General features: G+C 29.0%; 56 protein-coding genes and 1 tRNA gene (1 of these 57 running past the window's edge). 33 read left to right on the top strand and 24 right to left on the bottom strand.

Annotated features, from left to right (window positions below; translation table 11 throughout):
* The 5 genes from sufB to ABJG40_RS11655 form a co-directional block, all read right to left on the bottom strand.
* Nucleotides 1–349: the start of a Fe-S cluster assembly protein SufB gene (gene sufB, locus ABJG40_RS11675; RefSeq protein WP_348024760.1), read on the bottom strand. It extends 1,100 nt beyond the left edge of the window; only the first 349 of its 1,449 coding nucleotides appear in the window; the start codon lies at nucleotides 347–349; its stop codon lies beyond the left edge, outside the window.
* Between the two features lie 15 nt (nucleotides 350–364).
* Nucleotides 365–694 (bottom strand): iron-sulfur cluster assembly accessory protein, encoded by a 330-nt coding sequence (locus tag ABJG40_RS11670; protein ID WP_348024759.1) that lies wholly within the window; start codon nucleotides 692–694, stop codon nucleotides 365–367.
* A gap of 179 nt (nucleotides 695–873) precedes the next feature.
* Nucleotides 874–2,445, bottom strand: coding sequence for a S41 family peptidase (locus tag ABJG40_RS11665; protein ID WP_348024758.1), 1,572 nt, complete (start codon nucleotides 2,443–2,445; stop codon nucleotides 874–876).
* The gene (locus ABJG40_RS11660; protein WP_348024757.1) at nucleotides 2,438–2,863 is read right to left on the bottom strand and encodes a dCMP deaminase family protein; all 426 of its coding nucleotides are present in this window, start codon (nucleotides 2,861–2,863) and stop codon (nucleotides 2,438–2,440) included. Before ABJG40_RS11660 ends, ABJG40_RS11665 begins: the two co-directional genes overlap by 8 nt.
* A gap of 228 nt (nucleotides 2,864–3,091) precedes the next feature.
* A complete protein-coding gene (locus tag ABJG40_RS11655; RefSeq protein ID WP_348024756.1) occupies nucleotides 3,092–3,673 on the bottom strand; it encodes a HupE/UreJ family protein in 582 nt (193 codons plus the stop codon).
* Nucleotides 3,674–3,905: 232 nt separating this feature from the next.
* Here ABJG40_RS11655 and nirB point away from each other — a divergent pair, with 232 nt between their 5' ends.
* From nirB to ABJG40_RS11560, 19 genes are all read left to right on the top strand, one after another.
* The gene (nirB, locus tag ABJG40_RS11650) at nucleotides 3,906–6,422 is read left to right on the top strand and encodes a nitrite reductase large subunit NirB (RefSeq protein ID WP_348024755.1); all 2,517 of its coding nucleotides are present in this window, start codon (nucleotides 3,906–3,908) and stop codon (nucleotides 6,420–6,422) included.
* A gap of 27 nt (nucleotides 6,423–6,449) precedes the next feature.
* Entirely contained in the window at nucleotides 6,450–6,827 is a 378-nt protein-coding gene (gene nirD / locus ABJG40_RS11645) for a nitrite reductase small subunit NirD (RefSeq protein WP_348024754.1), read from the top strand.
* 9 nt (nucleotides 6,828–6,836) lie between these two features.
* Complete coding sequence (locus tag ABJG40_RS11640; protein ID WP_348024753.1) at nucleotides 6,837–7,421, top strand: DUF4202 domain-containing protein; 585 nt, start codon at nucleotides 6,837–6,839, stop codon at nucleotides 7,419–7,421.
* A gap of 14 nt (nucleotides 7,422–7,435) precedes the next feature.
* Nucleotides 7,436–9,247, top strand: coding sequence for an ATP-binding protein (locus ABJG40_RS11635; protein ID WP_348024752.1), 1,812 nt, complete (start codon nucleotides 7,436–7,438; stop codon nucleotides 9,245–9,247).
* A gap of 58 nt (nucleotides 9,248–9,305) precedes the next feature.
* Entirely contained in the window at nucleotides 9,306–9,965 is a 660-nt protein-coding gene (locus ABJG40_RS11630) for a response regulator transcription factor (protein WP_348024751.1), read from the top strand.
* 171 nt (nucleotides 9,966–10,136) lie between these two features.
* Nucleotides 10,137–11,567: an MFS transporter gene (locus ABJG40_RS11625; protein WP_348024750.1), complete on the top strand. Its 1,431-nt coding sequence runs from the start codon at nucleotides 10,137–10,139 to the stop codon at nucleotides 11,565–11,567.
* Nucleotides 11,568–11,693: 126 nt separating this feature from the next.
* Entirely contained in the window at nucleotides 11,694–15,215 is a 3,522-nt protein-coding gene (locus ABJG40_RS11620; protein WP_348024749.1) for a molybdopterin-dependent oxidoreductase, read from the top strand.
* Nucleotides 15,212–16,651 (top strand): rubredoxin, encoded by a 1,440-nt coding sequence (locus ABJG40_RS11615; protein ID WP_348024748.1) that lies wholly within the window; start codon nucleotides 15,212–15,214, stop codon nucleotides 16,649–16,651. The genes ABJG40_RS11620 and ABJG40_RS11615 overlap by 4 nt, the downstream gene beginning before the upstream one ends.
* A gap of 1 nt (nucleotide 16,652) precedes the next feature.
* The gene (locus tag ABJG40_RS11610) at nucleotides 16,653–17,402 is read left to right on the top strand and encodes a Crp/Fnr family transcriptional regulator (RefSeq protein WP_348024747.1); all 750 of its coding nucleotides are present in this window, start codon (nucleotides 16,653–16,655) and stop codon (nucleotides 17,400–17,402) included.
* A gap of 159 nt (nucleotides 17,403–17,561) precedes the next feature.
* Nucleotides 17,562–17,975 (top strand): globin family protein, encoded by a 414-nt coding sequence (locus ABJG40_RS11605; RefSeq protein WP_348024746.1) that lies wholly within the window; start codon nucleotides 17,562–17,564, stop codon nucleotides 17,973–17,975.
* Nucleotides 17,976–17,994: 19 nt separating this feature from the next.
* Nucleotides 17,995–18,810, top strand: a complete 816-nt coding sequence (locus tag ABJG40_RS11600; RefSeq protein ID WP_348024745.1) for a DUF3365 domain-containing protein — start codon at nucleotides 17,995–17,997, stop codon at nucleotides 18,808–18,810.
* 30 nt (nucleotides 18,811–18,840) lie between these two features.
* Nucleotides 18,841–19,323, top strand: coding sequence for a hypothetical protein (locus ABJG40_RS11595; protein ID WP_348024744.1), 483 nt, complete (start codon nucleotides 18,841–18,843; stop codon nucleotides 19,321–19,323).
* Nucleotides 19,324–19,331: 8 nt separating this feature from the next.
* Nucleotides 19,332–20,360, top strand: a complete 1,029-nt coding sequence (locus tag ABJG40_RS11590; protein ID WP_348024743.1) for a ferredoxin--NADP reductase — start codon at nucleotides 19,332–19,334, stop codon at nucleotides 20,358–20,360.
* A gap of 12 nt (nucleotides 20,361–20,372) precedes the next feature.
* Entirely contained in the window at nucleotides 20,373–21,080 is a 708-nt protein-coding gene (locus ABJG40_RS11585; protein ID WP_348024742.1) for a cytochrome c3 family protein, read from the top strand.
* Between the two features lie 321 nt (nucleotides 21,081–21,401).
* Nucleotides 21,402–22,787: a CmpA/NrtA family ABC transporter substrate-binding protein gene (locus tag ABJG40_RS11580; protein ID WP_348024741.1), complete on the top strand. Its 1,386-nt coding sequence runs from the start codon at nucleotides 21,402–21,404 to the stop codon at nucleotides 22,785–22,787.
* A gap of 107 nt (nucleotides 22,788–22,894) precedes the next feature.
* Nucleotides 22,895–24,001 (top strand): ABC transporter permease, encoded by a 1,107-nt coding sequence (locus ABJG40_RS11575; RefSeq protein WP_348024740.1) that lies wholly within the window; start codon nucleotides 22,895–22,897, stop codon nucleotides 23,999–24,001.
* Between the two features lie 84 nt (nucleotides 24,002–24,085).
* Nucleotides 24,086–24,934 carry an ABC transporter ATP-binding protein gene (locus ABJG40_RS11570; RefSeq protein ID WP_348024739.1) on the top strand — a complete coding sequence of 283 codons (849 nt, stop codon included), beginning with the start codon at nucleotides 24,086–24,088 and terminating at the stop codon, nucleotides 24,932–24,934.
* Nucleotides 24,935–24,941: 7 nt separating this feature from the next.
* Nucleotides 24,942–25,772 (top strand): ABC transporter ATP-binding protein, encoded by an 831-nt coding sequence (locus ABJG40_RS11565; RefSeq protein ID WP_348024738.1) that lies wholly within the window; start codon nucleotides 24,942–24,944, stop codon nucleotides 25,770–25,772.
* A 53-nt stretch (nucleotides 25,773–25,825) separates the two neighbouring features.
* The gene (locus tag ABJG40_RS11560; RefSeq protein ID WP_348024737.1) at nucleotides 25,826–27,103 is read left to right on the top strand and encodes an alginate export family protein; all 1,278 of its coding nucleotides are present in this window, start codon (nucleotides 25,826–25,828) and stop codon (nucleotides 27,101–27,103) included.
* 467 nt (nucleotides 27,104–27,570) lie between these two features.
* Here the strand turns inward: ABJG40_RS11560 and ABJG40_RS11555 are convergent, their stop codons facing one another.
* Both ABJG40_RS11555 and ABJG40_RS11550 read right to left on the bottom strand, forming a co-directional pair.
* Complete coding sequence (locus tag ABJG40_RS11555; RefSeq protein ID WP_348024736.1) at nucleotides 27,571–29,130, bottom strand: RagB/SusD family nutrient uptake outer membrane protein; 1,560 nt, start codon at nucleotides 29,128–29,130, stop codon at nucleotides 27,571–27,573.
* A 235-nt stretch (nucleotides 29,131–29,365) separates the two neighbouring features.
* Nucleotides 29,366–32,212: a TonB-dependent receptor gene (locus ABJG40_RS11550; protein WP_348024735.1), complete on the bottom strand. Its 2,847-nt coding sequence runs from the start codon at nucleotides 32,210–32,212 to the stop codon at nucleotides 29,366–29,368.
* Nucleotides 32,213–32,639: 427 nt separating this feature from the next.
* On the opposite strand from ABJG40_RS11550, the gene ABJG40_RS11545 reads away from it, so the two are divergent.
* Nucleotides 32,640–33,440 (top strand): gluconate 5-dehydrogenase, encoded by an 801-nt coding sequence (locus ABJG40_RS11545; protein ID WP_348024734.1) that lies wholly within the window; start codon nucleotides 32,640–32,642, stop codon nucleotides 33,438–33,440.
* 134 nt (nucleotides 33,441–33,574) lie between these two features.
* On the opposite strand, the gene ABJG40_RS11540 is transcribed toward ABJG40_RS11545, so the two are convergent.
* A tRNA-Leu gene (locus ABJG40_RS11540) sits at nucleotides 33,575–33,656 on the bottom strand.
* Nucleotides 33,657–33,780: 124 nt separating this feature from the next.
* Between ABJG40_RS11540 and ABJG40_RS11535 the strand changes: the two genes are divergently transcribed.
* The 3 genes from ABJG40_RS11535 to pth all read left to right on the top strand — a co-directional run bounded on the left by ABJG40_RS11535 (nucleotide 33,781) and on the right by pth (nucleotide 36,062).
* On the top strand, nucleotides 33,781–34,722 hold the full coding sequence (locus tag ABJG40_RS11535) for a ribose-phosphate pyrophosphokinase (RefSeq protein WP_348024733.1): 942 nt from the start codon (nucleotides 33,781–33,783) through the stop codon (nucleotides 34,720–34,722).
* A gap of 19 nt (nucleotides 34,723–34,741) precedes the next feature.
* Entirely contained in the window at nucleotides 34,742–35,338 is a 597-nt protein-coding gene (locus ABJG40_RS11530; RefSeq protein WP_348024732.1) for a 50S ribosomal protein L25/general stress protein Ctc, read from the top strand.
* A gap of 157 nt (nucleotides 35,339–35,495) precedes the next feature.
* Nucleotides 35,496–36,062 (top strand): aminoacyl-tRNA hydrolase, encoded by a 567-nt coding sequence (gene pth, locus ABJG40_RS11525; RefSeq protein WP_348024731.1) that lies wholly within the window; start codon nucleotides 35,496–35,498, stop codon nucleotides 36,060–36,062.
* 59 nt (nucleotides 36,063–36,121) lie between these two features.
* Here the strand turns inward: pth and ABJG40_RS11520 are convergent, their stop codons facing one another.
* From ABJG40_RS11520 to lysM, 8 genes are all read right to left on the bottom strand, one after another.
* Nucleotides 36,122–36,661, bottom strand: coding sequence for a hypothetical protein (locus tag ABJG40_RS11520; protein ID WP_348024730.1), 540 nt, complete (start codon nucleotides 36,659–36,661; stop codon nucleotides 36,122–36,124).
* A 63-nt stretch (nucleotides 36,662–36,724) separates the two neighbouring features.
* Entirely contained in the window at nucleotides 36,725–37,174 is a 450-nt protein-coding gene (locus ABJG40_RS11515) for a 6-carboxytetrahydropterin synthase (RefSeq protein WP_348024729.1), read from the bottom strand.
* A 98-nt stretch (nucleotides 37,175–37,272) separates the two neighbouring features.
* Entirely contained in the window at nucleotides 37,273–38,772 is a 1,500-nt protein-coding gene (locus ABJG40_RS11510) for a GH3 auxin-responsive promoter family protein (protein WP_348024728.1), read from the bottom strand.
* Entirely contained in the window at nucleotides 38,772–39,638 is an 867-nt protein-coding gene (locus ABJG40_RS11505) for a M23 family metallopeptidase (RefSeq protein WP_348024727.1), read from the bottom strand. Before ABJG40_RS11505 ends, ABJG40_RS11510 begins: the two co-directional genes overlap by 1 nt.
* 49 nt (nucleotides 39,639–39,687) lie before the next feature.
* Entirely contained in the window at nucleotides 39,688–40,269 is a 582-nt protein-coding gene (gene nadD, locus ABJG40_RS11500) for a nicotinate (nicotinamide) nucleotide adenylyltransferase (RefSeq protein WP_348024726.1), read from the bottom strand.
* A gap of 2 nt (nucleotides 40,270–40,271) precedes the next feature.
* The gene (gene gmk / locus ABJG40_RS11495) at nucleotides 40,272–40,859 is read right to left on the bottom strand and encodes a guanylate kinase (protein ID WP_348024725.1); all 588 of its coding nucleotides are present in this window, start codon (nucleotides 40,857–40,859) and stop codon (nucleotides 40,272–40,274) included.
* Complete coding sequence (locus ABJG40_RS11490) at nucleotides 40,860–41,726, bottom strand: YicC/YloC family endoribonuclease (RefSeq protein ID WP_348024724.1); 867 nt, start codon at nucleotides 41,724–41,726, stop codon at nucleotides 40,860–40,862.
* 151 nt (nucleotides 41,727–41,877) lie between these two features.
* Nucleotides 41,878–42,348, bottom strand: a complete 471-nt coding sequence (gene lysM / locus ABJG40_RS11485; protein WP_348024723.1) for a peptidoglycan-binding protein LysM — start codon at nucleotides 42,346–42,348, stop codon at nucleotides 41,878–41,880.
* 97 nt (nucleotides 42,349–42,445) lie between these two features.
* On the opposite strand from lysM, the gene upp reads away from it, so the two are divergent.
* Nucleotides 42,446–43,099, top strand: a complete 654-nt coding sequence (gene upp / locus ABJG40_RS11480; protein WP_348024722.1) for a uracil phosphoribosyltransferase — start codon at nucleotides 42,446–42,448, stop codon at nucleotides 43,097–43,099.
* Here upp and ABJG40_RS11475 read toward each other — a convergent pair.
* The gene (locus tag ABJG40_RS11475) at nucleotides 43,094–44,023 is read right to left on the bottom strand and encodes a DUF6427 family protein (protein WP_348024721.1); all 930 of its coding nucleotides are present in this window, start codon (nucleotides 44,021–44,023) and stop codon (nucleotides 43,094–43,096) included. The two genes, upp and ABJG40_RS11475, sit on opposite strands and share 6 nt — an antisense overlap.
* A 41-nt stretch (nucleotides 44,024–44,064) precedes the next feature.
* Here ABJG40_RS11475 and ABJG40_RS11470 point away from each other — a divergent pair, with 41 nt between their 5' ends.
* Together ABJG40_RS11470 and trmB are read left to right on the top strand one after the other, a co-directional pair.
* Nucleotides 44,065–44,286, top strand: coding sequence for a hypothetical protein (locus tag ABJG40_RS11470; RefSeq protein ID WP_348024720.1), 222 nt, complete (start codon nucleotides 44,065–44,067; stop codon nucleotides 44,284–44,286).
* Nucleotides 44,287–44,295: 9 nt separating this feature from the next.
* Nucleotides 44,296–44,967 carry a tRNA (guanosine(46)-N7)-methyltransferase TrmB gene (gene trmB / locus ABJG40_RS11465; protein WP_348024719.1) on the top strand — a complete coding sequence of 224 codons (672 nt, stop codon included), beginning with the start codon at nucleotides 44,296–44,298 and terminating at the stop codon, nucleotides 44,965–44,967.
* Between the two features lie 16 nt (nucleotides 44,968–44,983).
* Here trmB and ABJG40_RS11460 read toward each other — a convergent pair whose 3' ends face one another.
* On the bottom strand, nucleotides 44,984–45,436 hold the full coding sequence (locus tag ABJG40_RS11460; RefSeq protein WP_348024718.1) for a hypothetical protein: 453 nt from the start codon (nucleotides 45,434–45,436) through the stop codon (nucleotides 44,984–44,986).
* A gap of 191 nt (nucleotides 45,437–45,627) precedes the next feature.
* Between ABJG40_RS11460 and ABJG40_RS11455 the strand changes: the two genes are divergently transcribed.
* A complete protein-coding gene (locus ABJG40_RS11455) occupies nucleotides 45,628–45,972 on the top strand; it encodes an MGMT family protein (RefSeq protein ID WP_348024717.1) in 345 nt (114 codons plus the stop codon).
* Nucleotides 45,973–45,980: 8 nt separating this feature from the next.
* On the opposite strand, the gene ABJG40_RS11450 is transcribed toward ABJG40_RS11455, so the two are convergent.
* Entirely contained in the window at nucleotides 45,981–46,433 is a 453-nt protein-coding gene (locus ABJG40_RS11450) for a hypothetical protein (protein WP_348024716.1), read from the bottom strand.
* A 171-nt stretch (nucleotides 46,434–46,604) separates the two neighbouring features.
* Here ABJG40_RS11450 and ABJG40_RS11445 point away from each other — a divergent pair, with 171 nt between their 5' ends.
* The 4 genes from ABJG40_RS11445 (at nucleotide 46,605) to ABJG40_RS11430 (ending at nucleotide 49,267) form a co-directional block, all read left to right on the top strand.
* A complete protein-coding gene (locus tag ABJG40_RS11445) occupies nucleotides 46,605–47,738 on the top strand; it encodes an Mrp/NBP35 family ATP-binding protein (protein WP_348024715.1) in 1,134 nt (377 codons plus the stop codon).
* Between the two features lie 9 nt (nucleotides 47,739–47,747).
* On the top strand, nucleotides 47,748–47,984 hold the full coding sequence (locus ABJG40_RS11440) for a NifU family protein (protein ID WP_348024714.1): 237 nt from the start codon (nucleotides 47,748–47,750) through the stop codon (nucleotides 47,982–47,984).
* A gap of 397 nt (nucleotides 47,985–48,381) precedes the next feature.
* Nucleotides 48,382–48,669, top strand: a complete 288-nt coding sequence (locus ABJG40_RS11435; protein WP_348024713.1) for a hypothetical protein — start codon at nucleotides 48,382–48,384, stop codon at nucleotides 48,667–48,669.
* A 91-nt stretch (nucleotides 48,670–48,760) separates the two neighbouring features.
* Nucleotides 48,761–49,267 carry a ferritin gene (locus ABJG40_RS11430; RefSeq protein WP_348024712.1) on the top strand — a complete coding sequence of 169 codons (507 nt, stop codon included), beginning with the start codon at nucleotides 48,761–48,763 and terminating at the stop codon, nucleotides 49,265–49,267.
* A gap of 50 nt (nucleotides 49,268–49,317) precedes the next feature.
* On the opposite strand, the gene ABJG40_RS11425 is transcribed toward ABJG40_RS11430, so the two are convergent.
* From ABJG40_RS11425 to ABJG40_RS11410, 4 genes are all read right to left on the bottom strand, one after another.
* Nucleotides 49,318–49,842: a flavodoxin gene (locus ABJG40_RS11425; RefSeq protein ID WP_348024711.1), complete on the bottom strand. Its 525-nt coding sequence runs from the start codon at nucleotides 49,840–49,842 to the stop codon at nucleotides 49,318–49,320.
* A gap of 13 nt (nucleotides 49,843–49,855) precedes the next feature.
* On the bottom strand, nucleotides 49,856–51,928 hold the full coding sequence (locus ABJG40_RS11420; protein WP_348024710.1) for a PepSY-associated TM helix domain-containing protein: 2,073 nt from the start codon (nucleotides 51,926–51,928) through the stop codon (nucleotides 49,856–49,858).
* The gene (locus ABJG40_RS11415) at nucleotides 51,928–52,230 is read right to left on the bottom strand and encodes a hypothetical protein (RefSeq protein WP_348024709.1); all 303 of its coding nucleotides are present in this window, start codon (nucleotides 52,228–52,230) and stop codon (nucleotides 51,928–51,930) included. Before ABJG40_RS11415 ends, ABJG40_RS11420 begins: the two co-directional genes overlap by 1 nt.
* Nucleotides 52,231–52,643: 413 nt before the next feature.
* Nucleotides 52,644–55,322 carry a TonB-dependent receptor gene (locus ABJG40_RS11410; RefSeq protein WP_348024708.1) on the bottom strand — a complete coding sequence of 893 codons (2,679 nt, stop codon included), beginning with the start codon at nucleotides 55,320–55,322 and terminating at the stop codon, nucleotides 52,644–52,646.
* Between the two features lie 230 nt (nucleotides 55,323–55,552).
* Here ABJG40_RS11410 and ABJG40_RS11405 point away from each other — a divergent pair, with 230 nt between their 5' ends.
* Nucleotides 55,553–56,470, top strand: a complete 918-nt coding sequence (locus ABJG40_RS11405) for a tryptophan 2,3-dioxygenase family protein (protein ID WP_348024707.1) — start codon at nucleotides 55,553–55,555, stop codon at nucleotides 56,468–56,470.
* Between the two features lie 104 nt (nucleotides 56,471–56,574).
* The gene (locus ABJG40_RS11400; RefSeq protein ID WP_348024706.1) at nucleotides 56,575–57,345 is read left to right on the top strand and encodes a DUF3108 domain-containing protein; all 771 of its coding nucleotides are present in this window, start codon (nucleotides 56,575–56,577) and stop codon (nucleotides 57,343–57,345) included.
* 14 nt (nucleotides 57,346–57,359) lie between these two features.
* Here ABJG40_RS11400 and ABJG40_RS11395 read toward each other — a convergent pair.
* A partial coding sequence (locus tag ABJG40_RS11395) for a hypothetical protein (RefSeq protein ID WP_348024705.1) occupies nucleotides 57,360–57,671 on the bottom strand: 312 nt, incomplete at its 5' end.

The raw sequence follows: 57,671 nt of genomic DNA, 5'->3' as shown, positions 1-57,671 counted from the left end.
AAATTCCTAAACGCTTAAAAGTGTCCAATAATTCTGGATCAACTTCATCTAAAGAGTTTAATTTTGGTTTTGCTTTTGGAGCAGAATAGTAAGCAATGTCTTGAAATTTTGGTTTCTCATAATGCACATTTGCCCATTCTGGTTCTTCCATTTGTTCCCAAACTCTAAAAGCTTCTAAACGCCATTCAGTCATCCATTCTGGCTCGTTTTTCTTTTTAGAAATTGCTCTTACAACATCTTCGTTTAAACCAACAGGAAATGTATCACTTTCTATATCTGTATAAAAACCGTATTTATATTCTTGGGTTTCTAATTCTTTTTCTAAATCGTCTTCTGTATATTTTGACATCTTTATCTTAAATTTTTAAAGTGAAAACGATTCACCACAACCGCATGTTCTGTTTGCGTTCGGATTGTTAAAAACAAATCCTTTTCCGTTTAATCCTCCTGAGTATTCTAAAGTAGTTCCTACTAAATATAAAAAGCTTTTTTTGTCGACAATGATTTTTACCTCATTTTCTTCAAAAACTTTATCGTTTTCTTCTTTTTTATTATCAAAAGTTAAGTCGTAAGACAATCCTGAACAACCTCCACTTTTAACACCAACTCTTACAAAATCTGTAGCTGGGTCAAAGCCATCATCAGTCATTAATTCTCTGACTTTTTTCTTTGCTGTGTCTGAAACTTTTATCATAATTTTAAATAGATTAAATCTAAATTGTTTGCAAATATACGATATAAGTCGAATAAAAATTGCAAACTTTCATTATGAAACTTAATATAACAATTGGTTTTATTGATTATTAAGTTATGCTATATTTTTTTAAGTATATGTAGAGTTACCTCAAATTATAATTATAACAGTAAATTAAGCTAGTTCGTGTTTTCTAACTCTAATACTTTTTGTAACATTTTATCATCTTGATGCATAATTCTGTAAAAACCAACATCACCAAACAGCGTGTTTGCAATAGATGCTTTTAAAGATTTTTTTAAGTTTTGCTTCATTTTAAAAGATGGGTTTGCTCTGTCTTTTATTTTTGATAAATAATTATTAAAAACAGTTTCTTCTTTATCAAAACCTTTTATAAAGCTATTAATCGTCCATTTTTCTAAATCTTTTCTATTGTTATCTACATAATCAAAAGCATAATTATTTAATGAGTTAAAATAGAAATTAGTCATGTAAGAAGTAGTATCTACAGCAACAAACACATCTGGTATAATACCACCACCACCATAAACAACTTTACCTTTTGGTGTAGTAAATTTTAAAGAATCTATTACTTTTATACTGTCTTTATTTAAAAGTTCTCCATTAGAAATTCTTTGTTGATAGTCTTTATAGTAGTTTTTATTTCCGTTTTTAGAATATGGTTTTTGTATAGAACGGCCAGTTGGTGTGTAATAACGGGCAGTTGTTAAACGAACTGCAGAACCATCTCCTAAATCCATTTCTACTTGTACTAAACCTTTACCAAAAGAACGACGTCCAATAATGGTACCTTTATCATTATCTTGTAGAGCTCCTGCAACAATTTCTGATGCAGATGCAGAACCTTCATCAATTAAAACATATAAACCACCTTTTTCGAAACTACCTTTAGAAGTTGCAAAAGATTCATCTATTTTATTTTTATTGTTTTTAGTAAAAACAATTAATTTATCATCTTCTAAAAATTCATCAATAATTTCATTTGCTATATGTACAAAACCACCCCCATTTCCTCTTAAATCTAAAACAAGATCTGTCATTCCATTATCTATAAGTGTGTTTAAAGAAGATTTAAATTCTTTGTATGTATTGGCTGCAAAACGATCTAATTTAATATACCCAACAGAGTCATTAACCATATAAGAAATATCTACACTTTTAATATTTACTTTTCCACGAGTTATATTTACATTAAAAAGAGAATCATTACTTTTTCTATAAACTTGGAGCGTAACGTTTGTGTTTGGTTTCCCTTTTAAATATTGAGGAACTTTATTGCTAAACATTTTTTTACCAAATAAGGTGTCTTTATCTGCCATTAAAATTCTATCACCAGCTTTAATTCCTGCTTTAATACTTGGCCCTCCTTTTATAGGTTGAATTACAGTAATAGAGTCTTTTATCATTCTAAATTGAACACCAATACCAACAAAATTACCTTGCATATTCTCTTTAACAGCTTGTAAGTTTTCTTTTGGAATGTAAACAGAATGAGGATCTAATTTACCCAACATTTCATTAATTGCACCATCTAATAAAGATTCTGTGTTTACAGTATCTACGTAATCTTTTTCAATAAAGTTTATTAGTCTTTTAATCTTCATTTCTTGCGAAGCGTTTTTAGACAAAGACAACATGTTAGATGAGCTGCCATTTAAAGAAATACCAATAATTATTCCTAAAACTACAGCTATCGAAAAATAAATAGGTAAGTTATTTTTATTATTCATAAGGTAAATGCATAATTTCTACACCAGCTTTTGCTAAAAAATCGATTCCAGAAGTATCTCTGTAAGAGTTAGCAAAAACCACACGTTTTATTCCTGCCTGATGAATTAATTTACTGCATTGTGTACAGGGAGATAAAGTAATATATAAAGTAGATCCTTTTGCAGATTGAGTAGAAGATGCAACTTTTAAAATTGCATTTGCTTCTGCATGTAAAACTTCCCATTTAGTAATGCCTTCTTCATCTTCACAACAATTATCAAAACCAGTTGGAGTTCCGTTAAAACCATCAGAAATTATCATTCTATCTTTTACAATTAAAGCTCCAACTTGTTTGCGTTTACAATGTGAGAGTTTCCCCCATTCAAAAGCCATTTTTAAGTAAGCTCTATCGTATTTTAATTGTTTTTTATCAGTCATTAAAACGAAAGTAAAAAGATTTGAAGAAATAAGACGTTAATTATAAGACAAAATTTAAATCAATTTTTACAATTATAAAAAATAATGAAAAAATATTTTAGACGTTTCCTTTCAGGTCGGGCTTTCACTACTCGCTTTTTTTGTAAAAACAAAAAAGAGCTCAAACAAACCTTTCAATCCCTAACGCAACCTACTTGCTAGCTTAAAAAAAAAACAAAACATTTTCTTTTACCAAAAAACGCGGTCTAACATCATTTGTATTGCAAAACCAATTACAATAGATGAGCAAACCAAAATCCAATCTCTTTTTGTAACCTTAAAAAAGTTTTGAAGAATCGTACCAATTATTAAAATACCAAAAACAATAATTATTTGAGCAGCTTCAATACCTAGAGCGAATTCTAATAAAGGAAAAAGTTTATTTTCTTCTTTACCAATCATCATTTTAAAATAATTAGAAAAACCTAAACCATGAATTAATCCAAAAAATACTGCAAAAATTAAATTAGTATTTTCTTTTCCAGCCGATGATTTCTTAGCGGTAATAACATTAATAAAACCAGTAATAAATATAGTTACAGGAATTAAAAATTCTATTAAATTCATTTTAATTTTTAGAACTCCATAAGCAGACAATGCTAATGTAACCGAATGCCCAATAGTAAAAAGAGTAACCAACCAAAGCACTTTTTTCCATTGGTTAAAACTAAAAACAACAGCTAAAACAATTAAAAATAAAATATGATCGTAAGCAGAGAAGTCTAACACATGGTTAAGACCCATTTTAAAGTAGAGGATAAATTCGTCCATTTTTAAGTTTAAATTAAAAGAAGATTCCAAAGATATTAAAAACTTCTAAGTAAAAAACTTAAATATGCAAATACAGAATTCATATTTCTAAGAAACCTATTTTGTAGAATATTCATTTTCATTGTTTTATTTTTTCAAATTGATAAAAATTTACTTTCTAATTAAAAAATAATGACTTGAAACTAAAAAAATAAGTAATAATACGTAGTTTTGTTGTGTAAAATACGTAATTATGAAAACAATTATTGTTGTTGGTAATGGAATGGTTGGTTATAAATTTTGTGAAAAATTTGTAGCAGCATCAGGAAATGAAAATTTTAAAGTTATTGTTTTTGGTGAAGAGCCAAGACCTGCTTATGATAGAGTTCATTTAAGTGAATTTTTCGAAAATCAAGATGCGAAAGCTTTAGAAATGGCGCCTGCAGAATGGTATAAAGAAAACGGAATAGACTTAGTTGTAGACGAAAGAGTTACAGATATTCAAAAAGAAACAAAAACCATAATTACTGCAAAAAATAGAACTTTTAATTATGATTATTTAGTATTAGCAACAGGTTCTTCTGCTTTTGTTCCACCAATTAAAGGAGTAGAGAAAGAAGGTGTTTTTGTGTATAGAACAATTGAAGATTTAGAAGGTATGTTAGCATACGCTGCTAAATTAAAAGAAGCTAACCCAAAAGCTAAAGCAGCAGTTTTAGGTGGTGGTTTATTAGGTTTAGAAGCTGGTAAAGCTGTTATGGATATGGGTTTAGAGCCACATATTGTAGAGTTTGCACCTAAACTAATGCCAAGACAATTAGATGCAAGAAGTAGTAAGGTGTTGCAGTTAAAATTAGAATCTATAGGATTAAATATACATTTAAGTAAAGCAACCAATCAAATTTTAGGAGAAGACCATATTATCGGTATGGAATTTGGAGAAGATGATGTTTTAAGTGTAGAAATGTTGGTGGTTTCTGCAGGAATTAGACCAAGAGATGAGCTTGGTAAAACTTGTGGGTTAGAAATGGGAACTCGTGGTGGAATTGTAGTAAACAATAAAATGCAAACTTCAGATGAAAATATTTATGCAATTGGTGAGGTTGCTTTGTATAATCAAATGATTTACGGTTTAGTGGCTCCAGGTTATGATATGGCAGGTGTTGCTGTAAACCAGATTTTAGGTGAAATAGATAGTTTAATGCCAGCAGATATTGATATGTCTACCAAATTAAAATTAATTGGTGTAGATGTAGCAAGTTTTGGAGAGCCTTTTATGCCTGCTGCTAAAGGACATTCTATCATATTTGAAAATAAAACACAACATTTATATAAAAGAATTAATGTAAGTTTAGATGGTAAATCTTTATTAGGAGGAATCTTAGTAGGTGATGCTTCAGATTACAGTATGTTACATCAAATTTATTTAAACGGAATGAAAATTCCTGAAGATCCAGCACAATTAATTTTACCAGCAGGTGATGGAGGTGGTTCTTTTGGAGATGTAATGGATTTGCCAGATGAAGCGCAAATATGTTCTTGCGAAAGTGTTACCAAAGGCCAAATTTGTGGAGTAATTGAAAGTGGTAAAGCTAAAGATGTTGCAGATGTTGTAAGCTGTACAAAAGCAGGAACTGGTTGTGGTGGTTGTAAGCCTATGGTAACAGATTTAACCAATGCAACTCTTAAATCTTTAGGTATAGAGGTTAAAGAAGGAGTTTGTGAACATTTTGATTTAAGCAGGCAAGATTTATATAAAATTATACAAGTAAAAGGATATACTACTTTTGATGAAGTATTAGACAATCATGGAAATGTTGGTCATGGTTGCGAGCTATGTAAGCCTTTGGTAGCTTCTTTAATGGCAAGTATCAATGCAGATACTGCTAATAAAGAATATGCTATTCAAGATTCTAACGATCGATTTTTAGCAAACATTCAAAGAAATGGTACTTATTCTGTGGTACCTCGTGTTCCAGGAGGAGAAATTACTCCAGATAAATTAATTGCTCTTGGTCAAATTGCTAAGAAATACGATTTATATACAAAAGTAACAGGTGGTGTTCGTATTGATTTATTTGGTGCAACATTAAATCAACTACCTTTAATTTGGAAAGAATTAATAAGTCATGGTTTCGAAAGTGGACATGCTTATGGTAAATCTTTAAGAACAGTAAAAACATGTGTGGGGTCTACTTGGTGTCGTTACGGAATGGATGAAAGTGTAAGTTTTGGTATAGAACTAGAGAATCGTTATAGAGGTATTCGTGCACCTCATAAAATTAAAGGTGGAGTTTCTGGTTGTATTAGAGAATGTGCAGAAGCTCGCGGAAAAGATTTTGGTTTAATTGCTGTAGAAGGTGGTTGGAATTTATATGTTGGTGGAAATGGTGGTGCAACACCAAGGCATGCAGAATTATTAGCAGAACAGATAGATAATAAAACTGTAATTAAATACATAGACCGTTATTTAATGTTTTACATGCGTACAGCCAAACCATTACAACGTACTGCTGCGTGGCAAGATAGATTAGAAGGTGGTTTAGATTATTTAAAAGAAGTTATTATTGATGATAAATTAGGTATAGTTGAAGATTTAGAAAAAGAGATGCAAACTTTAGTAAATAAGTTTGAATGTGAGTGGACCCAAGCAGTTAATGATCCAGAAACAATGAAACGTTTTAATCATTTTGTAAACAGTGAAGAAGAAGATGACAACTTAGTTTTTGTTCCTTTAAGAGATCAAAAAATGCCAGAACCTTGGAAATAATTAAAAAGTTTTAAAAATTAAAGTAAAATGGAAGGAATTCTAAATAAATATAAAACAACGAAGTTAGAGGATGTAAAAATTTGGTTTAAAGCTGCTTCAATTAATGCTTTTCCAAAAGATGGTGGAGCTTGTGTTAAGTACAATGATTTGCAAATTGCTGTATTTAATTTTGAAAGACTAAACAAATGGTATGCATGCCAAAATTTATCACCAGAAAAACAAGAAATGGTTTTAAGTAGAGGTATGATTGGTGATCATAATGGAACTCCAATGGTTGCATGTCCCTTACATAAAAAAACGTTTTCATTAGAAACAGGAGAAAATTTAAACGGAGATTTAGATCCAATTGCTACCTATCCTGTTAAAATTGAAGGAGAAAATGTGTATATTGGCTTTTCAGAATAAAGCCAAGAAATGAAGCCAACAAGATTTGAAACTGCAATTGCAATTATTGATCAGAAAAATGCTGAAGACACAACCACATATCAAGTAGCAGATATAGCATACCCTAAAGAATTGCTGTATTCTCAAAGAATGACAAGAAAGTTATTGCAATTTGAGCCAAATGCATCTAAAGCATTGCAAGTTGCAGCAAGAGCACAACATATTTGTCGTTGGAAAATTGCAAGAAATGAATATCCAATGGATAGAGTTGGGTATTTAAAATGGCGTGAAGAATTAAAAAAAATGCACGCAAAAATTACTGGAGAAATTTTAGAACAAGTAGGTTTTGATAATCAATTTGTAGAAAGAGTTCAGAAAATTATATTAAAAAAACTACTAAAAAAGAATGAAGAAGCACAAGCTTTAGAAGATACTATTTGCTTGGTTTTTTTAGATTACTATTTCGAAGAGTTTGCCGCAAAACATACAGATGAAAAGGTAATTGATATTTTAAAAAAAACCTGGATAAAAATGTCTAAAAAAGGTCATAAAGCTGCATTAACACTTCCTTTTTCTGATAAAAGTTTAGCTTTAGTAAAAAAAGCAATTTCTTAAAAATGTAATTTAAAATGACAAAAAATGCTAATTCATTAGACCAAAGAACGTTTAATAAATTAAGTCGTTTATATGTAATAGCTTTAAGTACAATTGCACTCTCTGTAATTATCAGTCAATTTTTAGTTAGAAATCATCTAGAAACTCAAAAAAGCGATTCTACTGTAATTAATATTGCAGGTAGGCAAAGAATGTTGAGTCAGAAATTAACAAAAGAAATTGTTTCTCTTTCTGTTTCCTCTAATGAAAAAGCAAGACTTTTATTTAAAAATAAGATAAAAAAAACACTTTATTTATGGGAGTTATCTCATAATTCACTTCAAAAAGGTAATGACAGTCTAGGGCTTCCAAAGCAAAACAGTACAGAAGTTAAGAATAAATTTAAAGTTATAAATCCGGTTTTTAAAACCATCCAAAAAGCCTCAAAGTCAATTGTAAAAAAATTAGATAAAAATGCTTTAATTCCTATAGAAAACTTAGCGCCAGAAATTAATGAAGTTACAAACAACGAAGGCTCATTTTTATTAATAATGGATGAAATTGTAAATCAATATGATTTAGAGGCAGATGAAAAAGTTGTTTGGTTGCGTAAGTTAGAGTTCTTTTTAATGGGCTTTACTTTACTAATTTTGTTAGTAGAACTACTATTTATTTTTTGGCCTACAGCAAAATCTGTAAAAGCAACACTTACAGAATTATTGATAGCAGAAAAAAAAGCTAAAAAAATGGCTTTTGATGCAGATTTGTTAAGTATCGCTAAAGAAAAATCCATGAAAGAATTAAAAACCTTAAGTCATGCCATGGATGAAACTTTATTGTTTGCAAGAATTTCTCCTAAAGGAAATTTAATTCATATGGGAAACAAGTTTTCTCGCTTATTTAAGTTGTCTAAATTTACAAAAGAAGTTTTGTTTTGGAATGTTTTGTCAAGTAATAATAACGAACAAATTGCTTTAGAACTTTTAATTGATAAAAATAAAAAAACAGGTTGGCAAGGAGAGGTTAAAGCAACCACAAAAGCAGGTAAAGATATTTGGTTAGAAATGTCTATTATTCCTTACAGACCAACAGAAGACAAGTTAGAGTTATTAATTATAGGATCAGAAATCACAGATAGAAAAGCGGCTCAATTAGAAATAGAAAGGTTAACAAAGGCTAGTTTTGAAGAGAAAATGAGCCAGCAAAAAATAATCTCTAGTAAGATTATTGAAAATCAAGAAAAAGAACAAAACAGAATTGCCAAAGATGTTCATGATGGAATTGGGCAAATGTTAACAGGTTTAAAGTATAATTTAGAAAGTATCAATACCAAAGATATTGAAAAAACAAATTCTAAAATAGAGCATTTAAAAGAGTTAACTGCAAACATTATTAAAGGTGTTAGAACTGCAACTTTTAACTTAACTCCACCAGAATTATCAGATCATGGTATTGTGCCAGCAATTAATAAATTAACTCAAGAATTAGGTAGGTTAACGGGTAAGGAAATTGTTTTGTACAATAAAACAGATTTTAATCAACGATTAGACTCTTTAGTAGAAATAAATATTTATAGAATTACCCAAGAAGCAATTAATAATGCCATAAAATATGCAAATTCCTCACATATTTTAGTGTCACTTTCTCATAGTAAAAATATTTTAAGCATTAATATTGATGATGATGGAAAAGGTTTTGAGCCATCAAAAGTAAAGAAAGTTAAAAATGGAGATGGTGGAATGGGAATGACTTTTATGAAAGAACGTATTAAATATATTGATGGTAGACTGTTCTTAAATTCTGAATTAGGAAAAGGAACTAGAGTTACTTTAAATATCCCGATTTAAAAAAATACGTAGTTTTACTTAAAATTCTTATTTTTGTAAGTATAAAATATATACAGTTATGATTAATGTAGTTTTGGCAGATGACCACATCTTAGTAAGAGATGGAATTAAAGCGCTTTTAGAAGATCAAACAGGAATTATGGTTATTGATGAAGCTTCTAACGGAAAAGAAGCTTTAGAGGTTATAGCTAAAAACAAGCCTCATGTTTTAATTATTGATATTCGTATGCCAGAAATGAATGGAATTGAAGCTGTAGCAGAAATTAAAAAACAAAAAATTGATATAAAAACATTAATGCTTTCTATGCATGATTCTGAAGAATATGTTGTAAAATCTATACAAGCAGGTGCAGATGGTTATTTATTAAAAGGAGCAAGTAAAGAAGAGTTTTTAAAAGCGGTAACTAAGGTTGCTGCAGGAGGTAAGTATTTTACAGGAGATGTTTCTTCTATTATTATGAATAATTTTGTAAACGGAAATGCTACTAAATTTCAAAAAACTAAAACAAAAGTTAAAGAGCTTCCTTTTAAATTAACAAAGAGAGAAAAACAAATACTTAGTTTAGTTTTAGAATTGAAGAACAATAAAGATATTGCAGAAGAATTATCTATTAGTAAGCGTACTGCAGAGGTTCATCGTTTTAATTTAATGAAAAAGTTAGAGGCTAAAAACCTTCAAGAACTTACCACTAAAGCAAAAGAATATCATTTAATATAGATGTTTTATAATTTTTTGTTTTTATTACTCGTAATTTTATAGCTTAATTTTAGCATATTCTTAAAATCACTATTACCTAATTATTAATCTTTTAATAATTATAAAAATACGTATTTTTTAACATTAAAACTAAGTATTTATACTTATTTTTACATCATAAAAATAGGTATCATGATCAATTTAGCTCAAGAAAAATCAACAAAATTAAGTTTATTAGATTTTAAAAACGTATCAACACGTACATTTTGGATTACGTCAATTTCATTCTTTTTATGTTTTTTTGCATGGTTTGGTATTGTGCCTTTTATGCCAGATGTTGTTAAAGATTTAGGTTTAACACCAGACCAAAAATGGAACTCAATTATATTAGCGGTTTCTGGAACCGTTTTTGCACGTTTACTTATAGGTAAATTATGTGATAAATACGGACCAAGATTATGTTATACATGGTTATTAATGTTAGGGGCAATTCCTGTAATATTATGTGGGTTAGTACAGACACCAACTCAATTTTTAGTTTGTAGATTATTTATTGGTTTTATTGGAGCTTCATTTGTTATTACTCAAGTACATACTTCTTTAATGTTTGCGCCTAATATTGTAGGAACTGCTAATGCAACTTCTGCAGGTTGGGGTAATTTAGGTGGAGGAGCAAACAGGTTAGGAATGCCTTTAATTGCAGGAGCAGTTGTTGCTTTTGGTGTTGCAGATGCAGAGGCTTGGAGGTATTCTATGGTAATTGCAGGTATGGTTTGTTTTTTAATGGGTATTGTGTATTTCTTTTTTACAAAAGATACTCCAAAAGGAAATTTTAGTGAATTAAAGGCTGCAGGTGAAATGGTGGTTACTAAGAAAGATCAAGTTGGTTTTTTAGAGGTATTAAAAGACTATAGAGTTTGGATTCTTTTTGTAGTGTATGCAGCAAGTTTTGGAATTGAATTAACGGTTTATGGAACGATGGATGATTATCTTCAAAATACGTTTCAATTAGAAAGAGTTACTGCAGGTAACATTGTTTTGTCTTTTGCTTTAATGAATATTTTTGCAAGAACTTTAGGAGGTTTCTTTGGTGATAAATTTGGAAAATTAAAAGGGTTAAGAGGGCGTGTTTTGTTCTTATCTTTCATTTTAACTTTACAAGGAATTATTCTAATTTCTTTTTCTGGGGCAACAAGCTTAATTTTAGGTATTGTATTATTAATTTCATTTAGTTTAAGTGTTCAAATGGCAGAAGGGGCAACATTTTCTGTAGTGCCATTTATTAATAAAAAAGCAATTGGTTCAGTTTCTGGAATTGTAGGTGCTGGTGGTAATGTTGGGGCTTTTTTAGCAGCCATGTTATTAAAATCTAAATCTGCAGTAGCAGAAAAAGCAGCTATTTTATCTAGTGAAGGTTTAGGAGATGAGGTGGTAAAAGCAGCGCAATCTGCGGCATCTTCTAGTGCAGTTTCAAGTGGATATTTATTAATAGGTTTTGTAGTTGTTGCAACAGGAATTATAGCATTATCTATTAAATTTTCTGCAAAAGAAGAACAAGACGAAGCTTCAAAAGATTTAGAAGATTTGATTCCAGAATTAATTCCTGTAAACGTAAAAAGTTAATTTTCTAAATATTTTTTTGTCGATTTAAAAATACATAGTATGTTTTTTTAAGTTATTCAAAATAATAAAATGAAACTTAGGATAGTAAAAAATTAATGTCGTATTTAGTATAAAATGGTAGTCTAAATGATTAAAAATGAAGTTAAAACTACTTGCTCTTATTGTGGAGTTGGTTGTGGAATTATCGTAAAAAAAGACATTAACAACAAAGTTTTTGTTGAAGGAGATAAAGAACATCCTGTAAATAAAGGGCTTTTATGTTCTAAAGGAATGAACTTGCATTATGTAGCTAATGATACTTCAGACAGAATTTTATATCCAGAAATGCGATGGTCTCGTTCTCATCCTAGAGAAAGAGTTTCTTGGGATACAGCTTTAGATAGAGCTGCCAATGTATTTAAATCAATTATAAAAAAACATGGTCCAGATTCAGTTGCATTTTACGTATCAGGTCAGAGTTTAACAGAAGAATATTATATCGCAAATAAATTAACAAAAGGATTTATTGGAACCAATAATATAGATACCAACTCACGTTTATGTATGAGTTCTGCCGTGGTTGGTTACAAAAAAACATTTGGGGAAGATAGTGTGCCAATTTCTTATGAAGATATAGATTTAGCAGACTGTTTTTTAATTACAGGAGCAAATCCTGCTTGGTGTCATCCTATTTTATTTAGAAGGATAGAAAAACGCAAAGAAGAAAATCCGAATGTAAAAATTATAGTAATTGATCCTCGTAAAACAGATTCTGCAAATTTTGCTGATTTGCATTTACAATTAAAACCAGGTACAGATGTTGTTTTGTACAATGCAATTGGTAGAAGATTGTATAAAAGCGGATTAATTGATGAAGATTTCATTAAAAAACATACTCAAGGTTTTGATGATTATAAGAAAGTAATTTTTAATACTACTTTAAAACAAGCTTCTAAAATTTGTGGAGTTCCAGAAGATGATATACAAAAAGCCGCAGAAATAATTGGTTTATCTAAAGGCTTTATAAGTATGTGGGCAATGGGTTTAAATCAAAGTGTTATTGGTACAGATAAAAACACATCGCTTTTAAATTTGTCTTTAATTACAGGTCAAGTTGGTAAACCAGGTTCTGGTCCGTTTTCATTAACAGGGCAACCAAATGCAATGGGTGGTCGTGAAGTTGGTGGAATGGCAAATTTACTAGCTGTACATAAAGATTTAGGAAACGAAGAACATAGAAGAGAGGTTGCGCAATTTTGGGGAGTAGATAAAATATCTCCAAACCCTGGATTAACAGCAACAGAATTGTTTGATGGCTTAGAAAGCGGAAAAGTAAAAGCAGTTTGGATTGCTAGTACAAATCCGTTGGTAAGTATGCCAAATTCACATCAAATAGAAAAAGCAATGGCAAAATCTAAGTTTGTTGTTGTACAAGAAATTTCTCATAAAGCAGATACTTTGCAGTATGCAGATTTAGTGTTACCTGCAGCAGCTTGGTTAGAAAAAGAAGGTACTATGACAAATTCTGAGCGTAGAATATCTTATTTACCCAAAGAAATTGAAGCTCCAGGAGAAGCAAGACCAGATGTAGAAATTTTCTGCGATTTTGCACAAAGAATGGGTTTTAGAGGCTTTGATTTTAACGGTGCAGAAGAAATTTATGATGAATACGCTTCAATGACCAAAGGCACAAATATTGATGTTTCTTTCTTAAATTATGATCGTTTAAAAAACGAAGGTACTTTTCAATGGCCAGTTAATGAATATCGAAGTAAAGGAACACCACGTTTATTTCAGGATAAAAAATTCTATACACCATCTCAAAAAGCAATATTTAATGCGCCATCAACTATAGAAAATACTTCTGTAAAAACAAATGATGAATTTCCGTTAATTTTAACTACAGGTCGTATTAGAGATCAATGGCACACCATGACTAAAACCGGTAAAGTTGCAAGGTTAAAAACACATTACCCTAAACCTGTATTAGAAATTAATCCTATTGATGCTTTTCTAAAAGGAATTAAAGATGGAGATATTACAGAAATTAAAAGTAAAAACGGAGTTGTAAGAGTTCGTGCAAAAGTAACAGATGCCATTAAAGAAGGTGTTGTTTTTTTACCAATGCATTGGGGTAAAGTTTTAAAAAGTAACTTAAATAGAGCAAATAATTTAACAAATACACATATAGATCCTGTTTCTAAAGAACCAGATTTTAAATTTACAGCAGTTTCTGTGGTTAAATATAAAAAACCGAAAGAAAAAATTATAATTGCAGGTGCAGGTGCTGCAGCTTTTCGTTTTTTACAAAATTATAGAGATTATAATCAAGTAGATGAAATTCATGTATTTTCTAAAGAAACAAACTTGTTTTACAACAGAGTTTTGTTGCCAGAATATATTACAGAAGAATTAACTTGGGAACAATTATTAAAAATAAAAAATGCTGAATTAAGCAATTTAGATATTAAAATTCATCCAGAAAAAATTATTAATAATATTGATAAGGATAATAAAACAGTTACAGATTCTAATGGTAAAATACATACTTTTGATAAGTTAATTTTAGCAACAGGAAGTAGACCTTTTATCCCTAAAGATGTGCAAATAAATTTACCTGGGCGTTTTACAATGCGTAATAAAATAGATGCAGATCGTTTTAAAAGTTATTTAGATAATACAGGTTTGCCTCCAGAAGAACAACATGTTGTAATCGTTGGTGGTGGTTTATTAGGGCTTGAATTAGCAGCAGCAATGAAGCATAAAAATGTAAAAATTACAATTATACAAAGGGCTTCTCGTTTAATGGAACGTCAGTTAGATTCCATTTCTAGTAAATTATTATCTAAAGATGTACAAGAAAGAGGTATTCAAATTTATTTTGATAATGAAGTAAGTACTGTTTTTGATGATGAAGATACAGGTGAATTAACCATCAACCTAAAATCAGGAAAATACATTACAGCAAACGCAATTGTGTATGCAATTGGCACAAGACCCAATATAGAAATTGCTAAAAATAACGGAATTAATTGCGGACGTGGAGTTAAGGTGAATCAACATTTACAATCTTCTCATCCAGATATTTTTGCCATTGGTGAAATAGCAGAATTCGAAAATAAATTATTTGGTATTACATCTGCAGCAGAAGAACAAGCAGGTATTTTAGCCAACTTTATTGCTGGAGACATAAGTGAAGCATATAAAGGTTCTGTGTTAATGAATATTTTAAAATTTAACGATTTAAACCTATGTAGTATTGGAGAAATTTCTGTTCCAGAAAACGATCCAAGTTATGAAGAAGTAATATTTACAGATATTTCTAAAGGATATTACAAGAAGTGTATTGTTAAAGATGATTTGTTAATTGGAGCAGTTTTAGTGGGCGATAAAAACGAGTTTGCAGAATTTAAAACTTTAATTGAGAGTAAAATTGAAATGTCTGATAAGCGTGATACTTTGTTAAGAGGTGCTTCAAATGACACGCCAATGTTAGGAGAATTAGTTTGTTCATGTAGTCAGGTTGGGTCTGGAAATATTGAAGAAGAAATTGCTAAAGGTTGTACAAATTTTACAGAATTATGTAATAAAACGGGTGCAGGTCTAGGTTGTGGAAGTTGTAAAACTGAAGTTAGAGAAATATTGAATAACGCAAAAGTAGGAGTATGAGTAAGCAACTAAATAGATTGATTGTAAAAGGCGGAGTTTTATCTCCAGGAGAGCTAAATTATATTTGTGAATCTGTAGAAAGTTTAGGTTTAAAAACCATCTCTTTTGGCTCTAGACAAGATATTTTATTATCAGAAAAAGCAAAAAAAGAAGATCTTGCAAAGTTCGATAAATTAAAAATTGTAGAAGCAGATGAAATAGGTGTAGAGAACATAGTTTCCTCTTATGTTTGTGCAGATATTTTTCCAAGTACTTCTTGGTTAACAGGAGATAGATACTTGTATTTGTTAGAACAATTTCGTCAAAAATCGAAATTAAAAATAAACCTAATAGATCCCAAACAACGTTTGGTACCTCTATTTACTGGTAATATAAACTTTATTGCTTCAGAGCATGAAGATTATTGGTATTTGTATGTAAGACTTCCAGAATGGAGAAAAACTCAAATGTATCCTGCTTTAATTTATAGTTGGGATTTAGGAAAGGTAGAAACAGCAATAGAAAACATACTGCAAGAGGAGCCAGAAACTGTAGAAATGATTTTTGATTTGGTAAATGATGCAATTGATACCAATAATAGAACTGTAGACAAGCCTTTAGATGTACCTTTTTATCCTTTTCCATATTTTGAAGGTATGAACAAAATAGGAATAGATAAATACTGGTTAGGTTTGTATTGGAGAAACAATAAATACGATATTTCTTTCTTAAAAGAAATGTGCGAATTGTGTTCTGAAAATAAGATTGGTAAAATATCTATTACTCCTTGGAAATCTTTTGTTGTAAAAGGAATTCCAAAAGAGTCTAAATTGGTTTGGGAAAAATTTTTAGGTAAAAGAGGTATTAACGTTCGTCATTCTATGTTAGAGTTAAACTGGCATATTCCTGTGGCAAATAAAGACGCTTTAAATTTAAAGAAATATTTGGTTTCTAACTTCGATCAAAATGATATTAGTACCTATGGTTTAACATTCGGAATTACAAACTACAGTAAGTCTGCTCATTATTTTACATCAATAGTTGTAGAAAAAAATAAACAACCAGAAAAGATTGGTAATTTTCAAACTAGAGACACTTATAATTTATTGTATGCAAAAGATTTTGATCCAAATACAAGAAAATACATTATGCACGTTCAAGACGTAGATAAAGTAGAATTACCAGGATTGTTAATGGAGTTAAGTCAATTATATTTTGATCAATTAGGGAGTGAAAAAGAAGCGGAAAAAGAAGCTTTTGTAAATAAAGAAACCACAGAATTAGAAGTGTATCAATGTAAAGATTGTTTAACAATTTACGATGAAGCTTTTGGAGATATTACTCAAGGCATTGCACCAGAAACCATTTTTAATGAATTACCAGAGAATTACGTGTGTTCGCTTTGTGAGGCTCCAAAAACTAGTTTTGAGAAAGTAGTATTACAAAAAGAACTTTAAAGTGGCAATATTTCATTCACATAAAATACCTCAAGAAACCCCTAATAGTAAAGGTTTAGGGTGTGAAGTATGTAAGAAAAACCAATGTATGATACATAGGTATAGTAATCAATTATTGTTAGAATCGGTTTCAAAAAATACAGTTTTAAAATGCAAAAAAGGACAACAATTTATTATTGAAGGAGCTCCTGTAAATGGTTTGTTTTTTATTAAAAAAGGTACTGTAAAAGTTTTTAGAACTGGTATAAATGGGCGAGAACAAATAGTTCGTTTTGCAAAAGATTGTGAAATTATTGGACATCGAGGTTTTGGAACTCAAGAATATTATTCTATTGGTGCAATTGCTTTACAAGACACAGAATTATATTATTTTTCAAAAGAACATCTACAAAAAGTATTGTTAGAAAACCCTAAGTTTTCTTATGAAATGATGTTGTTTTATGCAAACGAACTTAACAGAAGTGAAAATAAAGTAAAGTCTATTTCTCAAATGACAGTTCGTGAAAGAGTAATTGATACCTTATTGTACATTCATAGAAAATTTGGAGATTTACGAGGTTTCTTAAACTTACCATTAAGTAGAAAAGAATATGCAGACTATGCAGGTACTACAGAAGAACAAGTTATCAGAATATTTTCTACATTAAAAAAAGAAGGATTAATTATTTCTCAAGGAAAAAAAATTGGTATAAATAATATACAATTACTTAAAAAAGAAATAAGTGAACATAACTACTTTTTAGATAGTTAGTGCTTTTTTCAATTTCCTGCTATTTAATAGTTTTTAATATGTTGTAAAAACCTTTTTTAAGGTGTGTTTTTACATACTTATTTAATTCTAAGTATTTTATTTTTGTTAAATAAGTATTAATACTTACTTAATAGAAGTGAAACTCAAAATTAAATAATAATGGAAGCAAAAACAATTACTCTTGTACAAGAATCATTTAAAAAAGTAAGACCCATAGCTGATACTGCAGCAACAATATTTTATAATAAATTATTTGAATTAGACCCAGAACTTAAACCCTTATTTCCTAGTGGTGAAGAAGCAATGAAAACACAAGGTAATAAACTAATGACGATGCTAGGAGCTGCTGTTGCTGGTTTAAGTGATTTAGATGCTTTAATACCTGTATTAGAAGGTTTAGGAAAAAAACATGTGGGTTATAATGTTAAAGAATCTCATTATAGCACAGTTGGAGCTGCGTTACTAGCAACTTTAGAAGCAGGTTTAGGGGGTGATTTTACTCCTGAAGTTAAAGATGCATGGGCAGGTGTATACCAAACAATGTCTAGTGTGATGATAGGAGCATCTTATTAAATAACATAAAATATTCATTATGAAAACTACAAATAAATTATACATATTAGCAATATTAAGTTTTACTTTTTTTATTTCTTGTGATGGAGTTCCTGAAGAAAAATCAAAAGGATCTGCATCTGAAAACACTTTTTCAGTAGCAGAAGTTTTAGAAATGGTATCAAAAGAAAATGATGTAACTAGAACATTATATACCAAAGCAATTGTTGGTAAAGGGAAAGCTCAAGGAATGAAATTTGATGAAGATTGGAGAAAAGACGATGTAGAAGCGGGTCCTCTTCCTGCTCTATTTTTAAGAGGTGTAGCATCTAGTATTAGAAAAAGTCCAGTTCCATTAGGGTTATATCTTGGTTCTGATTTTCCTGTAAATGCAGCAAATAAATTTCAGGGTAAACAAGCAGAGTTATTTGAGGAAATAAAAAAAGATAAAAAGCCTCAGTTTTTTTATGATGAAGAGCAAAAATTACACACAGCAATGTTTGTTGATTTAGCAAGTGCAGGAGCATGTGTTTCTTGTCATAATGAACATCCACAAACTACAAAATCAGATTGGAAGTTGGGAGATGTTATGGGAGCTACAACTTGGCAGTATCCTAAAGATTCTTTAAGTTTTAAAGAAACGGTTGCTTTATTAAATTCATATGCAGAAGGTACTTTAGACATTTATAAAGAATATTTGGATGAAATTGATGATTTTAAAGAAAGTGGAAAGCCACAAATTGGAGAAAAATGGCCTGCAGAAGGTAATTACTTACCAACACCAGAAGTATTTTTAGATAGTGTGAAAAAATTATCTTCCTATACTACTATGAAGGTATTGATGGCAAAAAAATAAAATAATTTATCTTTTTAAGTATAAAAATTTATGGTATTTAAATCTAATAAATCTACTTTATTAGGATTACTATTACTAACAGTCTATTTCTTGCAATTTTTCTTAAAACTAGATTGGAGTTGGTTATCTCATCTGCAACAACAAGAAATTTATAAGAGATGGTCAGGAGTATTATTAGCCACATTTATTTTGTTCCAATGGTTACTCACTTTTACGAGAGTAATAAAAAACTGGAGAAAATATAATATAACAATACAAAACCTTCATAAATGGTTAGGAGCTGTTAGTCCTTTGTTTTTCTATATACATAGCACACAATTAGGGTATGGTTATTTGTTATTGATGTCATATGTGTTTTTATTTAATACCCTTTTAGGGTATCTAAATTTAGATGTTCTTAAAAACAATAGTGATATTTTGTTTAAAGGATGGATGATAGCACATGTAGCATTATCATTAATAATTACATTTCTGTTAGTGTTTCATGTAAGTATGGTGTTTTATTATAAATAAAGAAAGCAGTGAAATTATTAGTTAAAAATATAGTTAAAGAAACAAATGATGCCATAAGCATTCATTTAAAAAACGGAAATTTTTTTAAAAAAATAAAATACAAACCAGGGCAGTTTCTAACAATTAAAGCAGTAATAAATGAAGAAGATCATAAAAGAGCTTATTCTTTTAGTAGTAATCCTCATACAGACAAGGATTTAAAAATTACTGTTAAACGTGTTGAAAATGGTTTAGTTTCTAATTATTTATGTGATTCTTTAAAAGTTGGAGATTCTTTAACAGTGGATCCAGCTGCAGGTTCTTTCTTTGTTTCTTTAGATAAAAAAGAAAAGAAACAATATGTTTTATTTGCTGGAGGTAGTGGTATAACACCCATGTTTTCAATTATAAAATCTGTTCTTAGTGAAGAGAAAGACTCTAAAATTTTACTTATTTACGCAAACCAAAGCATAGCGTCAATAATTTTTCATGATGAAATAAAAAACTTAGAAAAAGAATATTCAAATAATTTTTTTGTGGAACATATTATTGCAAATAATAAAAAAGAAGAAAAAAATTATCATTCAGGATTAGCAACAAAAGAACTTATAGATAGGTGTTTTTTAAAACATAAATTAACCTACACTAATCACGTGTATAGGATTTGTGGACCTTTTGGTTATATGGAAAAAGTTAAAGAAATTTTAAGTGAAAATAATATTTCTAGAGAACAAATTAAATTAGAGGTATTTAAAATGCCAAAAGTAAAAGTAACTGGTAAAAACTTTGTAAGTGATGTTACTTTAAAATTTGAAGGAAAAGAGCATACTTTAAAGTTTAAAGGTGATAAATCTATATTACAACAAGCAATGGCTCATAATATATCTTTACCTTATTCTTGCAGGTCTGGAATGTGTTCTACTTGTAAAGCTAAATGTATAGAAGGTGAGGTAAAAATGACAGAAGGTCATATTCTTTCAGAAAATGAACAAGAAAGTGGAAGCGTTCTTACATGTATCAGTTATCCAACAAGTGAAAAGATAGTTATAGAAATCTAACTCATTATTTATATGTTAAAAATAAGTCCACTTCGTAAAAGGCAATTTTTTGGATGCATTATTGGTTTAATATTAGCAATCCCTTTAATTTATGTTTTAACACTAGATACATCAGAAGAATATCTGTCCATTGGCCCAATGAATACTGGTCATAAAGATTTAAAATGTTTTGCTTGTCATGCAGATGCTAATGGAAATCTTGTGCAACAAATACAGTCTAATATTTCTTATACTATTGGAGCTAGAGACAAAAATGTAGATTTTGGAACGAAAGATGTTACCCTAGATAATTGTTTACAATGCCATGACAGACCTAATGATAGACATCCAGTATATAGGTTTTCAGAGCCAAGGTTTAAAGAAGCAATTGAACAAATAAATGCTACAACCTGTATTACATGTCATACAGAACATAAAAAAGAAAGAGTATCTCTTGATAAGGTTAATTACTGTATGAACTGTCATCAAACGCTAGAGATTGAGAATGACCCTTTAGATATTTCTCATAAAGATTTAATTTTGAATGAAAAATGGTCTACTTGTATACAATGTCACGATTTTCATGGAAATCATAAGTATAAGGTACCAGAAAAATTAGCAGACACAATTTCTCTAAAAAATATAAAAGAATATTTTAAAGGAGGAAAAGATCCTTTTGGAACAGATAAAAAATATACTGCACTATCTCTAGAAGAATGGTTAAAGACTGTAAATCCATAATTAGTGTAATTTTATATTTTTTGATTTAAGAGAAAATCAGAATTTAATTTTATAAAAAGACCTTTCAAAAGTGAATTTGAAAGGTCTTTTTTACGTAGAAAAATACTTATAATCTATAAGTACGTAGAAAATATAATTGTTTTTTATATTTTTCAACTACCTGTATTTTAGTTTTTTATATTTAAAATATGTTTTTTAGTAGTTTTTAATATGTTTTAAAAAGAGGTTTGTTTATGGTTAATATCATAAGTTAAAATTAAATCTAGGTATATATTTGTCAAAAAATAAGTATTAATACGTAGATTGTTAAAACCCATTCAAATGAAATCTCTATTTAAAAAATCGACTTACATTTTACCAGCAGCAATGTTATTATTTGCATGTGGAGGTAAAGAAACTAAAAAAACAACAACAACTGTTGAAGCAAAAACAACAACAACAAAAACATTAGAAATTGAAAAACCTCAATTAACTTTTGGCTTTATTAAATTAACAGATATGGCTCCTTTGGCGATTGCTAAAGAAAAAGGTTTTTTCGAAGATGAAGGGTTATTTGTTTCTGTAGAAGCACAATCTAATTGGAAAAATATTTTAGACCGTGTTATTGATGGTCAATTAGATGGTTCTCATATGTTAGCAGGTCAGCCAATTGCTGCAGGAGCAGGTTTTGGGCGTCAAGCAAAATTAGTAACTCCTTTTTCTATGGATTTAAACGGAAATGGAATTACAGTTTCTAACGATGTTTGGTCTAAAATGAAACCACATGTACCAAAAGATAAAGATGGTAAACCAGTTCATCCAATAAAAGCAGAAGCTTTAAAGCCTGTAATTACAGAATATAAAAATTCTGGGAAAGCTTTTAAAATGGGAATGGTTTTTCCAGTGTCAACTCATAATTATGAAATTAGATATTGGTTAGCTGCAGCAGGAATTAACCCTGGTATGTATACAAAAGAAAACGTACAAGGACAAATTGATGCTGAGGTTTTATTATCTGTAACACCACCACCACAAATGCCAGCAACTTTAGAAGCAGGTACTATTCATGGATATTGTGTAGGTGAACCTTGGAATCAACAAGCAGTTTTTAAAGGAATTGGTGTGCCTGTTGTAACAAACTATGACATCTGGAAAAATAATCCTGAAAAAGTATTTGTAATGACAGAGAAATTTATTGAAGATAATCCAAATACAGCAATAGCAGTTACAAAAGCATTAATTAGAGCTGGTAAATGGTTAGACAAACCAGAAAACAGAAAAGAAGCGGTACAAATTTTATCTATGTCTCAATATGTTGGTGCTCCTGTAGAAGTTTTAGCAAATTCTATGACTGGTACTTTTGAGTTTGAAAAAGGTGATAAAAGACAAATGGAAGACTTCAATGTGTTCTATAAATACAATGCAACATATCCTTTTTATTCTGATGGAATTTGGTTTTTAACTCAAATGAGAAGATGGGGTCAAATTCCTGATGCAAAACCAGCAGCTTGGTACGCAAATACAATTAAAGATATTTATAGACCAGATATTTGGAAAAAAGCAGCAGCTCTTTTAGTTGAAGAAGGAAACATACCTGCATCAGACATTCCTGCCACAGATGGTTACAAGCCAGCAACTGCAGATTTTATAGATGGTACAACTTACGATGCTAAAGATCCAATTGGATACATCAATAGTTTCTCTATCGGAAATAAAGACAAAAAATAATTTTACCAAAAGTAATAATGAAACATCGATAATTGATGATTTCTAAGTAAAGAAAATCATCAATTAGGTGTTGCATGTGACCATTTAGTAACACAAATAAAAAACACATGAAAGCAAGTTTAACACTAGGAAAAGTTTCTAATTTTTTAGGATTGGGAATTTTAACAACATTAAAAGATCTTTTTACTGGGAAATTAGAGAAAGAAGAGTTTAAAAACTTTTTAAGAAAAGCAATAGTGCCACTTGCTTCAATTTTGTTATTTATTGGTTTTTGGCATTTAGGTGCAAAAACTTTATATAATATTGAAGCAGAATTTAAGATTGAAAAAGCATTAAAAGATCAAGGTCAAGCTGCTGCAGACGCTTTAGAAGTGTGTATTGCTTCAGGAGAGTCTAGTTGTCAGCCAAATACATTGCCATCTCCAGCTCAAGTTTGGGATTCTTTTCAATCACTAATAAGAGATCACAAAATTATTAGTGAAGATAAAGCAGCTTTTATAGAAAAAACGGCAGCGTTAAATGAAAAAAGAGTTGCAGAAGGTAAAGAGGCAATTGTATATACGGGTAGACCATCTTTTGTAGATCAAATTTTTAGAAGTTTACAAACTGTTTTTGCAGGATTTTTGTTGGCATTGTTAATTGCAGTTCCTTTAGGAATCTTTATAGGGCTAAGTGCTACGTTAAAAAGTGCTTTTAATTGGTTTATTCAAATTTTTAAACCTGTATCTCCTGTAGTTTGGTACTTGTTAGTTTTTATGATTGTAAAAACTTTACTAATTGGTTCTGCTAATGATAGTTCGTTTACTATTTCTTTTATAAGTGTTGGTTTATGTTCTATGTGGGCAACTTTAGTAAACACAGCAATGGGGGTTTCATCTGTAGATCAAGATTATATAAATGTTGCAAAAGTTTTAAAATTAGGAACTTTTCAAAAAATATTTAAAGTTGTTTTACCATCATCTTTACCATTAATTTTTACAGGTTTAAAAATCACATTATCAGTTGCTTGGATGGTTTTAATTGCAATTGAACTTTTGGCACAGAGCCCTGGATTAGGGTTGTTTGTTTGGGAAGAATTCCAAAATGGTGCAAATGATTCTAATGCCAAAATAATTGTTGCCATGTTTGTGATTGGTATTATTGGTTTCTTATTAGATAGATTAATGTTAACAATTCAAAATTGGGTTTCATTCGATAAAACTGATGCAATTTAACATGTGTAAATGTGTAATTGTTTAATTGTGTAATCGCACAGAACAATTACCCAATTAAACGCTTCAACAATTAAACATAATAAAATGGCATATTTAGAATTAAATAATATTTGTAAAACCTACGGAAAAGAAGGAGATGAAACAGAAGTTTTATCAAATATTAACTTAAAAATAGAAGAAGGAGAGTTTGTTGCTATTGTAGGTTTTACTGGGAGTGGAAAAACAACTTTAGTAAATCTAATTAATGGATTATTACAACCAACAAGTGGAGAGGTTTTATTTAAAGGAAAGCCAGTAATTGGTACAAGTCATGAACGTGGAGTAATTTTTCAAAACTATTCTTTACTACCATGGTTAACGGTTGGTCAAAATGTCTTTATGGCCGTTAAAGAAGCTTTTCCAAAGAAAAGTAAATTAGAATTAAATGAAATTGTTGCCAATTATGTAGAAATGGTAAGTTTAACTCCAGCTATTAATAAAAGACCGAATGAATTATCTGGTGGTATGCGTCAGAGAGTTGCAGTTGCAAGAGCTTTAGCAATGAAACCAGAAATGATAATTATGGACGAACCTTTAGGCGCTTTAGATGCTTTAACTCGTGGAAATTTACAAGACGAAATCTTAAATATTTGGGGGAAAGATAAAAGAACGGCTTTGTTAATTACTAATGATGTTGATGAAGGAATCTATATGGCTGATAGGATTATTCCATTAAAACCTGGGCCTAATGCAACTTTAGGTCCAGAATTTAAAATAGATATTGATCGTCCTAGAGACAAGACAGAAATGAACGATAATGAAAATTTTAAGAAAACTAGAAATGAAATTATTGAGTATTTAATGGATATAGGTAATGAGCGTAGATCAGAAGCAAAAGAAGAATTTATTCTTCCAGAATTAACGCCAAAAGATTTTGTTAATCAATTTAGATAGAAAAAAGATGAGCACTATAACAGAAAATACAATTATAAAAAACAGGTTAGAAAACGGAAAATTTCCTTCTAAAGATGTAATGTTAGATCTAAAAAACCTTAAAAAAGTATATCCAACACCAAAAGGAGATTATGTGGTTTTAGAAGATTTAAACCTTCAAATCCGTAAAGAAGAATTTGTAACAATTATTGGTCATTCAGGATGTGGAAAAACAACTATGCTTTCTATGATTGCAGGGTTAAACCCTATTTCTGGTGGTAATATTGCAGTTCTTGGAAAGCATATTAAAGGACCAGGACCAGATAGAGGTGTTATTTTTCAATCACCAAGTTTAATGCCTTGGATGACTTCTTTAGAAAATGTTTTATTAGGGGTGAATCAAGTATTTCCTCACGCAACAAAAAAAGAAAGAGAAGATGTAGCTAAATACTATCTACAAAAAGTAGGATTAGAAGATGCATTTCATAAAAAGGCAAGTGATTTATCTCAAGGAATGCAACAGAGAGTTGGTATCGCTAGAGCATTTGCTATTAAGCCAAAAGTATTATTATTAGATGAACCTTTTGGTATGTTAGATTCTTTAACAAGAGGAGAATTACAAGATATTTTAATAGAAATATGGAATAAAGAAAAAATTACAGCAGTTATGATTACTCATGATGTTGATGAAGCAATTTTTTTAGCAGACAGAGTAGTAATGATGACTAGTGGTCCTAAAGCAAAAATAGGAGACGTTTTAGACATCAATTTTGAAAGACCTAGAACAAGAAAATCAGTTTTAGAACACGAAGATTATTATACATACAGAAAACACCTAATAGATTTTTTAGAACATTAAATAAAATAAAATAAAAATAAACCACTATTTAAATTAAATTAAAAACAAAGAACATGAAAAAACAACATATAATTTTAGGACTATTATTGGTTAGCTTTCAATTTGCAAAAGCACAATTTACATTAGATGCAGAATTTAGACCAAGAACAGAATATAGAAGCGGATTTGGAAATTTAATTGCAGATGGAGCAGATGCTGGTTTTGGAATTTCTACAAGAGCAAGATTAAATGCGGGTTATACTACAGATGCTTATAAAGTATTTATTAGCTTACAAGATGTTATGGTTTGGGGAGAAAACAGACAGATTTTACCATATGATGCCAATAATTCTTTTGCAGTATTTCAAGCCTGGGCAGAATTAAAATTAGGAGAAAATACAACAACTAAATTAGGTCGTCAGGCATTAGTATATGATGATCAAAGAATTTTAGGAGGATTAGATTGGGCACAACAAGGTCGTAATCATGATGCTGCTTTAATCAAATATAAAAAAGATAATTTTATGTTAGATGTAGCATTAGCGTTTAATCAAGATTACTCAAACCCAACAGGATTTATTTCTTCTGGAACAGCATATAATACAACAGGACTTTTCTCTTATAAAACAATGCAAATGTTATATATGAAGAAAAAATGGGATAAAATGACAGGTAGTTTATTATTATTAAATAATGGATTCCAAGAATTTGACGCAGCTAGTGCTGCAGATGGGGTAAGTAATTTACAAACTTTAGGTACGCATTTAACATATAAAGAAGGAGCTTTTGGTCTTGCTGCAAATGCATATTTACAAACAGGTAAACGTCAGGGAGCAGTTGATGTAAAAGGTGCTTATTTACTTGGTTTAGACGCAACATATAAAGCTTCTCCAAAAGTTGGTTTGGGATTAGGTTTAGAGATGATAAGTGGTAATGATGGAGCAGCAGGAGAAACAGGAGCTTTTTTCCCATTATATGGTACAAATCATAAATTTAACGGATTTATGGATTATTTCTATGTTGGTAATCACGCAAACTCTATTGGTTTAGTAGACCTTCATTTAAGTGCTAATTTTAAACTAAGTAAATCTTCTAGTTTAATGGTAAAAGCTTTAAACTTTAGAGGAGAGCAAGCATTAGCTAGCGGAGAAAAATCTTTAGGTACAGAAATAGATTTAGTTTACAAAAAAGCATTTAAAGGTTATGCTTTAGTGTTAGGTTATTCTCAAATGTTTGCTAGTGATGGAATGTATGAGTTAAAAGGAATTACAGAAGCTGCAGCAGCTGGAACTCAAAATTGGGCTTGGGCAATGTTAGTAATTAAGCCTAAATTTTTAAGTAGAAAAAAATAAAAAAAATAAGATTTTAGCAATTTTCGTTCGTTTTTGTGTTAACAAATTTTAATTGCTACTTTAAAATCCCTCTAACGAGGGATTTTTTTGTATTGTAAAATTTGTATTTTTCTTCTTGTTGGTAAAAAAGCACAAATTTTGTTAAGGGTAATTTAAAAGCAATATTTTATTATTAGTTTTTTGTTGGCGCTAAAAAAAATTGATAATACTAAATCTGCCACAATTTTTTTATAATTGTAAATTTATAAAGATTAATTTGTTTAGGTCAGGATTGTTAGCTAAACTATAATTATTGTTTATAGCTATAATAGTAATTAAAGAATCTTCAATAGAAAAGTCTCTAACTTCAACTCCATTACTACCAAATTATATGTAATTAGTACTGATCTCCATAACATTAAAAACAAAAACTGTCCTTGTATTTAATACAAGGACAGTGAATAAATTATTAATTCTTATAGAAAAGTTTAGTTTGTAATATTAGGATTGGCTAAAATCTCGTCTTGAGGTATTGGTGTATCATAATCTACAGCAGAATTCCAATCAGGTTTTTCACCTTCGTACCCAGAAGCACTAAATACAACATCTCCTAATTGTCTTCTTTTAATATCATACCATCTTTTACATTCAAAAGCAAGTTCAATTCTACGTTCTTCTAAAACATCTTCTACAGTTATTGTAGTAAGATCAGCAGGAATAGTACTTGCAGGAATAGTTTCTGAAGCATAACCTCCATCAGTTGAATCTCCCCCTTTTCTTGCTCTAGCTCTTACTTGATTCAATAAACTTAAAGCATCTCCTGCTCCTATTTCTACACCTGCTTCTGCTGCAATTAATAACACTTCAGCATAACGCATCATTGAATAATTATGACTTGTTGCTCTTTTGGCTCCTCTTGCATATTCACCAGGAAAACGTGTGTACTTAGCTATATATGGCTGATTACCTGCATGTTCATGACCGCTATAAGTGAAATTTGTGTAATCTACAATAGAATCCTTAATTGATGCTACTGTTTGAAAACTAACACGTGTTCTATAATCACCTTCATCAAATGAATTATAAACAGCTAAAGTAGGTACAGCTACAGACCAACCACCATCACCATCATCACTATCATCGCTGTAATCACTCTGATCTCCTCTAACACCAGTCATAGGAGCTATTTGATCATAAGCATTATCATCTGCTTCAACACCATTGTAATCCAATACAAAAATAGGTCCCATTAATCCATCAACTTTTTCTGCATTAAATAAATCTTGAAAATTATCATCTAAACCTAAACCATAAGTTCCTTTATTATCAATTACTTCTTTAGCATAATCATATGCTTTTTGAAAATTTGCAGTACCATTAGTACCGGCCATAGTTAAATGAACTAAAGCTAAATATGATTTTGCTGCTGCTTTAGAAGGTAAACCAGATGGAGCTGAATTAGGTAACCAAGTTTCTGCATATTTTAAATCAGAAATAATTTTTTCATAAACCTCTGCTTCTGGAGTACTACTGATAGTTTTAATAGCTTCTAAATTGTCTATTGTTACAACTTCACCAATATAAGGAACGTCTCCAAACAATCTAACTAAGTGAAAGTAATAAAAAGCTCTTATAAAGTATGCCTGTGCAATAACAGGGTTTTTTTCAGTTTCATCAACATCAACAAATTCCCCAGCATAAATAGCCGTATTAGCTGCTGCGATACCAGAGTAAATTCTATCCCAAGGATCATAAACCATTTCATTATCACCAGTTATGGTGTGTTGATCCATTTCTACTCTTCTTGTTTGACTAGATTGTAAATTTACCATATCTGATCTTAACATTAAAGCTATAGATAATTTTCTACCCCATATTTCCTCATTAATTGCTGGAGTATAAGCTCCATTTACTGCTGTTTGAATATCGTCTGTGGTATTAAATACACCTTCTGGAGACAATACACCAACAGGCTCTTCTATTAAATCTGAACATGCTGTTATTGATAACCCTATCATCAATAAAACAAATATTTTATATAATTTCATAATTTTTTTATTTTAAAATTTAATATTAACACTAAAACTAACCGATTTAACTGTTGGGTAATTTCCAAAATCAAATCCTCTAATAGTATTACTAGCAGTATTACCTGTATCTCCTGATGTATAATTAACCTCTGGATCTAAACCTGAATACTTTGTAAAAGTTAATAAATTCTGTGCGCTTAAAGATAACCTTACTTTATCTATTCCAAGGTTTTCAATAACATCATTAGATAAATTATAACCTACAGCTTATATTCTTTAATCTAACGTAACTTCCATCTTCTACAAAGCGAGAAGATAATTCTCTATCACTATTATTTCCTACACGAGGTTGGTCTGTATTAGTATTTGAAGATGAATAGGCATTATTAAAATACTCATAAGTAGTATTAGAATCTCCATTATTTAACACTGAATTGTTTAAGTTGAAAATTTCTCCTCCTTGAGATCCTTGAAAAAAGATGTTCATATCCCAATTTTTATATTTAAAATTATTTGTAATACCCCAGGTAAAATCTGGATTAGGATTACCTATAATTTTTCTATCTTCAGAACCAAGTGCTCCATTTGTATTTCCATCTTTATCAGCAACATCATAAAACAACGGGTCTCCAGCTACAGCACCAGCATTAGTAACAGTTCCTGTTGGTAAGGTTCCTCCATCATAAACTCCTGCATAATCATAACCCCAAAACAAACCTACTTCCTCACCTTCTCTTAATATAGAAGTATTTTCAGACCCTAAATAAGATGGTTGACCTGAACTAAAAAAATCTATCCCATTAATTAAACTTACTACTGTATTTTTATTTTTAGAAAATACAACATCTGTTGTCCAACTAAAATCATCATTAGTAATATTACGTGTATTTAATGAAATATCTACCCCTTTATTATTAACCTCTCCTACATTTGCTAAAATTTCAGAGTTTAAAAAACCTGCAATCTGCGGAATAGATTGATCTGCCATTATAATATCTTTTGTGTCAATATTATAATAATCAGCTGAAAGTATTATTTTGTTATCTAATAAACCTAAGTCAAAACCAAAATTTGCTTGATAAGATGACTCCCATTTCAAATCTGGATTAGCAGGCTGATAAGGTGTAAAAGCAAAAACAGTATTTCCACCATTAGAAGCATAAAGACTTTCTAAACTTGCTAAAGATTCATATGCATCAATACCAGGATTACCAGTAACACCATAACTTACTCTTAACTTTAAATTAGAAATAGTTTCATTATTTACTAAAAACTTTTCATTTGAAACTTTCCAACCTAATGCTGCAGATGGAAAAATAGCATATTTTTCATTAGCAGCAAAATTTGAAGCACCATCACGCCTTACTGTAGCAGTAATTAAATACTTATCATCGTAATCATAATTTACTCTACCAAATTGAGACTGAATCTCTTTTTCTTTTAAATATGTTTCACCATTGCTACTATTTATTACGTCAGTCGCGGTCCATAAACCATAATAAGAAAAAGAATCTGAAATAGTTCCTGTTCCTTCAGTATAAAATCCTTTATCTGTTTTTTTCTGGTATGAAACACCTGCCAATAAAGATAGAACTCCTTTACCTACTTCTTTTTTGTATGTTAAAAAACTTTCAGTTAACAAAGAACTTTTATCATCTTCTTCCATAATACCTCTACCATATGATCCTGCATCTGAAACCGTTAATGTTCTAGGAATATACCTTCCTCTAAAAGTATTCTTTTGACTTAAACCTAAAGTTGTTTTAAAATTTAAACCCTCTATTATTTCATAATCCCCATAAAGATTCACTCTAAATTCATTTATCTCAGTATCATCTTCTCTTTGAGTAGCTACAGCCCAAGGGTTATCAATATCACCTGCACCATATGAACGAACAGCTTCAAAGCCACCTGCATCATCATAGATACTTAAATCAGGAGCAAAACGCATTGCTAAAGTGATAACATCATCATTACCCACAGAACCTGAACCATCTGATTGTGTTGCAACTCCATTTTTCTCACTTAAATTCCCTGTTAAATTAAGTCCTACCTTAAATTTATCTGTCAATTGAGCATTTATATTAGTAAGAAAAGACATTCTTTCGTAAGCAGAATTAATCAATACTCCTTCTTGTTTAAAATAAGTAGCTGATGCATAGTAATTTGCTTTATCAGTTCCTCCTGAAAAAGAAAATTGATGATTTGTAGTGCTACCAGCTCTATAAATTTCATCTTGCCAATCGGTATCATATCCACCGTCTGTATAAGCTACAGTACTACCTTGATTTGCTAATACTTGATTTCTATAGTCTATAAAATCACTAGCATTTAAAAGATCTAATCTGTTAGAAGTTGTTTGAACAGAATGTGTAGAATTGATTTCAAAATTCATTTGACCTGATCTACCTACTTTAGTAGTTACCATAACTACACCATTTGCTCCTTGAGAACCATAAATAGCTGTTGCTGAGGCATCTTTTAAAATCTCAATAGACTTAATATCACCTGCTTGAGGCATTGTAGCTCCAACAAAACCATCAACAACGATAAGAGGAGCACTACTTGCATTAATAGAAGTATTTCCTCTAATTTGAATATTAATAGGTGCTCCTGGTTCACCACCATTATTAGATTGTATAGCAACACCTGCTGCTCTACCTTGAATTGCTTGAGCTGCATTTAAAACAGGAAAAGCATTTAATTCTTCAGCCTTTACAGAAGAAACAGAACCAGTTACATCACTTTTTTTACGAGCTCCATAACCAACAACTACAATTTCATCTAATGCACTAGCATCTTCTACTAAAGCTACATTAATTGTTTTGTTGTTACCTACTTTAATTTCTTGAATAGCATACCCTAAATATCTGAACACTAATATTGATTCAGAACTTGGTGCTTCAATAGAGTAATTTCCATCGAAATCTGTAGTGGTACCTATCGTTGTACCTTTTACTTGAATACTTACTTCAGGAAGCCCATATTTATTGGAGGCATCCGTTACTGTACCACTTACTTTTTGTTGTGCAAAAGTAAACAGCGACGCTAATAAAAATAAGCATGTACTTATTTTTTTAATTAAGATGTTTTTTGACATAAAATTTGAATTTTAGTTAATTATTTTATTGGTCAGCCAAACTGGTTAACCAAACTGGTTTGCCAAAGATAGGTATTTATTTTTATTAATAAATATTTAACTTAAAAAAAAAGAATGATTCTTTTAAATTTTTATATGCTTTTTTAAGAATTTGACATTATAATTATTTTTTAATAAAAAAAAGAAGCAAAATTTTACATCTATTATAATCCTTTTCTAATTAATTATTAAAATTTAAAACTTAATATAGTTTCTTTCCTATAATAGTATGAAGTACTTATATAATAATGTTTTATAAATTTATTGTTTAACTAATAGTTTACAATAATTTCTCCTTAAAATAGTATGTAGTATAATTAGTAATTAAACTTTTATTAAAGAAATAATATCAGTATTATAGTAGTTTTACATCATTTATTATAAAAACATGTCACAATCATTATTTAATATTCAAGGAAAAATAGCTTTAGTAACTGGTTCTACTCATGGTTTGGGTATGTCTATGGCAATGGGCTTAGGGAATTCTGGCGCAACTATTATTGTGAATGGAAATTCATCACAGGAAAAAATAAATATTGCTGTTAAAGAATATAATAATGCAGGAATTAAAGCTTTTGGGTATAAATTTAACGTTGCAGATGAAGAGCAAGTAATTTCTGCCATAAAAAAAATTGAAACTGAAGTTGGTGCTATTGATATTTTAGTAAACAATGCAGGAATTATTAAAAGAACTCCTCTAGTAGACATGAAAGTTGAAGATTTTAAACAAGTTATAGATATTGATTTGGTAAGCCCTTTTATTGTATCAAAATATGTTGTTCGTGGAATGATAGAAAGAAAAGAAGGGAAAATCATTAACATTTGCTCTATGATGAGTGAACTTGGTAGAAATACTGTTGGAGCATATGCAGCAGCAAAAGGTGGTTTGGTCATGTTAACGAAAAACATGGCTACAGAATGGGCACGTTTTAATATTCAAATAAATGGAATTGGACCTGGTTATTTTGCTACTTTACAAACAGAACCTATAAGGGTTAATGGACATCCTTTTAATGATTTTATAATCAATAGAACTCCTGCTAAAAAATGGGGAAACCCAAATGATTTATCTGGTCCAGCTATATTTTTAGCTTCAAAAGCAAGTGATTTTGTTAATGGACATATTTTATATGTAGATGGAGGTATTTTAGCAACCATTGGTACGCCATCTAATGAAGAGTATATTTAAATATAAATGTATCTATTAATAGATTTAAGAATGTAAACTTAAAGTATAAATAGTATTTTTTTATAAGAAATACAAAGCACTTAATTTATTTGAAATAAAAAACCTCAACTATAAAAGTTGAGGTTTTTCCTTTGTACTCAAGGTGGGAATCGAACCCACACTCCCGAAAGAACTGGATTTTGAATCCAGCGCGTCTACCAATTCCGCCACTTGAGCAAATATTTAATAGGACTGCAAATGTATTAAATTATTTTATTTTAAAGTCAAAAAATTAATTTCAAACTAAATAAATAATATCTACTTTTGTACACTTTCAACAACATAACAAAAAAACAACTAAATGCCTACAAATCAACTAGCACCTAAACTTTTTGCATGCTCTCAAAGTACTGTATTAGCAGAAAAAATTGCAAATGAATATGGAGCTGAACTAGGAAAAGTAAAAACAACAACATTTAGCGATGGCGAATTTCAGCCAGCTTTTGAAGAATCTGTAAGAGGAAGAAGAGTCTTTTTAATAGGTTCTACTTTTCCAACAGCAGATAATTTAATGGAAATGTTATTAATGTGTGATGCAGCAAAAAGAGCTTCTGCTAGACATATTACTGCTGTAATGCCTTATTTTGGTTGGGCAAGACAAGATAGAAAAGATCAACCAAGAGTTGCTATTGGAGCAAAATTAGTTGCAAAACTTTTAGAATCTGCTGGTGCAACAAGAATAATGACCATGGATTTACATGCAGATCAAATTCAAGGATTTTTTGAAAAGCCAGTAGATCATTTATTTGCTTCAACTATATTTTTACCATATATAGAGAGTTTACAATTAGAAAACTTAACAATTGCATCTCCAGACATGGGAGGTTCTAAAAGAGCTTATGCATACTCTAAACATCTGCACTCTGATGTTGTTATTTGTTATAAACAAAGAACAAAAGCAAATGTTATTGGTCATATGGAGCTAATAGGAGATGTTCAAGGAAAAAATGTAATTTTAGTTGATGATATGATTGATACAGGAGGAACTTTAGCACATGCAGCAAATTTAATGATGGAAAGAGGTGCTTTAAGTGTACGTGCAATTTGTACACATCCTATACTTTCTGGAGGAGCATATGAAAAAATTGAAAACTCAGGTTTAACAGAGTTAATTGTTTCAGACACAATTCCTTTAAAAAAGGCTACATCTAAAATAAAAGTAGTATCTTGCGCGCCGTTATTTGCGGATGTTATGCATAAAGTACAAGACAATACCTCAATTAGCGGAAAATTTTTAATGTAAATAATTAATAAAAAAAGTAATGAAATCAATTACAATTAAAGGATCAAAAAGAGAAAGCGTGGGTAAAGTAGCAACTAAAGCCTTACGTAATGCTGGTATGGTTCCTTGCGTTATATACGGAGGAGAAAACCCAATACACTTTTCAGCAGAAGAAAAAGCGTTTAAAAACTTGGTATTTACTCCAAACGTTTATACAGCAAGTATTGATGTTGATGGACAAAAAATACCAGCAATTTTACAAGACATTCAGTTTCACCCAGTAACAGATAAAATTTTACACGTAGATTTTTATCAATTATTTGATGATAAAGAAGTTACAATGAATATCCCTGTAAAATTAACAGGTACTTCTCCTGGTGTATTAAATGGTGGGTCTTTACGTTTTACAAATCGTAAATTAAAAGTAAAAGCAATACCAGCTAATTTACCAGATTTTATATCTGCAGATATTTCTGGATTAAAAATTGGAAGTAAATTAGTTTTATCATCTTTAAAAAACGAAGATTTTACTTTTATGCATCCAGATAATACAGTAGTTGTACAAGTTAGAACTTCTCGTAACGCAACTGTATCTGAAGAAGAAGAAGAAGAAGCAACAGAAACAGCAGCAGAATAAATTTTGCAAGCATAATATAAAAAAAGCGTTACTTATAGTAACGCTTTTTTTATTGTCTTTAATTTATTTAGAGAACTTATAGTATTTTTGCTAGATGAATTTAATAAGCTTTTTTTCTAAATTATTGGGTATAAAAGTTGAAAGTAAAGAAGAATTAATGAAGAAATTTTTAATTGTTGGTTTAGGAAATATTGGTAATAAATATACCAATACACGTCATAATATTGGTTTTAAAATTGTTGATGAAGTTGCTGAAGAGCACAGCGTTTCTTTTGAAACTGAAAAATTAGGTGATGTTGCAACTTTCAGATTTAAGGGAAGAACTTTTATACTTTTAAAACCAAGTACGTTTATGAATTTAAGCGGAAAAGCAGTAAAATATTGGATGGATAAAGAAAAAATTTCTATAGAAAATATTTTAATTGTAACAGATGATGTTAATATTGATTTTGGTACCATTCGTATAAAAGCAAAAGGTTCTGCTGGTGGCCACAATGGATTAAAAGATATTGAAGCTAAATTAAATACTCAAAAGTATACTCGTTTTAGGTTTGGTGTTGGAGGAAATTATTCTAGAGGTAGGCAAGTAGATTTTGTTTTAGGAGAATGGACTAAAGAAGAAACTAGTTTATTAATAGAGCGTTTGCCTACATCTGCAAAAGCAATTATTTCTTTTGGTACTGCAGGATTGGCAAATACAATGAATACTTTTAACGGAAAATAAATGGAAATAAAAAAGCTACCTAATATATAGATAGCTTTTAAATAAGTTTTATTTGAATTCTATTTTCTAATTAAGCCAATAGAGCCATTAAAAGTTAAAGTAGAATTGCCATCTGTTTCAATTATTTCTTGTTCTATAGTAACACCAGTTTCTTTAAAAGATTTAATACTAAAAACTCCATCAATAAAATCACCACTTTGTTGATTAAAAGTTATTGTGTTATCTATTGTATTTAATTGGTAAGTACCAGATGCATTAAAAACTATAATTTCATTATCTGTAATTGTACTACCAGTATTAGGTTTTTCTGTAATTACATTTCTATATTTTCCTGAAGCAGTAAACGTTCCGTTTGCATTTATAACAAAACTAATATCATCAAAAGAATCTGCAACACCATTAATTGTAGTTAAAACAATACTTGAGTTTCCTGAGCTAGAAGTAATTGTTTCTACTTCTTTATAAGTAATACTATTTATATCATAAGAACCTGCAAAATTAGAAGAAGTTAGGTCAAATGGAGGTGTACTTTCATCACTACTACAGCTAGTAATAGAAACAGAAATAAGTAGAGTTAAAATAAATTTTAAGATTTTCATAATGTTTATTTTTTTCAAATATAACTTATAATTATAGTTGATATTGTTTAAAGTTATAAAAAACTAATTTTCACTTGCATACCATTCTGCAAAACTAGAGTCAGTTTCTTTTAATTTTATAGAATGTAATTTAATGTTTTTGGGCAATCTGTTTTTAATTTTTTCAGCAAAGTCAATTACCATCATTTCACTTGTTGGTTGATAATCTACTAAAATAACATGATGACCTCTATCAATTAATTCTTTAGCTAACTCAACATGAGGTGTGTTTTTATTAAACACAGTGGCATGGTCAAAAACATCAACAATTTCTTCGTTTACAATCTTTTTTAAATCTCCAAAATCTATAACCATTCCAAATTTTACGTTGGTTTTATCAGCAATAGGTTTTCCAGAAACAGTTACAGAAAGTTTATAAGAATGTCCGTGAACATTTTTACACTTACCATCATAACCATAAAGTGCATGACCTGTTTCAAAGTTAAACTGTTTTGTAATTCTTATCGTGCTCATTAACGTCTGTTTCTATATTTGTTGTAAAAATATACAATAACTAATGCTATTGCTAATCCTATAAATAAAAAATCTCCTCCCATTTTGTTTCTTTTTTGTTATTCTTCAACTAAAAAATTCTGTAAAACATCTGCAATTTTTCTGTTATCAGATAATTGCGGAATCTTATTTTGTCCCCCAAATTTACCAATAGATTTCATATATTCATGAAAACCACCTTTTTTAACTTTTTTAATTATTAGAGGTCTAAGAACCTTACCTTCAATTAAATCTAAATAATAAATATTTTGTGCTTGCATAGAAGCATCTACTTTTGTTGCAAAGTCTTCTAAATTTTCTGGTTCATTTTCAAATTCTATAAACCATTCATGATAAGGCAAACCACTTTTTGGATTTACTTGAGGAGCTACAGTAAATTCACTAATATTTATTGGTGTTCCTAAAATAGAATCATTCAACGCTTTTTCTACTTCTTTCCCAATAACATGTTCGCCAAAGGCGGATATAAAGTGTTTTATGCGTCCTGTAACTTTAATTCTATAAGGTTTTATTGATGTAAATTCTACAGTATCACCAATATTATAACCCCAAAGACCAGCAGTTGTATTTAATATGATAACATAATTAATACCAGTTTTTACATCTTTTAAAGAAATTCTTGTTGGGTTTTCATCAAAAAATTCAGTTGCAGGAATAAATTCATAGAAAATTCCTGAATCTAATTGTAGCAACATTCCTTTTTCAGTTTGAGAATCTTGATAGGCAATAAAGCCTTCTGATGCAGGATACAATTCGATGTAATCTATTTTTTTACCAATTAAACTTTCGAACTTATTTTTATAAGGTTCAAAATTTACACCTCCATAAATAAAGAAATTAAAATTTGGGAACAATTCTGAAACAGATTTTCCTGTTTTCTCAATTAATTTTTCAAAATACATTTGTACCCAAGAAGGAATGCCGCTAATTACAGACATATCTTCATTTACAGTTTCTTCTACAATTGCATTTACTTTAGTATCCCAATCTTCTATACAATTAGTTTCCCAACTTGGTAAACGATTTTTAAGTAAATAATTAGGAACATAATGTGCTGCAATACCACTTAATCTTCCCAATTTCACACCGTTTTTATCTTGTAAAATAGGGCTTCCTTGTAAGAAAATCATTTTTCCGTTTACAAAACTTGCATCATTTTTTTCAACAATATAAAACAACATTGCATTTTTTGCTGCTTTAATATGTGTAGGCATTGAGTCTTTGGTAATTGGTATATATTTTGCGCCAGAAGTTGTGCCTGAGGTTTTTGCAAAATACAATGGTTTTCCTGTCCAAAGAACATCAGATTCTCCTGCTATAATTCTATCTACATATTTTCTTAAACCTTCGTAATCTGTAACTTTTACTTGTTTTTTAAAATCTTCATAATTCGAAATTTTATCAAAATTATGATCTTTTCCAAAAGCTGTTTTACTTCCTTTAGAAATTAAATTTTTAAAAACCTTTTCTTGTGTTTTATGCGGATTATTAGCCCACTTATATACTTTTTTTGTCGCAATTTTAGCAAACGGAATTGCAAAAGTAGATTTGATACTCATTATTTAAAATCTATAAAATTAGTTGGGTTTACAGTGTAACCACCATTCCAAAGTTCGAAATGTAAATGTGGCCCTGTTGTTAATTCTCCTGTAGAACCTACTGTAGCAATTACTTCACCAGATTTTACAAAATCTCCTTGTTCTTTTAGTAAATTTCCATTGTGTTTGTATACAGATATATATTCTTTAGCATGTTTTAAAATAATAACATAACCTGTTTCTGTTGTCCATCCAGAAAAAATTACGGTTCCGTCTGCCGTAGCCTTAATTGGGTCTCCTGTTTTTGCTGTAATGTCTACAGCAAAGTGTTTAGAGGTAGCATCAAAATCTTGAGAAATGTTACCGTTTAAAGGAGCAAAAAAAACAATTTTAACAGAGCTTTCTGCATTGTTTTGTATAGAAAATCGAGTTTCAGTTTCTACTTTTTCTCTAAATAGAGAGTCTTCTTTAGTTGCATTTAATTTACTTTCGTCTATCAAACGCTGTCTTACTTCTGTTTGAATAGAGTCTATACTTTCTGGTTCAATTTCACCTGTTAAAACGGGTTTTAAAGCTTTTGTATAATTTTCTAAAACTGCTAATTTTATTTTTAAAGAATCTGCTTCAAAAGTTAATTTTGCAGCTTTTTTCTTTAATGCAGTAGACGAATAACCAGGAATATATTCTTTAATTGGTGTAAATGCAATTAAAACGGTTGTTGCAGCCACTAATAAGATTGAAAAAACACCTCCTAAAACAAATACATTTAAGCGAGATAGTTTTAATGAAAAACGCTCTTCAAAAGTATTTTCATTTAAAACCACCAACCTATATTTGTCAGTTAGTTTTTGTTTTAATTTTCCACTTTTTTTATCTTTTTTAGCCACTAAAATTTATTTGATGTGATAACAAATATACAACGAATTTTAGGTGAAATTATTTTCTATAAAAATTCATTTCATCTACATAATTCCAAACGTCTTTAGATAAGAGAGGTTGTATGTTTTTTTTGTTTTTAATACCGTTTCTAATCATTGTTGATGAAATTTGCACGATAGGTGCATCAACTTTATGGATTTTTTTATGATTTTTAAATTGATGATCTACATTGCCATCTGCAATTCTTGGGTATACATAAATATGATAATGTTCTAAAATAGTTTCATAATTTTTCCATTTATGTAAACTTTTAAGATTGTCTTCACCCATTATTAAGCAAAATTCTTTGTCTGGATACATTTCAGAAATTTTTGCTAATGTATATACGGTATAATTGGGTTGAGGTAATTTAAACTCAATATCAGAAGGTTTTATTTTAGAATAATTTTCTGTTGCTTTATACACCATTTCAAAACGATGATGATTATCTAACAAAGAACTTTTCTTTTTAAACGGATTATGAGGTGTAACAACCATCCAGATTTCGTCTAAATCTGAATTTTCTACCATATGATTGGCTATAATTAAATGCCCAATATGAATAGGGTTGAAGGTTCCAAAATATAAACCTACTTTCATTTTTATGTTTTATCTAATCCTAAAAAATCACTTACTAAATTTTCTGCTTCTTTAAGTGCAATGTCTAATTTGTAATTTTTTATGATTTTATCAAATTGTGGTGCTGTTGCTAATTCTACAGAAGCTTTAGCAATACGCATGTTTATTTTGTCTTCACTTTCTGTAGAGCGTTTTTTTAAACGAATTTTTAATTCATCTACACTTGGTGGTTTAACAAAAACAGATAATGTTTGTTCTGGAAATTTATGTTTAATTCTTAACCCTCCAACAACATCAATATCAAAAATAACATGTTTTTTTAAAGCCCAAATGCGTTCTACCTCACTTTTTAAAGTTCCGTAAAAGTTATCTCTATATACTTCTTCCCACTCTAAAAATTCATCGTTTTTAATTTTACTTTTAAAGTCGTCTAAAGTTATAAAGTAATAATCTTCACCATTTTTTTCAGTTCCTCTTGCGTCTCTAGAGGCACAAGAAATAGAAAATTCTAAATTAAATTTTTCTTGTTTTAATAAATGACGAACAATTGTAGTTTTACCAGAACCAGAAGGTGCAGAAAAGACGAATAGTTTACCGTTAAAATCAGACATTTATAGTACGTTTAAAATTTGTTCTTTAATTTGTTCTAATTCATTTTTCATTTGAATAACTGCTTTTTGCATTGGTGCAAAATTTGCCTTAGAACCAGTAGTGTTTATCTCCCTACCCATTTCTTGAATTACAAAACCTAATTTTTTACCATTAGAATCTGGTGTTGCCAATGTTTCTAAAAAGTAATCTAAATGGTTTGCTAAACGCACTTTTTCTTCATTAATATCTAATTTTTCTAGATAATAGATTAATTCTTGTTCAAAACGATTTTCATCGGTATCAACTTTTAAATCATCAATCGCTTTCTTTAAACGTGCTTTTACGTTTTCTACTCTATCACTATCTAAAGCTTTTACTTCTTCTAAATATTTTTTGATATTGGCAATCCTTTCTTTAAAATCTACTTCTAAAGAAGCAGCTTCATCAATTCTATATTGTACAATTTCTTTAATAGCTACATCAATATTTTCGTTGATAAGATTCCATTCATTTTCATCTAATTCTTCGCGTTCAGTTTTTAATGCATCTGGCATTCTAACAGCCATTTTTAATAACTCAACATCATCAGAAGAACCAGTTTGAACTACATTTCTAAGTTGTTGCATATATTCTTTTACAACACCATGATTTACTGTTGTAGAAGTTTCATCTGCAGTCATTTCTACAAAAACAGAAAAATCTACCTTACCACGAACTAAAGAGCTTGCTAATTTTTTACGTACAGATAATTCTTTCTCTTTATAATAAGAAGGAATTCTAACGTTTAAATCTAGGTTTTTACTGTTTAAAGATTTAATTTCTATGGTTACTTTTTTTGTAGGTAATTGTAATACTGATTTACCATAACCAGTCATAGATTGAATCATAAAATCAACGTTTTAGATGAAGTACAAATATAGTTTTTATTTAACAGAATTTTCTACTTGTTTCAGCGCTAAAAATTATAATTTAATGCATAAAAAAAAAGAGTTTCAAATAAATTGAAACTCTTTTTAGCTTTGGTTGATTAACTTTTGATTAGTCCACTAAAGGTGGTATTCTTAAAACCTGACCAGGATAAATTTTATCTGGATGTGATAACATAGGTTTGTTAGCTTCAAATATAACAGGGTATTTCATTGCATTACCATAAAAGTTTTTTGCAATCTTACCTAAAGTGTCTCCACTTTCTACTGTATGAAACTGTGCCATTGCAGCTTCTTCAATTATTTCTACTTCTGCAACTGTTAAATTATCATCTACAGTTGAAACTCCATTTGTATTACCAACAGCTATAACAACTTTTTCTTTAGTTGCTAAATCTGCAGCTTCTCCTGTAAGAGTTACAGCATCGTCATCTACAGCAATTCCTAAGTCAGTAATTTCAAGATTTAAACCAGTAATAATTTCTCTTAATTGATTCGATTTTTCTGCATTTTCTTCTTCTGTAGTTTTTCCTATGCCGAAAACTGCTGCTCCTGCATTTTTAATGAATGAAAAAATTCCCATTTTTTTTGATTTTTTTGTTAATATTTTGATTTTTTGTATTGAGGCAATATACAAATTTTAAGCAATTTCTTTACATTTGTTACTATAAATTATACAAATGATAGTTCATTACATACAAGAAAAGAATTCTATATTAAACAAATTTATCTCAGAAATTAGAGATGTAAAAATTCAAAAAGATTCACTTCGTTTTAGAAGAAACATTGAAAGAATAGGAGAGATTTTAGGTTATGAATTAAGTAAGCAGCTATCTTATTCTAATATTTCTGTAGAAACTCCTTTAGGTAAAAAAAATGAAGCATTACCTTCTAATGATATTGTTTTATGTTCAATTTTAAGAGCAGGTTTACCTTTACATCAAGGTTTATTAAATTATTTTGATAATGCAGAAAATGCTTTTATTTCTGCATATCGTCATCACCCAAATAATGATGCTGAGTTTGAAATTGTTGTAGAATATTTTGCAGCTCCCTCAATAGAAAATAAAACATTATTGTTAGCAGACCCAATGTTGGCAACAGGGCAATCTTTGGTAGCGGTTTTAGAAGCGATAAAAAAATACGGTAATCCAAAAGAAATTCATATTGTAGCAGTAATTGGTTCTGAAGAAGGAATTGAATTTATAAAAGATAAGTTTCCAGAAAACACCCATTTATGGATTGCTGCTATTGATAAAAAATTAAATGATAAAGGTTATATAGTTCCTGGTTTGGGTGATGCAGGAGATTTAGCTTTTGGAACTAAATTATAACCAAAAAAAAGTAATAATTGTTGCTGCAATTAATAAGCACCACAAAATATTCTTAATGTAGTTTTTTTGAATAACTTCAAACCCGTTTGCTATTATTATTGACGCAGGCACAAGAAAAAACACAATTTCAGTTCCATTTTTTTTAGAAATCGCCAAAGCAAATAATACTGTAATAACTGTATTAATTATTAAAAGCAGCCAGCTTTTTTTAAAGGTATTATTTACAGATAATGTTTTAGGAGATTTTAATAATATAGAAAAAAAAGCTAGTAGAAGAACTGTTGTAAAAACGTATAAAGTAGCATCAAATGAGTAAATAGAAAATGTATAGCTTAATTTTAAATAGAAATGATTAAAAAATACTTCTGTAGTGTTATTCCATAAAAAATAGCTAAAAAAGATTATTAAAGGACTAATAAAAGCGATTATTGGAGTAATTAAGTTATGAATTGTTATTTTTTGATGTAATAAAATTGCAGCATAAATAAGAACAAAAAATAACATACTAAAAGGTTCTAAGATGCATAAAATTCCAAGCCAAAAACCACTATCAAATATTTTCTGAAGAACGTTTTTAGAAGAACGTAAACTATATAGTTTCCTCAAAAAAAGAAGGTATACCAATAAAGAAGTTAAGATTTTAAAATCTAGTAGTTTGCTTGTAAAGAGTACTATTGCTAAAGTAAAAAGGAAAAAAGAATAAGAGTGGTCGAATGTTAATTTGTTTTTTGTAACCACAAAATGGTAAAAGAAAAAAATAGCAAGAAAAAGTAATAAAAAAGATATATTTTCTATTACTTTAACCCAAGTAAATACATCTGCAGTTAAGTTTGTAAAAACAGAAAATAAGAAGCAACAAAAAAACAATCCTAAGTAGAATATAAAATTGATAGGTTTAGATTTCTCTAAAAAATTGGCTAGCATTGTTTCTTTTGTTATTTTTGCAGCGTAAAGATAATTAAGTTATGATAGCAAGCAATATTTTTAGATGGATTGGTAGTTTATTTACTGATTTATTATTTCTTCCTTTTAATTGGTTACGCACAAGTGTAGCACATGCAGATTTAGGATGGTGGGTTTCTAATGCCGTAAATTGGGGGTTTTTAGTAGTTCTTTTATTATTACTTGGATACTGGATGAATCAGTCTCTTAAATTTAAGAGAGAAGGAACAGAAGACAGAGCTTAATTTTACACATTGGGAAGCAAAAACAAACTAAAACGTTTCAAAGAAAATGAAACGTTTAAAAATGTCATTCAGCCAACAAGAGAAGAAGTCGTAACAGACTTTTCTCATAAAGGTAAATGGCATTCTTTTTTTGGAAACAACAATCCTATTGTTGTAGAGTTAGGTTGTGGTAAAGGAGAGTATACTATTGCCTTAGCAAGAAAAAACCCTAACAAAAACTATATTGGTATCGATATAAAAGGTGCTCGTTTTTGGAGAGGAGCTAAAACTGCTATCGAAGAAAATTTACCAAATGTTGCTTTTGTTAGAACTCAAATAGAGCTTGTAGATTTTATTTTTTCAGAAAATGAAGTTTCTGAAATTTGGATTACTTTTCCTGATCCACAAATAAAATACCAAAGAACAAAGCATAGAATGACGAATGCTGCTTTTTTAAAGAAATACCATCATATTTTAGAAGAAGAAGGAATTATGAATCTTAAAACAGATTCAGAATTTATGCATGGTTATACATTAGGTTTGTTACATGGAGAAGGTCATGAAGTACTATATGCAAACCACACAGTTTATAAAAACGAAGGCGCTCCTAAAGAAGTTACAGAAACTCAAACTTTTTACGAAAAGCAGTATTTAGAAGTTAATAAATCTATTACATATATTAAATTTAGATTGAAATATTAATTTTTTTATTTTAAATTTAATGTACCTTTTTAAAACTTCCTTTTCCTGTTTTATTCTTAAAAATAAAACTATAAAAATATTCATCATCTTTAATTTTTATAATTGTAGAAGTAAGTTTGCTGCCAATTTTTGATGAAAATCTCTTTTTTTGAAGATCTACTATTGTAAGTTGATATTTATAACTTGTTAACCATTGAATCTTTGCTTTAATATATTCTTTATTTGGATGATATTCATAATAATATCCATCTTTAATTTCTACTAAAACTTTCTTTTCTTTACACTTGTATGTGTATTTTCCGTCTTCTAAGACACCACTTTCAACAATAACTCGATTATTTATAGAATAGGATCTAGTTGAAGGTTTTTCTATATCATTATATGATATATTTTGACAAAAACTTAATTGAGAATTTAAGGAAATCAATAAAAAAGATACAATAAAAATTAAGTGACACTTAAATTTCATAAAGAAAAGTTTTTAAATTTAGGGTAAAAATATTTTAATATTTGAGCAGAATTAGATGATTGCTGTTGAATAACAATTTTCTTTAGTTGAACTGTAGGTAGTCTGCTTATAAGACTTAAGTAACTAGAAATTGTTTTTTTCAATAGAGTTAAATAGGTTGCTATAAATTCTAAAATTATTACCTTCACTTTGTGAAACAAACAGATAATTTTTTTGAAAAAGTTTATAAAGTAACGCAATTAATACCTTATGGTAGAGTAACAAGTTATGGTGCAATAGCAACTTATTTAGGTGCAGCAAGATCTGCAAGAATGGTTGGTTGGGCTATGAACAAAGCACATAATTTAGAGGATGTTCCTGCGCATAGAGTTGTAAATAGAAAAGGTATTTTAACAGGTAAACATCACTTTGATGGAGCAAATTTAATGCAACAATTACTAGAAAATGAAGGAATTGTTGTTGTAGAAAATCAAATTCAAGATTTAGAAAAAGTTTTTTGGAACCCTATGAAAGAATTACATAATACACCTTTATAAAATTAGAATTATTTTATTTTCTTAAAACTTCCTTTACCTGTTTTTTTATTAAAACGAGAAGTATAAAAATATTCGTTATTTTTAATTTTTACAATTTCTGCAGTAAGTTGGTCTCCAATTTTAAAAGGAACACCTCTTTTTTCTATATCTATAATAATTAATTTATATTCATATTCAGAAATCCAATCAATTTTTGCTTTTATAAATTCATTTTTAGGATGATATTCATAATAAATACCGTTTTTAATTTCAACTAATATATCGTCTTTTCTAAATTTATAAGTATACATTCCATCTTCTAAAACAGCATTTTTTACAACAATATTTTTAGAAATAGAATACATTTTAGACAAAGGTTTTAAATGAATACTTTGAGCTAAATCTTGTGAAAAAGAAGTGTGATAATTTAAAGAAATTAACAGTAAGAATATCGCAGACTTTAGGGAGTTTGTGCGTGTCATAATTTTATGGGGGTTTAAATTATTTTATAAATATAATAAAAAAAAATAAAATTTAAAAATTGTTTACTTATTAAAATAATTTAGCAGTAGTATTTGTTGCTTAGATTTTATTTAAAGTTTTTTTAAAAGTATCTTTGTAAATAAGATTATAATAGAATTAAAACCTCAAAAATGAGTTTTAAAAAACAAGATATATATAAAGCGTTAGAAACAATTACTGCTCCAGGAGAAGGTAAGAGTTTAATAGAGAATAATAATGTTACTAACGTAGTAACTTTTGGTAATGAAGTAATAGTAGATGTAACCATTAGTAACCCAACTTTACAGGCTAAAAAGAAAATTGAAACAGAAATTACAAAGGTAATTCAATCTAAAGTAGATAAAAGTATTGCTGTAAAAATTAATATTAAAGTAGTTACAGCAGCTCCAAAAGGAAACCCAAATCAGATTAGAGGAAAAGAAATACCAAATATTAAAAATATTATTGCTATTGCTTCTGGTAAAGGAGGTGTAGGAAAATCTACAATTACAGCAAATACAGCAATATCATTATCTAAAATGGGCTTTAATGTGGGTGTTTTAGATGCAGATGTTTATGGTCCATCACAACATATTATGTTTAATGTTGAAAAAGAAAAACCACTTTCTGTAAAAGTAGATGGTCGTTCTAAAATGAAACCAATAGAAAATTACGGAGTTAAATTATTGTCTTTAGGTTTTTTTACAAATCCAGATCAAGCAGTAATTTGGAGAGGACCAATGGCTTCTAAAGCATTAAATCAATTGATTTTTGATGCAGATTGGGGAGAATTAGATTTTCTTTTAATTGATTTACCTCCAGGTACAGGAGATGTACATTTATCAATAGTACAAGCATTACCTATTAATGGAGCAGTTGTAGTAAGTACACCTCAAAATATTGCTTTAGCAGATGCTAAAAAAGGTGTAGCAATGTTTCAACAAGAAAATATTAATGTGCCTGTTTTAGGAATCATCGAAAACATGGCATATTTTACACCAGAAGAATTACCTGAGAATAAATATTATATCTTTGGACAAGATGGAGCAAAAAATTTAGCACAAGATATTAATACTAAGTTTTTAGGAGAAGTTCCTTTAGTACAAAGTATAAGAGAGTCTGGTGATGTTGGACATCCTGTAGCTTTACAAGAGGGGACAATTTTAGAGAAATCATTTAACGATATTACAAAAGAAATGGTTTCAGAATTATTAAAAAGAAATGAAAATTTACCGCCAACAGAAGTTGTAAGAATTACAACTATGAGTGGTTGTAGTACAAAATAACTTGATTTTATGACAGCAGAAGAAACACAAAAAAATGTAGAAAAAGCATTAGACGAAATTCGTCCATTTTTAATAAGTGATGGCGGAAACATTAAGTTACTTTCTATAGAAGAATCAATTGTAAAAGTACAATTAGAAGGTGCTTGTACAGGTTGTTCTGTAAATCAAATGACATTAAAAAATGGAGTAGAAGCAACAATAAAAAAGTATGCTCCACAAATTGAAGAAGTAATTAATGTAGGTTAAAATGTTTTGGGCGTTACCTAAAGGTCGGGCTTTACATTATATCTTTTTATAAAAAAAATAAAAAGGATGCCATTTCAATCCCTAACGCAGTTATTAGCACATTAAAAAAACTCACAGAATTTAAAGTTTGTGAGTTTTTTATATATAGTTTTTTTAGATAAAATTTAAAATAATGATTCCTTTACATCGTCTAGAATCTATTCATTAAGTTATTAACCAAATGCATTTGATTTATTAAAGTTCAGTTTAGGTTCATTTATAAGAATTCTCGCTTTTTTTTATTGCCATAACACCTTTTTATGAGTTTTTATGAGATTCATTTTTCTAATGAATAACTATTTTTAAATAACTATAAATATTATTTTTATTTATTCTAAATAATAATTAAATTTGCATCATGAAAATCTTAAGTGATGTAACTTTTAATATTCAACTTAAAAAACACGCGTTTTGCAACTATCAATTAAAGATAGATGAAAAAGTGATTACACTTACATTTCCACAACTACTTCAATTAAGGAATAAGATAAATACTTTAACAACAGCAGAGAATTTAGAAAATATCATTCAAAATGAAAATTTTGTATTATTATTTATTTCTGATAAAAAACATTTGTTATTGCTAGAAATTCCTAAATTATTAGATCTAAAAGAAGAAATTTCTTATTCTTTTTCTAATTTTTAAGGGTATCTATTTTTATTTAGACTGTTTTTAAATTTTAAAAACGTGTAAAACGATATTTGTTTTCATGTATTTTTGTTAAAAACCAGATACTATGCAAAAAGCAATAAGAAAACAAATGACGATACATCCAGAAGTTATGGATGTATTAAATGAACAAATAGCGTTAGAAATGCACGCTTCTGCATCTTATTTAGCAATGGCATCTTGGTGTGACCAACGTGAGCTTTTAAACAGTAAAGCTTTTTTTTACAAGCAAGCAGAAGAAGAAAGAGGGCATGCAATGAAGATTTTTGAGTTTGTAAACGATGCAGGAGGAGCAGCTTTATCTCCATCAGTTACAAATGTTAATAACGATTTTGAAGGGTTAAGAGATATTTATGAAAAATCTTTAGACCAAGAAATATATGTAACACAATCAATTTATAAGTGTTTTAAGAAAGCAAGAAGTTTAGATGATTTTGCTTCTGAAGTGTTTTTACAATGGTTTGTAACTGAACAGGTAGAAGAAGAAGATGCAATAAGGAGTGTTTTAGATATTTTCGACTTAATGTTAGACATGCCTTTAAAAATGATTGATGAGTGTTTACCTAAAGAATAAATATAATTAGTATAAAAAAAAATCCGAAACTTTAGAATTTCGGATTTTTTTTATAAATTTAATTTAATAGAAAATTCATCAATTAAAATAGATAACCAGTTAGAAATTCTTTCTTCTGTAAGTTCTGGTTGATTGTCTTCGTCTAGTGCCAATCCGTAAAAGAAATCATCATTAAATAGTGCTTTAGACTCTTCAAAGTTGTAACCTTTTGTTGGCCAATAACCAGTTATTTTTCCATTATTTTTTAGGATGACTTCTGCTAGTATACCTACACCATCAATAAAATATTCTCCATAACCATATTGATCTCCCAAACCAAAAAGAGCAACCGTTTTATTTGTAAAATCTATTGTTTTAAATTCATCATAATAATTTTCCCATTCGCTTTGTAAATCACCATCATACCAAGTAGAAAGACCAAGAATTAAAATATCGTACTTGTTAAAATCTTCTTTTTTAACTTCAGAAACGTCAATAACTTTGATGTTACATAAGTCCCATTTATCTACAATGGCACTTGTAATTTCTTCTGTCATTCCTGTATCTGAACCGTATACTAAACCAATTTCTTTCATTTTCTAGTACTTTTTAAAACTCTTTTTCCCAAGAATTCAAATTTCTAATTAATAAAATACTTGCAGTAGAAACCAATGCTAACATAAATATTTCTGAGATGTTAGAGCTTTCAAAAATAATAGCTTCTATAAAATGATAAATGTTGTAAATACCAGCTATTGTTGCCCAAATAAAAGAAGTCCAAATAAACCATTTTTTAGAAACTTCGATGGTTAATAGTGCAAAAAATAAACAAAGACCTTCAAAAACAATTCTATAAATATGATGTGCTAAAGGAGCCTCTCCAGTTGCGTTTTCTAAAATTAAGGTTTCATTATAATAGATATTGAAAAGTCCATACATGTGATGTACAATCCAACCAATTCCTAAAAATAGCCAAAGGATTACAATTTTCGTTTTCATAGGTATTTCGTTTTTATTTATTTTTGGTTTTGTTATTGATGTTTTTTCGTTATTAAATTTTGATTTACTTTGTTCTTCTAATAACAATTGTTTTCTGTTTTTATAATCTATTGGATGTTTTGTAAAAGCACTTTGTTCTTTAACAGAGGGTTTAATTTTTAAATACACTAGAAAAGCTGTTATTGATAATAATATCCAAAGAAGATCTACAGAGAAAATTTCAATTTGATTATTTTTATACGTTTTCCAAATCCAATTATTGGTAACAATACCATTAACAATCGGAATTAAAATACCCAGAATTGCACCTGATAATAATGTTGCCTTGTTTGTAAAATAATTATCTCTTTTGTAACGAAAATAGATCGTTGCAATGAGCCAAGTTGTAAAAAAGAAAGTATACAATATGTTCATTCTTTGATTCATATAAGTTTCTGGTAACAGTTTTACCAATAGAAAAGATAAAGCTGTAATAGGAAACAGAGATAAACAGATTGCTAAATAAATATGACCAACTTTTGTGGTGTACAAACGTTGTTTTAATGTTATACTTTTTTTATTACGTGCTTCAATATAAATTAAGACTCCAGTTATAATTACAAAACAGGTAATAAAAGCTAAAATAAAATAGATGATTCTAACCCAGAATCCGCCAAAATCTGCAAAATGTAATCTTGCTAATAATCTTTGAGAATCTTCTAGGTAATTTAGTTTGTTAGGATCTTTAATTTCTTTGATTTTACCAGTGTAAGCATTGTAAACAATTCTACCTATACCAATATATCGTTCTTTATCACTTAGTTCTCCAATTAAAACATACTCCATATTATTGCCTTTATAATTTCTTATAAAAGTCCTTGTTAAATGAAATTCATCCCAAGTATCGTTTGTTTTTTTTGCAAAAGTATTAAAGCTTAAAATTTCTTTATTTGTTGTTGTTATCCATTCGTAATTTTTTCTTTCAGGACGTACATTTTCAATTAATTTATCTTGATTACCATTATATAAAAACGTGGCAGGTAAGAGTACTAAAACACCAATTCCTAAATAAGCACCAGTAATAGCAAATATAAATTGGAAGGGTAAACCAATAATACCAAGAGCAGTATGAGAATCTGTCCAAATACGTTTTAAAGTTATTTTTGGATTAAATTGATAAAAATTTGAAACTATTTTTTTCCAATGAATAATTACACCAGTTACAATAGCAAATAAAAAAAACAAAGAAACAAAGCCTGATAAATATTGCCCTATAACAGGAAGTTGCCTAAAATAATGTAGTCTATATAAAAATTCTCCTAAGCTATATTGTTCTTCATATGTTTTTTGCTCAAAAGTATTGGTATTTATAAAAAAGGTTTTTCTTTCAAGATCAATTTTGTTATTAATTGAATCTTTTTGTACATCAAGAGAAACAGAAATTTCATCATTTTTAAAGGTAAGATTCATTTGTAAATCTCTACCTGTTAAATTGTACTTTTTATCTAAGTTGTTTAATATTTTATCAAAATCTACATCTTTTTTCTCAACGTGTTTTAATTGTTTACCTTCTTCCCATAATGAAATTTCATCTTTAAATAAAGCAAATGCACCAGCAAAGAAAATTACATATAAGGCAACACTTATTACAATACCACTTACAGTGTGTGTGTTAAAAAATACATTATAATTTCTTTTACTCATTATATAAAAGGATTTTGTTGTTTTCCAAAAAAGTAAATTGTGTAAAGTAGTATTGATATTAACAGATATAAACCCCAGACTTTCCATCCGTTTTTAAATAAAAACGGTATAATTAACAATACGCCCCAAACAATAAATACGGTGTATATAGATGTTATTAAAATTTCTTTTCCATTTGGCAACCACAACGCTAGAGATAAATGTAAAAGAGACGTAATAATATAACCACCAATTATTCCTGCTGAAATTTTAGCAAATTTTTGCCAAGGACTTGTTGTTAAGTATTTTGTGTTTGCTGGCATTTTAGTTGTTTAAAATTATTTCAAGAAATAGAATGGCTATAAATAGAATTATAAAGTGTTTTTTCTTAACTATTTTTAATGGATACAATAGAATTATTAAACTTAAAATAGTTGATACTGTAAAAACCCAAAAAAGAATACCACTTGTAGTTCCAAAAATAAGGATGGATAATATGAGAGCTATTATTAAAATTAATAGACTTAAGTATTTAGTTTTTTTGCTATTTTCTTGTAACCAAACATCAATAAAAATATTTTTTTCTAATTGAGTTTTTTTTGAGGTATTATACAAAAAATAACCTGCTATTGAAATTATCAAAATTAAAATACTAATCATATTTTTTATTAAAATAGCAAAACTCTAAACTGAGTGCTTAGAGCTTTGCAGTTCACTAAAATCAACTAAACTTATGTTAAAACTTGTAACTAACTGTACCTAAAAAAGCTCTAGGTGATTGTGCATTAACAGTTGTCCAACCATTGTAATATATCTTATCTGTAAAGTTATTAGCTTTTAATGCTATACTAAATTTATCTATATTGTAGTATAAACTAGCGTTAAAAATTGTATAACTAGGTATAGTAAAAACACCAGTAACAGCATTGTTTTTTGTTAAGTTTTCAGATGCTCCATTAAAACCAAAACCTAAACCAAAGTTTTTAGCAAAACTATTATCATCAAATTTATAGTCTGCCCAAAAATTATATAAGTTTTCTGCACCTGCTTCTGTAGGCCTTCTGTCTAAATATTCTATAACATCTCTTCCTGCAACTCCAGTTATTGGATCTATAGCTTTTTCACTATATACATCTGTATATATTCTGTCATTAATAGAATAAGAGGCTCTAACATTTAGGTTTTTAATAGGATTTGTATTTATTTCGAACTCAAAACCTTTACTAATACTCTCAGCCATATCAATGGTTACAGGGAATAAAAGTGCATAAGGATCACTAGTTGTAAAATCATTTACAGTTATATGATAATAACTTGCACCTAAATTTAATTTTCCATTAAAAAGATTTGTTTTAATTCCACCTTCAAACTGAACAGCTTTTGTTGGTTTAAAAACATCTGTTGTTCCGTTTGCATAAACAATTGGGTCATTATTTACAAAACCTGTTTGATAATTTCCAAATACAGATACTTGATCTTTAATTGGTTGAAATAAAATACCTGCACTTGGAGATAATGTTGTTTTTGTATAATCATCATCTGTAGTAGATAAATTACCATCTTGTATAAAATGATCTAAACGCAAGCCAACGTTAACAGTTAAAGCGGGAGTAATATTAACTACATCAGAAACATAAGCTGCAAGTGTTTGCGACTTTAAATTACTAACAAAAGGGTCTAGTTGATCAAAGTTTTCTTGAATATTTTTTGCATTTGCAACGTAACTAGCATTAGGTGTAAATGTGGTAGGTATAACATTTCCATTTGCAGCTATAAAAGCATCAAAATAAGGAAAGGTAGAAAAGTTACTCTCTATAGCATCTGAAAAAGGAGATAATCCTAATGCATTTAATGTAGCAATTAATTGTGGAAAATTTGAAGAAGAAGTAAGTTCTGTGTTACCATTTACATTTTTACTATTTCTTTGATTGCTAATATAATCAACACCAAAAACCAATCTATTTCTTACATCTCCAATTTTAAAATCTCCAGTAAAATTTTGTTGTAAGTTAAATCTAGTTTCACTTGCATCTCTTTCGCTATAAACTCTTGTAAAAGATTCTGTAGCTAATAAAGAAGAAGCTTCTAATAACATTGGGTTTACTAATGGATCTATTTGAGAATTTAAGAACCCTAAAGTAGCAGCATCTAAACCTAAATTATTAAGTTGTCCTGTTATAGATGATAATAATAAAAGACCAGCTGAACCACCATCAAATTGATATTGATATAAACCTGCAGTTTCTGCATAACTACTAGAAAAGGCAGTTTGAGAAGTCCAGGTGTCAGAAATTTTATAATCAAAAATAGCTCTTGTATTAAAAGTTGAATTATCTAGAGTAATATCATTAGAAGTAAATGATTTTTTTGGATCAATATTTAATTCATCAATATTTGTTGCAACAAGTGGCATTCCGCTTCTTAAAAATAACATAGAAGGGTTTGTAGATTCTGTTTGCGAATACTCTAAGTTTACAGAAGCATTTAATCTATTATTTATTCTGTAAGTCATAGAAGGTGCAATAAAAAACGTGTTTTTAAAACCTGCATCTTGAAAACTATCTTGAGTTAAATAAGAAGCGTTAACTCTAAAAAAAGGAGCATTTATTTTTCCTAAAGGAGTATTATAATCTAAAGAAACTCTATTTAAGCCAAAAGAGCCTCCAGTATAAGATACACTACCACCTTTACCATCAAAAGGTTTTTTAGTAACTACATTTATTAAACCACCTAAAGAAGTTTCGGTACTTCCAAATAAGGTTGCAGAAGGCCCTTTTATAACTTCAATACGTTCAATATATGATGGATCTACAGCACTAAAAGTAACTCCAGCAACACCATCTACCATTCTTGGTTGTACACTAAAACCTCTAGAAGAAAAATAGGCGGTTCCGTTTCCAGGAGCTCTACCTGTTCCTTCCCATAGTTTATAAATTCCGGTTGCATTTGTCATTGCTTCATCTAAGTTTGTAACAACTTGAGATTCTAATAGAGCAGAAGTAACAGTAGTATAAACATGTGCATTTTCCATATCTTTTAAAGGAAGTTTAGACACATAAGCAGTTTCTTTTCTAGAAAAAGAATTGTTTTTAGATCTAAGTACTACTTCTTGTAGTAATTCATTTCCTTCATATAAAACAATTGTTCCTAAATTTGCATTATTTTTAATGGTAACTTCTTTGGTTTTAAATCCAATGTAAGAGAATACAATTATTTGATTTTTTAGAATATTCTTAATTTCAAAATTACCATCAAAATCAGTTTCAGTTCCTTTTTGGGAATTTTTTACGTGAATACTTACACCTGTTAAAGGGTTTTTATAATTGTCTACAACTTTTCCTTTTATTGTAGAATTCTGAGCAGTAGTATTTGCTATTATCAGCAAAAACATAACTGTATTTAAAATATATTTCATTATACTTATTTAGACCTATTAAAAATAGTGTTAAATTTTTGGCAAATATATCTACTAAGTATTTACCAACAAAAATTATTTAGAATTATTTTAAATAAGGTTTTGTTTTTGAATTTATAAACAAGATAGCAAGCTATAAGAAGTGCTGTTTAGTAAAACAAATAAAGTTTTAAGAATCAAGAAATAAGATTTAACTATATTGCTTCTTGATTTTTTTAGTTAAAATAAAAATGAATAGAGAAGATATTTTAAAAGCAATAGAAGAAAAATATGATAAATTAGGGGTACCTGTAGATTCTATGTTAGAGGGTTTGCTCTGGAGTACACCAATTACATATTGGGATTATATTCAAACAGATGCTCTTTTAGGATTGCAAACACCTAGAACAACACAACCAGATGAAATGGTATTTATTATGTATCATCAAGTAAATGAGTTGTTATTTAAAATGGTTTTATGGGAAATTGAACAAATAGCAAAGACAATTGAAGTTTCTGCAGAAAAATTTTCTATGCATTTAGATAGAATTAGTCGTTATTTTGATATGTTGTGTAACTCTTTTAATGTTATGGCAGATGGAATGGAACGTGAACAATATTTAAAATTTAGAAATACTTTAACTCCAGCAAGCGGTTTTCAATCTGCTCAATATAGAAAAATTGAATTTGCTTCAACAGAATTAATTAATTTAATAGATGTTCGTTACAGAGATACAATAAATAAAAGTTCTTCTTTTAAAAATGCCTACAATCATTTGTATTGGCAAGCAGCTGGTAAAAATTATACAACAGGGCAAAAATCAACTTTATTAAATCTTTTTGAAAAAAAATATATGGGAGATTTTATAGACTTTATGGAAGATTACAATGACATAAACCTTTCTTTAAAATTTAAACAATTGCCTAAAGAAGTTCAAGAAAATGAAGATTTAATTAAAGCAATGCGTCATTATGATTATACTGTAAATGTAAAATGGGTAATGGCACATTATAATGCAGCTGCTAAATATATTGGCGGTAATGATTCTGAATTAAAAGCAACAGGAGGAAGTAATTGGCGTAAATACATGCACCCAAAATATCAAAAAAGAATTTTCTATCCTTTTTTATGGAGCGAAGATGAACTTAATAATTGGGGTGCATTTTAGGTACTTAAAAAAATTGTTAAAAATCATTTGTTTAAAGTTATGAAATTGCTTTTTTTTATTTTGGAATGGTAATTGTCAATACTTTTTTATAAGTTTGGTATTCTATGAAAAATTACATTCTAATCTTTTTTACACTTCTTTTCTTTACAACTGTTAATAGCCAGAGTAATAAAAAAGCTTTTAAAAGCGGTGAGTGGCTACGCTATAAAATGAGTTATAGCGGATTTTTAAGAGCAGGAACTGCAATTTTAGAAGTAAATGAAAAAGAATTTAACGGTAAAAAAGTTTTTCATACCAAAGGTACTGGTTGGACTTCTGGTATGATAAAATGGTTTTTTAATGTTGATGATAAATATGAATCTTATTTTGATAGAGATACAATAAAACCATACGTTTTTAAAAGAAAAATTGATGAAGGTGGATACAAAAAACATAGAATTACTTCATTTAATTACAATCTAAACAAAGCATATATTCAAGATTTTACCCTGCAAAAAGATACGTCTGTAGCATTTTTTAATGTGCAAGATATGCTTTCATCATTTTATTATTTAAGAAATAGAGATGTTAAACATATGGTTAAAGGACAAGAAATTGCTATAGATATGTTTATGGACTCTCAAGTTTACCCTTTTAAGTTACGTTTTTTAGGAAGAGAAACTATAAAAACAAAATTTGGAAAAGTAAAAACCATGATATTTAGACCTTTAGTTCAGTCTGGTAGAGTTTTTAAAGCACAAGAAAGTGTAACGCTTTGGATTACAGACGATGCAAATAAGATTCCAATTAAAATGAAAGCAGATTTGGCTGTAGGATCTTTAAGAGCGGAGTTAGAACAATATAAAGGTTTGGCAAATACTTTTATAAAAAATTAAAAATTTAGATGTTTTTATCTTTTTTTAATTAATAAATTATTTTTTTTCCATTTTCTTTTTTCTCTTTTACTCATTTCATATTCAATAATTGAATTATTAAATACACCTATATAACTATTGTTTTTTTCAAGTTTTTCATGATTTCCTTCTCCAAGAAAAAAAACAGGATCAACATACGAATTTAAATGTGTCTTATTTTTTAGGTTTTCTTTATTCTTTTTGCTAAAATCATAGTCTAATATTTTTTTGTCTAAATAATAGATTGATAGTCTTAGTTGACTGTTTTCGTCTATATCGTAAGATCCTGCAATAGCTATTGGAGCAGA

Source organism: Polaribacter sp. (genome assembly GCF_039939415.1).
Classification (GTDB): Bacteria; Bacteroidota; Bacteroidia; order Flavobacteriales; family Flavobacteriaceae; genus Polaribacter.
This window is presented reverse-complemented; position numbering and strand designations above follow the sequence as displayed.

Bases quoted from the DNA above. Each gene is read 5' to 3' on its own strand.
- ABJG40_RS11490 (WP_348024724.1), bottom strand. From the start codon at position 41,726: ATGATTCAATCTATGACTGGTTATGGTAAATCAGTATTACAATTACCT.
- ABJG40_RS11515 (WP_348024729.1), bottom strand. From the start codon at position 37,174: ATGAGCACGATAAGAATTACAAAACAGTTTAACTTTGAAACAGGTCAT.
- ABJG40_RS11580 (WP_348024741.1), top strand. From the start codon at position 21,402: ATGAAATCTCTATTTAAAAAATCGACTTACATTTTACCAGCAGCAATG.
- gmk (WP_348024725.1), bottom strand. From the start codon at position 40,859: ATGTCTGATTTTAACGGTAAACTATTCGTCTTTTCTGCACCTTCTGGT.
- ABJG40_RS11605 (WP_348024746.1), top strand. From the start codon at position 17,562: ATGGAAGCAAAAACAATTACTCTTGTACAAGAATCATTTAAAAAAGTA.
- ABJG40_RS11560 (WP_348024737.1), top strand. From the start codon at position 25,826: ATGAAAAAACAACATATAATTTTAGGACTATTATTGGTTAGCTTTCAA.
- ABJG40_RS11565 (WP_348024738.1), top strand. From the start codon at position 24,942: ATGAGCACTATAACAGAAAATACAATTATAAAAAACAGGTTAGAAAAC.
- ABJG40_RS11445 (WP_348024715.1), top strand. From the start codon at position 46,605: ATGAGTTTTAAAAAACAAGATATATATAAAGCGTTAGAAACAATTACT.
- ABJG40_RS11660 (WP_348024757.1), bottom strand. From the start codon at position 2,863: ATGACTGATAAAAAACAATTAAAATACGATAGAGCTTACTTAAAAATG.
- ABJG40_RS11415 (WP_348024709.1), bottom strand. From the start codon at position 52,230: ATGCCAGCAAACACAAAATACTTAACAACAAGTCCTTGGCAAAAATTT.
- ABJG40_RS11570 (WP_348024739.1), top strand. From the start codon at position 24,086: ATGGCATATTTAGAATTAAATAATATTTGTAAAACCTACGGAAAAGAA.
- ABJG40_RS11640 (WP_348024753.1), top strand. From the start codon at position 6,837: ATGAAGCCAACAAGATTTGAAACTGCAATTGCAATTATTGATCAGAAA.
- ABJG40_RS11410 (WP_348024708.1), bottom strand. From the start codon at position 55,322: ATGAAATATATTTTAAATACAGTTATGTTTTTGCTGATAATAGCAAAT.
- nirD (WP_348024754.1), top strand. From the start codon at position 6,450: ATGGAAGGAATTCTAAATAAATATAAAACAACGAAGTTAGAGGATGTA.
- ABJG40_RS11555 (WP_348024736.1), bottom strand. From the start codon at position 29,130: ATGAAATTATATAAAATATTTGTTTTATTGATGATAGGGTTATCAATA.
- ABJG40_RS11430 (WP_348024712.1), top strand. From the start codon at position 48,761: ATGCAAAAAGCAATAAGAAAACAAATGACGATACATCCAGAAGTTATG.
- ABJG40_RS11420 (WP_348024710.1), bottom strand. From the start codon at position 51,928: ATGAGTAAAAGAAATTATAATGTATTTTTTAACACACACACTGTAAGT.
- ABJG40_RS11405 (WP_348024707.1), top strand. From the start codon at position 55,553: ATGAATAGAGAAGATATTTTAAAAGCAATAGAAGAAAAATATGATAAA.
- lysM (WP_348024723.1), bottom strand. From the start codon at position 42,348: ATGGGAATTTTTTCATTCATTAAAAATGCAGGAGCAGCAGTTTTCGGC.
- ABJG40_RS11585 (WP_348024742.1), top strand. From the start codon at position 20,373: ATGTTAAAAATAAGTCCACTTCGTAAAAGGCAATTTTTTGGATGCATT.
- ABJG40_RS11475 (WP_348024721.1), bottom strand. From the start codon at position 44,023: ATGCTAGCCAATTTTTTAGAGAAATCTAAACCTATCAATTTTATATTC.
- pth (WP_348024731.1), top strand. From the start codon at position 35,496: ATGAAGAAATTTTTAATTGTTGGTTTAGGAAATATTGGTAATAAATAT.
- ABJG40_RS11665 (WP_348024758.1), bottom strand. From the start codon at position 2,445: ATGAATAATAAAAATAACTTACCTATTTATTTTTCGATAGCTGTAGTT.
- ABJG40_RS11615 (WP_348024748.1), top strand. From the start codon at position 15,212: ATGAGTAAGCAACTAAATAGATTGATTGTAAAAGGCGGAGTTTTATCT.
- ABJG40_RS11520 (WP_348024730.1), bottom strand. From the start codon at position 36,661: ATGAAAATCTTAAAATTTATTTTAACTCTACTTATTTCTGTTTCTATT.
- upp (WP_348024722.1), top strand. From the start codon at position 42,446: ATGATAGTTCATTACATACAAGAAAAGAATTCTATATTAAACAAATTT.
- ABJG40_RS11450 (WP_348024716.1), bottom strand. From the start codon at position 46,433: ATGACACGCACAAACTCCCTAAAGTCTGCGATATTCTTACTGTTAATT.
- ABJG40_RS11435 (WP_348024713.1), top strand. From the start codon at position 48,382: ATGAAAATCTTAAGTGATGTAACTTTTAATATTCAACTTAAAAAACAC.
- ABJG40_RS11575 (WP_348024740.1), top strand. From the start codon at position 22,895: ATGAAAGCAAGTTTAACACTAGGAAAAGTTTCTAATTTTTTAGGATTG.
- nadD (WP_348024726.1), bottom strand. From the start codon at position 40,269: ATGAAAGTAGGTTTATATTTTGGAACCTTCAACCCTATTCATATTGGG.
- nirB (WP_348024755.1), top strand. From the start codon at position 3,906: ATGAAAACAATTATTGTTGTTGGTAATGGAATGGTTGGTTATAAATTT.
- ABJG40_RS11440 (WP_348024714.1), top strand. From the start codon at position 47,748: ATGACAGCAGAAGAAACACAAAAAAATGTAGAAAAAGCATTAGACGAA.
- ABJG40_RS11545 (WP_348024734.1), top strand. From the start codon at position 32,640: ATGTCACAATCATTATTTAATATTCAAGGAAAAATAGCTTTAGTAACT.
- ABJG40_RS11600 (WP_348024745.1), top strand. From the start codon at position 17,995: ATGAAAACTACAAATAAATTATACATATTAGCAATATTAAGTTTTACT.
- ABJG40_RS11670 (WP_348024759.1), bottom strand. From the start codon at position 694: ATGATAAAAGTTTCAGACACAGCAAAGAAAAAAGTCAGAGAATTAATG.
- ABJG40_RS11595 (WP_348024744.1), top strand. From the start codon at position 18,841: ATGGTATTTAAATCTAATAAATCTACTTTATTAGGATTACTATTACTA.
- ABJG40_RS11510 (WP_348024728.1), bottom strand. From the start codon at position 38,772: ATGAGTATCAAATCTACTTTTGCAATTCCGTTTGCTAAAATTGCGACA.
- ABJG40_RS11550 (WP_348024735.1), bottom strand. From the start codon at position 32,212: ATGTCAAAAAACATCTTAATTAAAAAAATAAGTACATGCTTATTTTTA.
- ABJG40_RS11530 (WP_348024732.1), top strand. From the start codon at position 34,742: ATGAAATCAATTACAATTAAAGGATCAAAAAGAGAAAGCGTGGGTAAA.
- ABJG40_RS11425 (WP_348024711.1), bottom strand. From the start codon at position 49,842: ATGAAAGAAATTGGTTTAGTATACGGTTCAGATACAGGAATGACAGAA.
- ABJG40_RS11470 (WP_348024720.1), top strand. From the start codon at position 44,065: ATGATAGCAAGCAATATTTTTAGATGGATTGGTAGTTTATTTACTGAT.
- ABJG40_RS11625 (WP_348024750.1), top strand. From the start codon at position 10,137: ATGATCAATTTAGCTCAAGAAAAATCAACAAAATTAAGTTTATTAGAT.
- ABJG40_RS11400 (WP_348024706.1), top strand. From the start codon at position 56,575: ATGAAAAATTACATTCTAATCTTTTTTACACTTCTTTTCTTTACAACT.
- ABJG40_RS11460 (WP_348024718.1), bottom strand. From the start codon at position 45,436: ATGAAATTTAAGTGTCACTTAATTTTTATTGTATCTTTTTTATTGATT.
- ABJG40_RS11655 (WP_348024756.1), bottom strand. From the start codon at position 3,673: ATGGACGAATTTATCCTCTACTTTAAAATGGGTCTTAACCATGTGTTA.
- ABJG40_RS11620 (WP_348024749.1), top strand. From the start codon at position 11,694: ATGATTAAAAATGAAGTTAAAACTACTTGCTCTTATTGTGGAGTTGGT.
- ABJG40_RS11535 (WP_348024733.1), top strand. From the start codon at position 33,781: ATGCCTACAAATCAACTAGCACCTAAACTTTTTGCATGCTCTCAAAGT.
- ABJG40_RS11630 (WP_348024751.1), top strand. From the start codon at position 9,306: ATGATTAATGTAGTTTTGGCAGATGACCACATCTTAGTAAGAGATGGA.
- ABJG40_RS11635 (WP_348024752.1), top strand. From the start codon at position 7,436: ATGACAAAAAATGCTAATTCATTAGACCAAAGAACGTTTAATAAATTA.